This window comes from Crocosphaera chwakensis CCY0110, assembly GCF_000169335.1.
GTDB lineage: Bacteria > Cyanobacteriota > Cyanobacteriia > Cyanobacteriales > Microcystaceae > Crocosphaera > Crocosphaera chwakensis.
This window is the reverse complement of record NZ_AAXW01000037.1, coordinates 1-49966: the sequence shown is the minus strand read 5'-3', so window position 1 is coordinate 49966 and position 49966 is coordinate 1. Positions and strand designations below refer to the sequence as shown.

Here is a 49966-nt window from a genome sequence, read left to right as displayed (position 1 = left end):
CTCATATTGTTATCTGAATAAGTATTATGAACGATTTATTGAACGGGGTGTAGAGATTTTAATGATTACCAGCACCGATGCTCAACAAAGTAAAATTGTGGTTCAAGATTTAGGATTAAAAATGCCTTTATTGAGTAATCCTGATTGTCAAGTCTTTCGGAGATATCATACAGGACAAGCTTTAGGCGCACCACTTCCAGCACAGTTTGTGTTAGATAAAACGGGAAAAATACAATATAAACATTTATTTTCTTTTATCGATCATAATGCGAGTATTGATCAGTTACTGCTGAAAGTTTCATAAATTGAGAAAAAGAGACTTTCAAAAGCAACAATATTTCTATCTCAACATCTTACTGCGATCGCAGTAAGATAATTGTATTTGATTTTTAAAAATTATCAACTACTTGGTTGTTGTTTTTGCATAGACAAGAACAACTTTATCAAAATACATATCGTCAGTTACAACAGAGACGGTACGAATTAGCTGTTCATTAGAGATTTGAATAGTATCAGAGATTTTTGTATCTCCATCATTGTATCTAAGTTTCTCATCTTTAGCCCATAGAGGACACTCATCTGCCATTAAATAGAATTTGGACTTTGATACATTTATGTAACCACTAAAGGGTTTAACTTCAGAACACAAGACCCCTTCACAGTCAAACCATTCAACTTTAGGATTACCCGTTTTTTCTTCTTCAAAAGTTCCATCAGGGTTAATTATTAAGATTAAATCTTCTGTGGACTCTATTTTCTTTAGAACTTGAGGCGTTGAATTATTTAACCAGTTGTTTACCCCATTAGGGTCTGGTTGGTTCCCAATAAATTCAAGTTCGCTCTTGATAAAAACACTACCGATAAGTACCCATTTTCCTACAAAAACAGAAATATCCATTTAATATCCTCTTAAATTTACTTTTTTTCTAATTGACGACTAATTAAGGACATAGAATAACAAAAGATCCAATAAATAGCAGCAACAAAAATATAAACTTCTCCATACCTACCAATAAATTTTGGATTCGCTAAAATGGATTGAGAGATTCCTAATAAATCTACTAAACCCACGATCGCTAATAATGAAGTATCCTTAAATAAACTAATAAATTGACCGACAATAGTAGGGATAACCACTCTTAATGCTTGAGGTAAGACAACTAAAATTAAGACAAAAAATGTATTCAATCCTAATGCTTTTGCTGCTTCGGTTTGTCCTTGGGGTACAGATTGTAAACCTCCTCTGACATTTTCTGCTAAGTAAGCAGCACTAAATAAAGTAAATCCAGCAATGGCTCGGATGACTCGTTGAATCCGCATTTCTTGAGGTAAAATTAAGGGTAACATGACCTGTGCCATAAAGAGAATACCGATTAAAGGTAATCCCCGAATTAGCTCGATATAGGAAATAGATAACCAACGAATAATGGGTAAATTACTCTGTCTTCCCAATGCTAATAATACCCCAAAAGGGAAAGACAAAATAATGCTAATAATAGCAACAAAAACCGTTAAAATTAAACCACTAAAATCATCTAATCTTACGTTTCCTAAAAATAAAATCCCTTGTAATAAACCTAATAATAAAAAGAAACTAAGTATCCAGATTAAGGATAACCAACTTTTAACATTAGGAAATTTTTGACTAATTCTTTGACCAATTATTAAAAAAACTACAAATAAGAATAATATTCCTAATAATTTTACACTAGAAATTAAACTGATAGGAACAGCTAACAAGACTATTATTAATGCAACTAAAGCTAAAATAATTAAGTTAATAGAATTAAATAAATTATTTTTATTAGATAAAGTTCCCAAAGAAAATCCTAATAAGCTAATAATAATAGCTAAACTTGTCCAAGCTCTCCATAATAAATTAGCAGGATATTGTCCGACAAAAAATAAGCGTAAGTTAGCGGTTATAACTTGCCATTGTGCCTGAAAAAATACCCAAGAAATCAATCGATGACCAAGCCAATAAATAAATAAAAGACTAATAATAGTTAAAAGACTATTGAACCAACTACTAAACAGATTCTTTTTTATCCAACTAACAGGATTAAGACTATGAAAGAAAACAATAGACATAATGATATTTAATTTATCCAATTCACTAAATATAATGTAAAAATTGGTAAAATTCAACGTTTTTTGCTCTGGTTAAAATAGTGAGAGACTTACTAAAATTTTGTGAACTCACATCTTGTATCTTTGATAAAATTAGCTAGTGATGAAAAGGAACGGGTACAGTAGTTTATTTGTTTTAAGTAAAAACTGGGTAAAAGTATGACATATTATAGTTATGGATTTATACAATAAAATAATAATGCTATATTTCTTTAGTAAAATTTTCAAAAATGAATGGTATTTTGTTTTTCTGATGGGTTTACTTAGTCGGGGTATTATTATTTTTACTATGATAGGTATTGCTCCCTTACTTTCTATGTCATCAGAGAATAATGGAGTGACTTTTGGGTGGGAAGTTTTTTCAGCGTGGGATAGTCCCTTATATGAACAAATTGCAGCTAATAGTTATGATACGTTAGGGTCAAAACCAGGCTCTAATGTTGCTTTTTTTCCTTTATTCCCCTTGTTAATGAGATTAGGAATGGCTCTAGGATTTTCTTCTAATATTGCGGGTATTGTTATTAATAATATTGCATTTTTTCTGACTTTGCTTGTTGTTTATATATGGATTAAAAGAACTAATGGGGCATTAGTGGCTCGTTGGGTTATCGCTATTTTAGCTTGGTGTCCCTTATCTATTTTTTGCACAGTTATCTACACAGAAGGACTGTTTTTACTGTTTAGTAGTTTAGCTTTATTTACCTTTGAAAGTAAACAATATACTCAAACAATGATTTGGGGAATATTAGCCACAGCCACTCGTATTACGGGATTGGCTTTAATTCCTACTTTTTTGTTTATTGCTTGGCGTAAAAAGTTGCCCTTGATAGCTTATATTGCAGGTTTTGTTAGTGGTGGGGGAACCTTTTTATACAGTCTCTACTGTTGGATTCATTTTAATAATCCCATTGCCTTTATTACTGTACAGCATACAGAGTGGCAACGGAAACAAGGCATTGACTGGGAAGGATGGGGGCAAATGTTGGCAGAAATTACGATCGGGGGCAAAAATTGGGCATCTGGGGCGATCGCCGATCCTTGGCATCCTCTTTTATTTCTTATAATTATGGCTATTGCTTGTGGATTATGGCGTTATCGCGCTTCTATTCCTCAAGCCTATTTTGACTATGGTTTATGCAGTTTATGTTTATTCTTATGGCTTTTAAGCGGTGATGCTTTGCTAAATACTCTATCTGTGTTAGGAGGATTGGTATTGTTATGGTGTTCTCGTCAACGCTTAAGTTTAGTGGTATATGTTTACGGGTTATGTGCGTTGGGACTGTTGTTATCCTCTGGAGGAACGATCTCCTTAAATCGTTTAGCTTATGGCATTGTTTCTTTGTCCATTGCTTTAGGAGTCACCGTATCGCGATCGCCTCGTTGGGGTTATTGTACCTTAGCCTTTTTTACTGTATTATTGGTTACTTTTTCCCTGAGATTTGCTCAACATCAATGGGTAGCAATGTTACCTTAAAATTGGTGCATTCATCAATTAATAATGAGTAATGAATAATTATCTCTGATACATTTTTTAATTATCAATTATCAATTATTCGTTGATAAATAGATTACACCGAAACCCAATTAAGAACTCATTTTCTGTGAAATCACAGCATAAAAAGGATCGGCTCCTATCATGCCTAATATTTGTAAAAAACTAGGCAGAGGAGATACGTTCATAATGACTTCGGGTTTACTAAATCCTGCCACTGACTTAAAATAGTTTTTTAATAACTGAATTCTCATTGCATCTGTGCCATCACGCCAAGCAGAAATAGCTTTTTGATAAAACATCCGATTAGAAAAACTAACAATAACAAGGCCATTCGGTTTAAGAATACGATGAATTTCTGAAAAAATAGCTTCAGGATACTGTAAATATTGAACAGAAACAGCAATCAAAACGGCATCAAAATCATTATCCTTTAAAGGTAATTTAGGATTATCGTTCAGATTTTGGAGAAAATAATGATCAAGGCGAGGATTTTTGGCCAATTCTTCTTGGTTCATTCCATGACCTTCTACATGGTCAAATTCCATATCATCAGGAAGATGAGACACCCAACTACTCATTAAGTCTAAAATTCGTGTTTTCGGTTGTAAACGTTCTCGATAAAGATTCGTTAATTGATCGATAAACCCTTCATCAACATGAGTGACAAAACGGGGAGACAAATAAAAATCTTCATCGTTGCCAGGATCTAGTTTTTCTCTTTGATGAGGACTTAGTCGCATAAATCAAACGATTATTTAATATAGCACTTATTTAATATAGCACTACACATTTTAATTAGGACATTTTTATAGAAAAAAACACCGAAGTTTAGAAAATCATAGTATAATTAATTGTACATATTGGAAAGGACTCAATGAAAATTGTCAGTGCTAGTAAGGCCAGAGCCAATTTATTTAGCTTAGTAGAGGAAGTCAATAAAGACCATCTCCCACGAATGATTACCAGTAAAAAAGGGGATGCTGTTTTATTATCTAAAGATGATTGGGAAAGTTTGCAAGAAACACTTTATTTACAATCTATACCAGGTTTAGTTGAATCAATTAAAGAAGCTGAAAAAGCTGATGATTGGGGGTCAGAAGAAGATTTTTTGAAGGCTTTAAATGGAATGGAAGATTGAATTTAGTCGTACTGCGATTAAGGATGCCAAAAAGTTGAAATCAGCTAATTTGGAAACCAATGTTAGAGAATTAATTGATGTTCTCAAGTCTAACCCCTATCAATCTCCTTATGAAAAACTTTCTGGTAATCTAAAAGGGTATTATTCACGGCGAATTAATATAAAACATCGTCTAATCTATTCAATTAATGATGAAACTAAAATTATTAAAGTTGTTTCTGTTTGGTCACATTATGAGTAATTATAAAGCTTCTTTTTTAGAATTTAGGATATGTTTTAGACGAGTTAAATTATCAATCGTGCTTCGTAAATCACCATTGCTTCTGCTAAGATTTCTTGACGAAAATAACGACTTAAATCTGCTGGTGTTCTTAAATCGATTTGACGATTTATAATATTTGATAATTCATCTTCCATTGTAATGATAGCTAAACCTGGTGTTTTTCCTGGTTCAAATTCTACTAAAACATCAACATCACTTTTTTCGGTGAAATCATCTCTTAATACGGAACCAAATAAAGATAATTTACAGATTGAGTGGCGTTGACAGAATTTTTTAATTTTTTCTTGTGAAAATTTAATTGTAAGGGTAAGTTGTTTCATTTTTGATACAAGCAATAAATCGAAATTATTGTTGAACTGTAGAAATTTCTAATTTCTCAGCAGTTTTTAATAGACCATTAATAGATAAATCTTCATCAATTAGTGGCCAATGAATCCCATAACCTGATGGAGAAATTTGATAAGCTATTCGTTCTTTTTCGTTAGCTTGGGCTAGTTTTTGAGAAATTTCCACTAAAGGAAAGTCATAAGTTTGACCATCTACTATCAGAATGAGATGGGATTGATTAAAGCTGATAGCTTCGATATTATGAATTTTACTCATAGGTTAATTAACCTCCAAAGTGGGTATTCCATACTTGAACAATATCATCAAAGTTTTGTAAGATGATTTTTTTTACTTCACGAATATCTTTATTATTCATGTTATGAGTATACGCTGATCTTATAGCATAATCATCAACCTCTAACCAGTATTTACATTCTTTCTCTCCTTTTTGTCCCTGAATATCAATGGGTTAATTTCTTTCAATTACTAGATTTTTTTTACACAAGTCTTTATCTGAGGGACTTACGTTTGGATTGGTATTAAGATAATTTCTAGCCCAATCACAAGCTAAATCAAATAAATTGTCTAAGTCAAAATTCCAAAGGAGAATAGTATTATTATCAGCAGTCGTTCCTAGTAATTTTCCATCGGGACTAAAACGAATAATATAATCTTGTGAAGATGTTATTTTATCCGCGTGTCCTTTTAAAGTTGTAATTTCACTTCCTGTTTCGACATTCCAAAATTTAACGGTATGGTCTGCACTGACCGAAGCTAAGACTGGAACTTTTGCATTAGGATAAAAACTAATACTCATTACATAGCCTGTATGTCCTCTTAAAGTCTTAAAGAAACTCCATTTTTAGACCATAGCATAATGGTAGAATCTTGACTAGCTGAAGCAATTATTTCTCCATCTGAACTAAAACTCACTTCTGTTACCCAATTACGATGGCCTTTTAAAGTTTTATAATGCTCGATTTTTTCCCCATTAAATTTACCTAAAATAACCGTACCATGAGCATTTAAAAAAGGAGCCCAAGTTCCTATTGCAATTAATCGACTATCAGGACTAAATTGCAGGTCAGAAACAGCTGGACTCTCAGTGTTGAAACTTTGAATAAAATTACCATCAACTGACCAAAGTTCAACTTTTCCGTCCAAAGTTCGACCTGTAGCAACAACTTGGCTTTTAGGATCAAAATTTATACTGTTTAAAAAAGTGCTATCAGTTGGCAAAAATACAGGTGGAGTATCATCAAGATTCCCTAATTGAACAATTCCATCTATCTGGTTAGCAATACCAATTATTTTACTATTAGGACTGAAAACAACTTCTTCAATTGATTCATCATAGTTGTCAATGGTTTTAAACGGCTTTAAGTCTTTCGTTTTGAGAATTTCAACAGTGTTGTCAATTGTGCCATAAGCAATTAGTTGACTGTCTTGACTAAAACTTAATGTTTTTTTATCTGAGTTCATTAATCGGGGTTGAACTTGCTGATTATCACTCCAAAGTTTAACAGTTCCATCTCTACCTCCAGAAGCTAAATATTCACCATCCTTGCTAAAAGTTACACTTTCTACATAAAAGCTATCAGCTTTAAGGGTTTGTAATAAAATCCCATCCAATGTCCAAATCCTGACAGTATGATCTTGACTGGCTGAAGCAATTTTTCTATCGGGACTAAAACTAACTTCATACACAGCATTACCATGACTGGTCAAATTCTGAGCAGCTTGAAAAGTCATAATGGGAGTTCCATCACGCTTCCATATTTTAACGTTACGATCTTCCCCAGCAGAGGCAATCATCTGACCATCTCGACTAAAACTTACATCATATACATGACTTCCGTGATTAATTTCCTTGATGAAATTGCCATCAGCAGTCCAAAACTTCACCATTCCATCACTACCAGAAGAAGCAAGCACAGTACCATCAGGACTAAATTCAACACTATGGACATAGGGGGAATGAGCTTGTTTAATTGTTTTGAGCAGATTACCGTTAGGATTCCAAAGTTTAATGGTTCCATCACCACTCGCTGATGCAATTATTTTACCATTTGGACTAAAGCTAACACTCGGAACTGAGCCATTATGTTTACCTAACACTCTTATCAAAGTTCCATTGATATTCCAAAGTTGAACAGAGCGATCACCACTAGAGACAAAGGTTTCACCATCAGGACTAAAACTGATGCTTCTGGCTCCTTTATCTGTGTCTTCGTGAGCTTTGAAAGTTTTGAGATTCGCTCCATCAGCTTTCCATAGTGCTATGGTCCCATCTGTATAAGTGGTTCCTATTAATCCATCTTTGCTAAAAGTTACCGAATTAATGATAGAAGTTGTTTGACCAACTGGAAATTCCAGACGATTACGTTGTCTAAAATTTGAATTGACTGAAGTATTGTTATAGACGACTTTTTGTAGAGCCGTTATTGCTTGTATTCGAGCATCAGGATCAATATTCTTGTTATTATCTTTGACAAGTTTACCGACGCGGATAGCACTTGTAATACTTTCTAGTTGCTGTTCTGAATCAGGTAAGTTTTTGGCAGATAAAGATGAAGCTATGATATCAGCATTCATTCGTCTATTTTCAGCCACTAAACTAAAAAACACAGCAATTATTGTCAATGCACTTAACCCTGAAATAACTGCGATCACGATGCCTCTATTCAGATTAGCTTTTCGTATTTGTCTTTTTACAAACTCAGTTTCAACCTTGTTTAACCAATTATCATCTGACTTTAAAACTTGTTCAGCACCAGGTAATCTAGGTGCATCATCCCAGAGTAACCCAAAGACTTTCGGAGATTGTTTTTCACTCGCTTCCTCATATTTGAAAGCAGCATCCGTTAAGTCTCTTTGCAAATTAAGATTAAATCTTTCTTGTTCTGTTCCTGATTTTTTATTCCTGCCAATAAAAGGCAAATTAAACCTAAATCTTTGTTTTTTCTGGGTTTGAGCTTTAGACTGCTGTTGAGCTTCAGTAACATCTTTTTTTGTTGTACTTAACCAAGTTGTAATTTTGTCCCACTCACGAATTAAAACATCATGAATGGGTTCAACATAACTATTTCCCTCAAGGTTTGTCCCTGTGACCAATAAACGAGCATCGACAAAACGATTAATTACTAATTCTCGGTTTTGGTTGGTCTTCTCATCCCCATATTCTAGTTCATCATCGAGAACTCGTCGTTTTGCTTTTTCTCCCCCATCCAGGTTAACCATCCGTAGCATGACCCAACGTAAAACGGTTTGACGGACTTGTGTTTTCAAAGGATCGACTTTTATCACATGACCATCAACTTTGTCGTAGTCCTTAGCTAGATTATTATATTCTTCGGTTGCTCTACGGGTTAAAGATTGAGTAACACCTCCAAGTTCATGATAATCTTCCCAGGTTAAAGTGCGATCGCCTCGTTGTTTTTGGACATATTTAAAATACAGTTCACTTAAGGTAAAAGATAGTAAAGGTAACGCTCCTGGAGTTTCTCCAATATCATCAAGTAATTCGTCAACGAGACTTTTTCCGTTGTCATTGGTTTCAAAATATAATACTTGTGCTAATGCCGGTTTTTCTATTGTTTCTCTCAACTGATCTCTTTCCATTTGTTTGAGAGGAAAAGAAGCATTTTGCCAATAATCTTTGAGGTGTTCTGAGTTCTCAAAATAATGTTGAAAATCTGAACGTAAAGTTAATACTAATCGTATTTGTTGAGAACAGTTATCTAACGCTGCTTGTAAAGCATTTAAAAATTGTTTTCGTTGCTCATTTGTACATTGATTAATACAGTGTTCAAATTGGTCGATAACTAATAATATTTTGACTTGTTTATCTTCTGGACAATGTTCAAGGAGAAACTTGCCAAACTGTTGACCATTTTGTTGCCATTGTTCACTTAGATTTTTGATATATTGATTACATTTTTTGTTGAACTGTTCTAATTTTTCTTGTTCCAAATTATTACAATACTCTTTGATTTCATCGAAATGATCTAAAACTAATCGACTATGATTTAATCCTATGGTTCTTAATGTTGCTAAAGATTGCTTTTGATCTTGACTTTCACATAATTTTTCTAAGATATGAAAGTGTTTGATAATTAATACCAACTTATCTTCTGGAGAGGTAATACGCCATTGTGCAAATAACTCTTTTATTTGTTCATTATATTTATCTCTTTTTCTAGCTTGTTTTAGAATGTCTCCTAAATTTTGTAGAAAGTATAAATCTGGATCACTAGATTCTAAAATAAGGGGTAATACTGCTTTAGCTAAGTCTTTAAATACTGTCGATTCCGGTGCAATAGGCTCTAGAATTCGCCATTTTTTGTTATTTTGTCTTAGTTTAGGAATTAAACCGGCTTTGACTAAACTGGATTTTCCTGAACCAGAAATTCCTAAAATAACTGTAAAAGATTCATCATTATTCAGTCGTTTTTCTAGTTGTTGAATCTTATCAGTACGACCAAAGAAAAAATTACTATGTGCCTCTTCAAAAGGTTTTAATCCTCGATAGGGATTATTATTTTTATTAAGTGTGATCGCATCAGGAAGTTGGTCAGGATCAAAATCTCCTGTTTGAAAAAAGAACTCTCCCTGATCAAGAAAAGGTAAAAACCAAGTGCGAGAAACTTGAGGATGTTTTTGATCCTTTGTCCGTTCTAAAAGTTTTTCATATAGGTATAAATTAAGCTCTGTTACGGTTGTAATGCCATCATTAGTATAATCAGCATCTCCGTATTCTAACGCCTTAAAAAGCAATTCTGCAAAGGGAGAATGAACAGAATTTTCACTCATACCTCGATTATCTCTAATAATATCGATCGCTTCTTTATTATGAGCAGTAGAAACAATTACTTGTCCTGCTTTATAATGAATATAACGTTGATAACGTTCTTTAGAAATATCTTCAGGCATTACCCCAATATCCCTAGTACCAAAACGAAATGCACCCGCATAGCAACAGTCTAAAATAATTAATAAATGATGACACTCTAGTGCAATTAAAGCATCATGAATAGCCTTCATCGATAGCCATTGATCTTGTTGACCAATTTTTGCTTCTTGGGGTAATAAATAACCTGCTTCCCCTGCTTCTCCTTCGGGTGGACTACCATGGCCAGCAAAATAAAATAATAATCTTACTTTCTCAGGTTGCTTGATTTTTTCAGGTAATTCTTGTTTGAGATAATGCCAAATATTTTTGGAAGTTGCCTGTTTATCAAGGAAAGATTTAACCTCATAACCGTGCTTTTTTTGTAGAATTTCTTTGAGTTTCTTAGCGTCGAATCTAGCGGTACTTAGTTTTGGAATGCCGTTATCATATTCATTAATACCTATAATTACAGCTATATCACGAGAAAACTCTGACATGATGGTATCTTTCTTCTACTAGATTTTTCCTAAATTTTAGATTCAGTTCAAAGAAAAAACTACCGAAGTTTAGGAACTTAAGTAACTTAATATAACATGGATGAGGAACTAGAATTATCTTGATTGTTTGGTTCTTGATTTTGGAATTGCTGCCACATCCAAAATCCTCCTCCTAATACAATTATAATCATGATTACTAAACCGATCACCCACATGGAAATTCCTTCTGATACAGAAGTATCGGGTCTTACAGTAACAGGAGTTAGTTCCTCTTTAGGTTCGGTTGCGTCTGGGTTCTGGTGATCACTTTCATCGGTTAGAATACCTGTGTTGATAATAGCTTCTGCCAAGATTTGTAGTGCGTCGGGATGGGTAAAATATACTAGATGGTTGCAAGAAACTTCTTGCACCTGGGGAGAATGAGATCGCCCATCAGGTATAGCTTTGATACTACGAACGGTAACAGCAATATCATTGGGTTGTCCCAAGAAAGGAAAATTAACGGCACTCCGTCCCAATTTTTCGAGTAAATTTTGTACTTTATTGGCGGTTGTTTCGTCAGGAGGTGGAATTATGGACGTATTACCCGCTAGGATCGTATAAGGAATTTTCGGATCAGCAGAAGTTGCTAAACTATTTAAGAAATCTGATCCTGGTTTCATTTGATCTAAATTAATATCGATCGCTTCAATGGTTCCCAATAAGTTTCCTAACGCAGCTATAGGAAACCCCGATATTGATAAACCATTCAAACCAATGGTTAACGCTGTAAACGCCCAATCTTGTACCGTAGACCAAGGAGAACCCGCATTAGGAGTTCCTAACATCATTAAATGCTGTACCACTTCATTACCATTGTGCTGTTCGATGAAACTACGAGCAACTAATCCTCCCATCGAATGAGCGATAATGTGTAGTATCTTGCCATGATTTGCACCTAACCCTACGCTTTCGAGTCGTTGTCTGAGTTGTTGTCCTAAAATACCGATATCAGTATTCAGATTCTCGTAGTCAAAGGCTAAAACTAGATCATAAATCTCATTCAGAGATTTTTCTTGCTCATTTACAGCTATTTTTACATCTTTTGCACAGGGAACCATACTCTGAGTATCCCCAATAATACCGTGAATAAATAAGACAATTTTATTCGCTGTTTTGACTTTTTCTTTGACAGTTTCTATGTCTGCGTAATAGCGAATACTTTCTGCTTCTTCATATTCCACCGCAGCTAAAATAGGATAAGGAAAGTCTAAGCCTAGCTTTTGGGCGATCACTTTTTGGAAGAAAATGCGAATTGATCCCCCTAAACTTTTACTTCTTTGGGCTAAAGGATCAGTTAATCGTTCTAACCTAATTTCTGTTTTACCATTTTTGCTTTCTCCTCGTCCGAGGGGAATAAAAAACTCCCCATCATAAGCAACCGGTAATACATATTCATTTTCTTCTAAACCTTGCTCCACAGATAGCTTTAACGGGTGTTCACGGGTCACTGTATTTAAACTTTCAGTATTATTTATTTTTAATTCTAAGACGCTTAACCCTGGGTCAACTCCTCGACTAGCAGTAAATTGAAAGGGTTGGGTATTGTCTTGTAAAATAGGCGGTAAAATCTGTTGACCGACATCTCTTGTGGATTGAGAAACGGTGGTTAAACGGGCAGTAGCTTGTAAACTAGGATGAGGTTCTAGGGTAACACCCATACCCAGTGGAGTCGGGTTATCGGGTTGAATAGTAACGATTTCTCTGGGTCTTGTGGTAATCACTGTGACTTGGGAAGTAGACCATTCATCTATTTCTTCAACTTCTGCAACGCCAATATCGCGGGTAATCACTCGTTGCATTAAACGGTTGAGGGTACTATTACGTTTAGGGACAGATTTTGTTGTTACTTTAGGTTGTTCTAACCCCTCTTGACACATCAGAGACGCATCAAATTCGGCGGTACTAACAATTAATTTTAGAACGTCTTGATAGTCTGTTATCCCTTGTTTCCAGAGTTCATTAGGGATGCTGGCAGGAATTTCTTTTTTTTGAAAAGCCCAAATTTCTTGGCCGGGTTGAATCCAAACCCCTGAGTTATTTCCTGGAAAAAAGGGCGCACTGACGGAATATCGTTCTGTTAGGTCTAAGATGGTACAGAATAAGGCTTCTTCACTGGGGTTAGTTAGTTTGAGGCGAAAGGTTGGGGCTTTTTGATCTTGGTAGGTTAAACGCAGGGGAAAATCAATGATTTCTGTGCCATCAGGCCGGTAAAACTGCATTTTCACCCCATTGGGTGCGATGCGAGTACCGGGGGAACTTTCTAATTCTAAAGCAGTAGTCCACCTAGCTATGTGTTCTAAATTTTCAATGGCTTTATGTGCATTAATTTGGTTATAACCCTCCAACTGTCTAACTAAAGGACGTTTATCGGTGGGTTTGGTAATGATATATTGAGCGTCTTGGGCTAATAATCGATATTGTGCTTCAGTTATGTTATCCACTTCTCGCACATATAAGGAAGGTTGTCCACAACTGATGGTTTTTAGTTCTTCTTTTGCTAAGGTTAAGGCTGTTTCGTCTCCTTCAAAATAAACCCCTAACGGAGGTAAAGGTAAGCTGGTTATAATTGCATTGAGAACTGTATCTGTGGTTAACTCATTGGGGGTTGTAATCAGTTCAACCACACTTTGATGGGGTTGTACTTCAATGACTTGGATTTCTCCTATAGCCATTGATAACTGTTTCATTTGTTCGGTGGGTGTTCCTTGGGGATATAAGGCTAATTGCGTGTTTTGAGGAATACCATGAACTGCACCGGCATCAATCACCCAACGGTTATTTTCATAACTAAGGGTGAAGTAAGGATCTCGTTTGGCGATCGCTTCTCCTCCTAAAAAGGGCAATTCTAAATCGTCTTGTACAATGGCTTCTAATTGAGGGGATTGATCTTTAATGCGACTGCGAACTAAGGTACTGGCGCGTTTAAACAGTTCTCGATAGGTCAAAGTTCCGTTAGTTTTTTGGAGGGTATCAAGTAAAAAGTAGGAAAACGCCCCTCGTTGCTGTCCGTCTCCTGAATATTCGCTGGCTAATTCGAGATCCCGACAAGCTGATAACAGAATATGTCTTCCTTGGGGTAAATTCCAACCACTGAATGTGTCTGTTGTCGATTGACTCTTTGCACCTATATGGATGGCTTCTAAATCTGAGAGAGAAAAGATAAACTCTTCAATTGAACGGGTTCTGCGATCAGCAGCAGTATGACGCACTCCCGTCGGGGGAACCACATCACGAGTACCTGATCCTGAATGACAAGAATCAAGAATAATAATAGTATGGGGATTTTTTTTGGCTACTTGAGCAATTAAATAACCTAGTTCTTTATCCGCTAAATCCCAATCCGATGTACGACTATCCCAACATACCAAGGTTTCATCCATGCGATCGGGTTCTAAGTGCCAAAATTCTGGGGGTGCAGCTTCCGTTGAACCATGACCACTATAATAAAAAAGAACCACATCCTCTTCAGTGGCTTGACAAAGATGTTCTAGAAATCCTGCAATAATAGCTTTTCGGGTCGGTAGTTCATCTTGCCCGTTGGTGGTGAGTCGTTGAAGATGAAGCTCATATTGCTCAGTATCGAGGCGATTTCTCAAATAATTTTCGATGGCATCGACATCGTTAACACAACCTGCTAACTTCGGAACGGGAGCAGGATAATCATCGATTCCCACAAGCAACCCATAAAGTCGATGCAACATCTTTCTCTATTTCCTCGAAGTTTCTAGATTATATTGGATTACTACCCTTATATTAACTTGATATTAATTTTACAAGGTTAAATTCTGTAAATTCTTAAGAAACATATTGGAAAATAAGTATTTCTTGCTATCTATTAGTAGTAACGATCACTGCTAGTAGGAGTCTCACATCTTAAATACCTTCAATTAAACTAGCTAAATACTGATTATTGATAATTGATCACTGTTGACTGATAAATTTCTTTCTTTAGATAGATGCAATAGTGAAAAATTTCTCAAATATACAGAAATATCTATCGTCTGAACGATTTTTTTCTCTGTCTAAATCGTTATATTAATGTATGTTTTACAAAATTTAACAAACAAAAATCGATAGATAATTGAATTAAGAATGAGGAATTTATTTAAACGAAAACATTACCCTATAAAACAAATAACTTTTAGTCTTTTAAGCGCAACCCTTCTCTTTTGTGCAGGTTGTGGTTCGCAACAAACCCAAGCTAGTGACGGCTCGGAACAACCCCTAAAAACCGTAGGATGGATAGAAAAAGGCAATATTGTTGGCTTAGACGAACCGCTAGAATTTAAACTAGACACAGGGGCAACTACAACCTCTATTAATGCCGAAATTATTAGTAAACCCGATAATGAAACCGAAGCTGGTGGGATGATCAAATTCCGTTTTATCAATGGAGACGACACAAGTGCGGTATTTGAACGTCCGATCACTCGTTGGGTCAAGATTAAAGACGGTGAAGGCGGTTATTTTCGTCGTCCTGTGGTAGAGATGAAACTATGTATTGCTGGCCGATGGGTAGAAGAAGAAGTTAATTTGGCCGATCGCGATCAATTTAATTATTCTGTTTTAATCGGGCGTAATATGCTCAAAAAAGGTAATTTAGCCATTGATTCTAACAAAAAGTTCACCAACAAGTCTGAATGCAAGGGACAGGAGGTGGAATAATGAATCGTACGGTACGCACTGTTATTTTAGCTCTTTTTCTTTGTGCTATTTCTTTAACTATATTTTTGCATAAAGTTATTTCTTCAGATATCCCTTTATTTCCCGATCAAACTTATCAAAGTTGGTATGTAGAAACCAAAGTTTTTATTGACTCAGAACGGTCTTTACTGTCTTCAGAAGAAGAACTTCCTGATCTGATCGAAGTTCAATTACCTCAATTTTCATCCCGTTATCGTCTCATTGAGGAAGATTTCATTAATGATGGTTACGAGAGGGAAATCGAAACAAGAAAGCCTTTTAACAATCGTGTTGCCATCTTTAATAATACAGGAATTACCGGAAGTGAAACCTTATTTTATCGGACTATTGTGGATGAAAAAGGCTTTTCTAATGGGTCAGAATCTACTGATGAACCTGTATCAATTACCGGTCGTCGCTTAGTTAATCAACAGTTTAATCAGTTTAGCGAAGATCGAGCCGAAATTTTAGAAGAATTAATGGAAAACGCCCCTGATGGTGCTATTAATTCCCTGTTAAGAGAAGCTAGAAGTCGATCAAGCGATCGCCTTACCTTAGCACAAGCGGTGTATGAATTAGCCTTGCGAGGGGATGATATTCGCATTCAAACCTTAACCGAAACCCTCAACGTTGAAGATTCATCCCCGAAAATTGCTGCATTTCTCTTAGAAAAGGCGCAAGTACCTGCTAGGGTAGGAAATGGTATTAAATTAACCCAAGAAGAAGTTTATTCCACAGACTTTATTCAATGGTTAGAAGTGCAACAAGAAAATAGCGATCGCTGGTTAGCTTTTGATCCAGTTAATCTCAGTTTCACCGAAGAAACCCCCTATTTAACTTGGTGGTATGGTTCCCAAGATCCTATCACGGTCACGGGTTCAGGGGATGTGCGGTTAGAAGTATTGGTACGTCCCAACACGGATCAGGGTTTAACTCAAGCAATCTGGCAAGAAAGAGCTACTTTTGACCCATTTTTAAACTATTCTTTGCTCAAACTTCCCCTCACTACTCAACGAGTGTTCCAGGTGTTGGTATTAGTTCCCATCGGTGCATTAATTATTGCTCTATTACATCAGGTGATTGGTATTCCCACCTTTGGTACCTTTACCCCCATTTTGATCGCCCTTTCTTTTAGAGAAACAGGGTTAATGGTGGGTATTCCCCTATTTATCCTCGTCGTTGCTTTAGGGTTACTTATTCGGGCTGGATTAAATCATTTACAGTTATTGATTGTCCCGCGTTTGGCTTCTATTTTAACCGCTACAGTGTTAATTATGGGTGCATTAGCGGTGGTTATGGAACATTTCAACATCAACCTTGGCCTTTCTATTTCTCTATTTCCCATTGTTATTTTAGCCATGACCATTGAACGGGCTGCAGTAATGTGGGAAGAAGAAGGAGCAAAAAATGTCATTATTTCAGGGTTAGGTAGTGTTTTTGTGGCAACTATCGGCTATTTCTGCACTATTAATGATTATGTGCAGCATATTGCTTTCGCCTTTCCTGAGTTGTTGTTAATGGTGTTAGCGGTCAATATCCTTCTTGGACGCTATAACGGCTATAAATTAACCGAATATCTGCGATTTCGTGCCTTACAGCAGCAGATGAGTCAGTAGTTGGGAGGAGTTTAATATCAGTAAAGGCTGAATACTATTAAGCCTTTACAACAGTTAAATGTTGTTTTTGTAGTAATCATTATGTTGCCTTTTTTATTTAATAAAAAATCAGGTATTTTAGGAATTAATTCCCGTAACCTTGATTATTTATTTCCGAATAACCCTCGACGACTCTATCGTTATGCAGATAGTAAGTTAGAAACTAAAAAAATTGCTCAACGATTGGGGGTAACTATCCCTGAAACCTATGGAGTCATTCGCTTTCAAAACGAAGTCAAACAATTAGCTGATATTGTCAAAAAATCCTCCTCTTTTGTAGTTAAACCAGCCCAAGGAAGCGGAGGAGATGGCATCGTTGTCATCAAAAATACCACTGAAGATGGTTATATTAAAAGTAGTGGAAAAGTCCTCAAACCTAATGATTTGCACTACCATATTCACAATATTCTTAGTGGAATGTTCTCCTTATCGGGACAAAAAGATAAGGCTATCCTCGAATATGCAGTTAAGTTTGACCCTATCTTTGCAGATGTTGCTTATCAGGGAGTTCCTGATATTCGTCTCATTGTTTATCAAGGGGTTCCCGTTATGGCGATGTTACGCTTACCTACCAAAGCTTCTGATGGAAAAGCAAACCTTCATCGTGGCGGTGTAGGGGTTGGTATCGATTTAGGGACAGGGAAAACCTTAACAGGGATTCAAAATAACCGCTATATTAGCCAACACCCGGAAACTGGAAGTCCCTTGAAAGGGTTATCGATTCCTCACTGGCAAAGATTATTAGAAATGTCGGCCGCTTTGGGGAATGAGACGGAGTTCGGTTATTTGGGGGTTGATTTTGTTCTCGATGAGGATAAGGGCCCGCTATTATTAGAGATGAATGCACGACCAGGGTTATCCATTCAAATTGCTAACCAAACAGGACTTATCCCACGGTTAGAATTAATTAATGATTGTTTGCCCAAATTATCAACAACTCAAGCAAAAATTAAGTTTGCTCAAGAGACTTTTGGTTTAGCCTCTCGTGAACCCGTATTGTCTATAACATAAATTATGAATGATAAATTCAGGTTGTGAGGAAGATTTAAGAGCCTTCTTTTTTTTAATTTGATAGATGTAATCGTTTAACTTCCATCATAGTATATTAAGACTTGGTTAAGCGATCGCAGATCAAATATTTGCAAAATGCAAAGTTATCTCCCCGAACTGTCACCTATCCACTACAATAGATAAAACAGATAAGTAGATGTACTATCACAACAAATACCTATGACCAGTGCTAAGTTTCAAAACCCTGTGTCTCTTTCTGGCCGAGAAATGCAAATTGTCGATCTCGTCTCCACTGGTTTGACTAATCTTGAAATTGCCCAGAAACTTGAGATTAGTAAGCGTACCGTTGATAATCATATCAGCAACATTTTAACGAAAACCAAAACAGAAAATCGGGTAGAGTTAGTTCGCTGGGCTTTACAATGGGGTAAAGTTTGCCTCGATGATGTTAATTGTTGTCTCCTTCCTTCTGATAGCGAAGTTGCATCCTAAAAGTAAAAGGTTGAATAGTTACGTTAAGCTTTTAAGTAGCAATATTCTTCTTTATTTAGTTAGTTGTACTAACTCAGGATTTATTACACCTCCCGTTCAACCATTAGGCAATAGTTTAAATACTCGATCTTCTGAACAGCATCCGCGTTTTTCTTACGAGGGTAGATACTTGGTGTTTGCCTCTGACCGTCAAGGAAAGCGTAGCATTTGGCTATACGACCAAATCAATGGCCGCTTATTACCCTTACCCGGATTAAATCAGCCTGGCACTATACAAGATCAACCTGATATTAGTGCTGACGGACGTTACATTGTTTATGTTTCCGAACAAGAAGGAAAACAAGATATTTTTGTTTACGATCGCCAAACGTCACGGGCTGATAACATTACTAAAAATATATTAGGAGAAGTGCGTCATCCCACCATCAGTGGAAATGGCCGCTTAATTGCCTTTGAATCCAACCGTTCAGGACAATGGGATATTATTATTTATGATCGCGGTTTAAATACGCCTTTATCCCTTCCCTCTCAGTCAGATATAGGGAGTCAAGAATAATAATGTAAAGCTTGAGAGTGGGGTGTACGGTGTAGGTAGCTTAACTCTACTCGTTTGATTTTACAATTCTATTTCTTCTCCTGATGAAAGTTTAGAAAAAGGATTATAAAATAGACTACCGGTTTGTGGTGGTAAGGTGGGGTCACCGATAATTTCTGCTATCCCTTTAATTACTCCAGTTAAAGGAATTGCTAAAATGACTCCTAATAAACCAGCAATTTTTGCCCCCAGTAATAACGCAATAAAAATCATAACGGGGGGAAGTCCGGTTAAATTTCCCATAATTCGTGGGGCAATTAAATTATCTTTAACTTGTTGAATAATTACTGCAACAACTAACACTTGTACTGCTAACCACCAATTAATAAATATCAAAATAATAGTAACCGTTCCAATGCCTAACGTTGCCCCAATAAAGGGTAAAATCTCCATTACCCCAATGAAAACAGCAAAGAGAAGAAAAAAGGGAATTCCTAACAGTCGGAAAGCAATCGTTAAGCTAACCGCCATAAATAAACCTAAGATTAATTGACCCGTCAAAAATCGTTGTAAATTTTTTTTTAATGTTGTGGTTAAAACGTCACGAATTTGAGGAGAGAAAAAGTTTATGATACTTTTCCAAATTTTTTCCCCATCTAATAACATATAAAAAGAAATAACAATTACAACAATTAAATCGATAAACCAATTGAATGTTCCTAAGACCAATCCGAATCCAGTAGAAGCAATATCTTCTGTTTGCGCTTCTACTTTATCGAGTATTTGAGATGCTAAAAACTGAAGATCAATGGGTAACTTCTTAGCATTAATAAATCCTTGTAATGTTATTAGTTGTAGTTGCCCTTCTTCTAATAAACCTGGTAATTTAGTAATTAACTGTCTTCCTTGGTTAACCACAGGGGGAAGTAAAGTGATTCCCAAGAAAATAACAATAAAAATTGCTCCTAAATAAACCAACGTAGCAGCCAAGGAACGAGGTAAAACAGTTTTTAAACCTCGTACCGGATAGTTTAATAAAAAAGCAATTAAAGAAGCAGTTAAAATTAAACTAATTAAGCCACCAATATAACTTAAGGTTTTAACTGTTAACCAACCTGTGACTAATATGAGTAACCAAGTAACAAGAATTTTTTGAGGACGAGAAAACCAAGAATTCATGAGTTAGTTTTAATCATAGACAACAAAAAGTTTAGGACGATAAATCACTGACTAAAGGGGTAGGATAAGCATTAAAATGAGCCTTTCTGAGAGCCTCAACCACTGATTGATCATTTTGTACCCAATAATCTTGTCCCAAGCGAATTAACTGGCGATTTTCTCCGCTTCCGATAATAGCAATCACAGGAACTTTTGCCTTATTTTTATCTCCCGAATGTTCTTGAAGAATACCTTTTAAACTATGATAAGAAACTTGATTCGTTGCTTGTTCAAGACTTAAGTTTACCATCACCATTCTCACTGTTTCTACGGGTTCCGCATCCTCGACAATTAACTGAACTTTATCATCTCGATAATCAACTTTTCCCCAAACAATGAGACGAGAATCTTCGATTAAAACTTCTCGAATTCTTTTATAAGTTTCAGGAAAACAAACCCCTTCTACTTGTGCTGAGCCATCTTCTAATACTAAAAAAGCCATTTGATCTCCTTTTTTAGTGGTATATTGTTTAACTTCATTAGCCATAATCACAGCACTCACTTTTGTTTTTGCTTTCTGCTCTGCTATTTCGTTTAAGTTGATGGGAGATAAAATTTTAGCTGCTTTTTTAACCGCCGTTAATGGATGTTCAGATACATAAAAACCGAGATGTTCTTTTTCTAATTTTAATTTATCTTGTAAAGAATAATCTTCTACAGGAGAAGCACTTGGAGCGTGTTTAAAATCACTATTAGATTCAGTAGTTTCTGTATTATTACCACTCATTAAGTCAAAAATATTTAACTGTCCGCTTTCTTTTTCTTTCGTCCTCTTTTGCGCCCAAGGAACAACTAATTCTAAATCATTAATTAATTGCTTGCGATTAGGATTAATAGCATCAAAGGCTCCGGCATAAACTAAGGTTTCTAACGCCCTTTTATTAACCGAACGTAGATCAACCCGACAGCAAAAATCTGCTAAAGATTCAAATGCACCTTCTGCTTCTTCTCTTGCTTTTAAAATGTTATCAATTGCGCCTTCTCCTAAATTTCTAACCGCCGAAAAACCAAAAAGAATTTGTTTTCCTACAGGGGTAAAATCTTTTTGGGAGCGATTGATATCTGGGGGTAAAACATCGATACCCATTTTTTGACAGTTTTCTCGGTATTTTTCGACTTTATCTTGATTGTCACTACTGGCGGTTAATAAAGCCGTCATGTATTCAACGGGATAATTAGCCTTTAAATAAGCGGTTTGATAAGTAACATAAGCATAAGCGGTAGAGTGGGATTTATTGAAACAATTAGAAGCAATTAAATTATTACTTAACAAAAAATTATGATCCTTTTCTACGCCAATATCGTAAACATTTTGTTTTCCTAACGAGCGACGCTCAATAATTTTAACCATAGTTTTTTAGTAACTCCTTCTTCCTATTAAAAACAATTAATTTACTGTTGACTTCGACTTAATGATTTTAGCAGGAATCCCTACAGCCGTTTGTCCTTTTTCAATATCTGATAACACAACAGCATTAGCACCAATATTCACTTCATCCCCGATTATAACTTTGCCTAAAATTTTAACCCCTGCTCCTACATTAACTCGTTTTCCTAATTTTGGAGCATCCAATGGAGCGTTAATATAACGATTTCCCAACGTAACCCCTTGACGAATAATACAATCATCTCCAATAACACTATTACCATGAATAATAATACAGCTTTGATGTTCAATAATAACTCGTCTTCCTAATTGAACTGTATAGGGTAAATCAATCCCATAAATATTACGAACATATCGATATAAAAAACGATAAATAATACTAAAAGGCGCACGTAATAACTTTGGTTCTATTTTCATCCTCCAGACTCCGAATCGCTGTACAGCCACTGCTCGAAATCCTGGTTTTGTCCAATCTTTTTGATGGACTATCCAATCTTCTTTTATTTGTTCCCATAAACTCTGGGAACTATGATCAATGGTTTGTTCAGTGTTTACAGTTGACTTTGATTTCGCTTCCATTTTTATTTTAGGAATTACTTACTAAACTTTAAAGGAATGGGAACTAGAATACCAAATTATGAAGGTAATTGAGACTTTCGTTTCATCCAAACAGCATTATTCCAAAAGTCTCCTAAAAATTGGGGAGGTAAATTACATACTTTCCCTTGAATATTAGCGCGAATCTTCCAAAGAATAAAGCCAATAAGTGCTACGAAATCTGTTAAGGCTGCATAAACTAAACCATAGTTTTTTATAAAAAAACGTTGCCGAGAATCAAACCAATATTGAGGGCGACGTTTTGGCGGTATTTTAGTATTAGTTACCCCTGAACTTTGACCAACAAAATGAATAACTCGACTGTCGGGAACATACCAACAAAGCCATCCTGCTTTATTCGCTTTTAAACAAAAATCAACTTCTTCAAAATACATAAAATACTCTTCATCTAATAATCCAATGGCTTCAAAAACTTCCCGACGAATAATCATACTTGCTCCTGCTACCCAATCCGTTTGACAAAGATTTTCAGGAACTGGAGGAGCCACTATCCAACGTTTTAATAGCTTTGAAACAATACCTAATCTTAAAGCATTATCAAACTCGCTAAAGATAGAAGGAAAGCGAAAAGCTGAACGTTGAGGTGTTCCATCTGGTTCTTCTAAACGACTTCCTGCAATACCAATTTCAGGATGATTATTCATAAAATTGATTAATGTTTTTATAGCACCAAAATGAATTACTGTATCTGGATTAAGTAAGAGAAAATAGGCAGGAGGATTTTGACCGTTTAAAACAGGACGAATGGCTAAATTATTACCAAAGGAAAATCCTCCATTTTTATTGGAAGGAATTAGAGAAACCCAAGAAGAGAAACGTTCTTTTTTAATAGTGTCTTGAATTTTTTCAACTGAACCATCTTGAGAATCGTTATCCACTACTGCAACCTTAAGATCAGGAATTAAAGGAATTTCCTGGGTTAGAGATTTTAAACAATCAATAGTTAATTCGGGTGTTTTATAGTTGACAATAACTATGAAAATTGTAGAAACTGATAAAAGTTGCTTAGATGTCATAATTAATAGTGTAAAAAATTTTATTTTAACATTTTTAATAACTAATTACCTGAAATTTTAACACGAAGGTTTAGTATTGTCTCTATCCTAATACAACTCGTATTTAAGTAAAGTACAAAGTAAAGAGCCATTGTACAGAGGAATACGTCCTGATGTTCTTAAGCCAATTTTTTTGGTTAGTTCCTTATTGCCACTTAAAACATAAGCTGTCCACCCTTTAAAACGCTGTTTAAATACATCCCCTAATTGTTTGTATAAACTACCTAATTCTTGAGCATTACCTAACCGTTTACCATAGGGAGGATTACAAATAATAATACCATGATCGGTAGGTGCTTCAACATTTTCTAAAGCAACTTGAGTGATTTTGAGCTGATGATCAAGATCACTTCTTTTTGCGTTGATTATTGCTTGCTGTACCATCTCAAAGTCTTCATCACTGCCAAAAATAGGTGCATCAAGTTCATGTTTTTGTTGCTGAATCGCATCCTCTATTATCTCATCACATAAAGCTGCATCGAAGTCTGGCCACTGTTCAAAATTAAAACTATTTCTTGATAACCCTGGGGCAATATTTAAGCTTTTAAACGCAGCTTCAATGGGTAATATTCCTGACCCACACATGGGATCTAAAAAAGGAATATCAGGTGTCCAGTTTGCCATTTCTAATAGTGCAGCAGCTAAGCTTTCTTTTAGGGGTGCAACTCCCATTGCTGGCCGATATCCTCTTCGGTGTAAACTATCTCCTGAACTGTCTAAACTAATAATACATTCATCTTCATAAATATGAGCATTAATTAAAATATCAGGGTTTTTGACATCAATATTTGAGCGTCTATTGTAGCGATCTCGTTGTTGATCAACAATAGCATTTTTTATCTGTAATGCTGTAAAATGAGTATGATTTAATTGTTGATTTTTTCCTGTGCAATTAACGGCAAAGGTTTGGTCAATTTCTATGTAGTCAGACCAATCTATTTTTTTGACATTTTTATATAATTCTTCTGCATTTTTACTATTAATAGTATGAATAGGCACTAAAATTCGGAAGATAATTCTTGACCAGATATTAACTTTATATAATAAGGCTTTATCTCCTTCAAAATAAACCCCAGTAAAGTCAGGATTAACATTTTCTGCTCCTAAGTTTTCTAATTCTTTAGCAGCAATTTCTTCTAAACCTCTGGCAACGGTTGCAAAATATTGATTAGTCATTAATAATAATAATTGTTGTAATTTTTTTGTTAGACTGAAGATCAGTTAGTCCACCTCTTTGTATTATTCTGAGGAAATTATTTCTTTCAATGTTTCCTAACTCCGATCTCAAGTTTTTTAATTATCTTCACTACCTCGAATTAAATAGCGAACCTCCTCTAATAAAACATTAAACCTCTGATCATTTTCTTCTTGACGTTGCTTAATCAATTCCATATCTCGCTGACTTTGAGCAGCCAACTGTAATAATGCTTGAGTCGTCACCCTTAAACCATCAACACTGTCTTTTATCTCACTGACACTAGAAGCCAACTCATCAAGCATTTCATCAGTCCAACGTTGTACTGTCATTAACGTATTCCCATCAACTAATTACTATTATTTTATAATAAAATAAGGCGATCGCCTTTATAAGTTGGGTTGAGCTATACTTATTTTTAATTTACAATTAGTCTTTTTAAACAGTAAAGATCGTCGTAGGTTGGGTTAAGCCCTATTGATTGATAATCTATATATTAACCTTTTTAAACGGCGAAACCCAACACTAAACTATTATTATTAATGTTATTGTTTGGTTTCATTCCTCAAACCAACCTACTCGAAAACTATTTTAGCACATTATTTCAATTAAAAAATAAACTCTTTCTAATTATTTTTATTTTCAGAAGTTTTCTGTCTCGCTTGTATTTGTTCAATTAAGATATAAAGTTCATCTAAAAATTCATTTCCTAAATTAACTAATCTTTGTTTATCTTGACGAGTATATTCTTTTAACCAAGTAGTAAAAAATTCTGATCCTGAATAAGTTTCTATCATTCTTTGGTAGTGTATCATAAGTAGTGAAAGTCAAATTTTTTCCTAAGTTTCTATTAGAATAAGAAAACAAAGCACAAGAGGTTTTCAAATCTGACATCATTTTCTATAGTTAAGGCAGTATTTTTAGTCAGTGACGCTCAAAAATTAGCGATGGATAAAGAGTCTTTCTTCTCTTCTCGTCCCCCCTGTCCTTATTGCGGTTCCCATCAAATTTTGAAAAATGGAAGCACACATCATAAAAAACCAAAGTTTTTATGTAAAGAGTATGGAAAATTTTATACAGACTTATGGGAATCATATTGTGGTGTAATTCCTCAAGAGCGTCATTATCCTAGTACAAAGAAAAGTGGTGAGACAACTAGGATTGAACAAGGAAACGCGTCGAGGTTCCCTCGACAAGCGCAAGTCTTGTTTGAAAGGTTAAATAACACCTTAAGGCATCGTTGTTCTCGTCTAGTTAGAAAAAACCTAGCGTTTTCTAAAAACTTTTTCAATCATGAAGGAGCAATTTTATATTTCATTCACCATTATAATGAGGAAATACTATCAACTTAGATTGATTTTCACTACTTAAATTACACTACCCTTTTTTGTTCTTATTTATAAAATAATGGCCAAAATTCTTCTATCCATATTTTTCTTATTTTACTAATTACAAATAACAGTCCCCAAAGACCTAATAAAACTAGGACAGCTAGTAAAATAGAGTTAATAAGTGGAGATAACCATGTTGGTTCTTGCCCTTCAAAAAAGATATTGGATATTAGTTTTTTAAACTCTTCACCTATCTGAGAAAAATCTAAAGGACTGAATTTCATATTATTTTTTCTCCCTGTGTACTTAATATACTTGACATCTTTATTTAAAAATAAAAATAGACATCAGGTAATTAGTTATTTTGATCTTAAATAAAGACTACAATAAGATAATTGATTTGAAATTAAGAAAATATGATAATTTGTAACAATTACCATAACTTTATACAGTTTTGTTGAACTTACAAGCAATTTTTGGGAACCCTTAAAATAGTAGGAGCAAATAATGATTAATCATGTTACAAAAAACAACAAAATTATTCTTGACAACGGTTGCAGCGATCGCTACTATAAACACCATCGAAACCCCACAAATACCCAATACTACTAATAGTTGGTTAACGGTACAAACAGAAGTACAAGCAAGAAGCAGTGGGGGACGCAGTGGAGGAGGATCTTTTAGTCGTGGTTCCTCTCGTTCTAGTGGACGTTCTTCCTCTGGAAGTTCTCGTAGTTCATCGGGATCACCATCAAGAGGAAGTTCTTCAAATCGGAGTCGTTCCTATAATAATTCTCCTAGTTATAATAATAATAATTCCCGTGATTATTCTGATTCTAGACCTTATCACAGCAGTAGAAGCAGTTATAATCATGGTGGACAATGGGCTAATCTTCTAATCTTATTAATCTTTTTCGGAATTGGAGGGATTATTATTTATACAGTCGTTTCTTATGGTTTAAAATCTGCATTAGGTGGTCATAGTCAAAGTAGTAATTCTCGTGCTTATCATCGAGAAAGAGATAATGATATTGTTACCATTTCTCAGCTACAAATTGCTTTATTAGCATCAGCAACCGATGTACAATCAGGGTTAACAGAACTAAGTTTAAAAGTGGATACCAGTACAGAAGAGGGATTAAGAGAATTACTACAGGAATCTATTTTGATTTTACTGAGAAATTCTGAGTATTGGACTCATCATATTCATAGTTCTCAAAAAATTCATATTGATCAAGCGGAATCTAAATTTGATAGTTTATCTTTAGAAGAAAGAAGTAAGTTAAGTTCAGAAACGTTATCGAATATAGAAGGAAATATTAGACAAAAATCTGTTGTTTATTCTGACGATGAACCAGCGACATACATTGTGGTCAGTTTATTATTAGGAACGGCACATGATAAGCCATTATTTGACGATATTAGAACCCCAGATGACTTAAAAGAAGCCTTAAATAATTTAGGATCAATGCCTTCCGATTATTTATTCAAATTTGAACTAATTTGGAGTCCACAAACAGAAAATGATAGTTTAACTTACGATGAATTCATAACAGAATATACAAATATGGTAGAATTAGTTTAGGTAAAAATTATCCTATAAAATCTCTATTAATGAGTTTGTAGTCAAGTTTTTACTACAAACTTTCTTATTTTTTTGCTAAAAAAAATTCATGAACCAATCTCTATCAAATAGTTTTCGAGGTTCCCTATTAGGGTTAAAAGTAGCTAATCTTATTAACTCTGAAAAACAAACATTATTGAATTGGGAAATAATCAATCAAAAAGTCATCATAGATTTAATTAAAAGTGAAACAATATCAAGAGAAACTTGTGAGAAAATCACTTTTATTTGCAAAAAATCATCCATTAGTTCAGGGGAATTTATCTTAGTTATTTTACCCCTTATTCTCTTTTTCCACGAAACAGAAGCTTTATTGCACGAACAACTAGAAAAAATCAAAAAATATAATAATATAACTCAAGAAACCATAGAAGATATTATGATTTTTAGAAAAATTACAAACTTAATTTTAAACCAAGAAAAACCACCCTTAAATCATCTTTTAACTGTCTCTCCCTTACTAAAAAAAGTAGAGACATTTCTAGATAATCAAACGACCTTAACTGAACTAAAGAAACAGTTTCGACCACAAACAGCCTTAGATAGTAACTATCTATTGTTATCGTTATATTGTTTTTGTCGAACTACAGACAACTTTAAATTAAGTATTTTACAAGCATCTCAATTCAACTATCCCGTTATTCTTGGGATTACAGCAGTCCTATCCGGCGCTTATAATGGGTATTCTGGCATTCCTGTATCTTGGCGTTTAAATATCAGTTTAAAAGATCAAGAAAACTCACTCTATCAACAAATTAGTCAATTATGGGCAAAATGGGCTGGTGTTGATGAACCTTTAAAGATCATTGGATCAATAGAAACCCAAGTCATCACGAGTCCGAAGTTCGGTGTTAATAAACCCTAAAAGGTGTAAGAGTTAAAACCCTTAATTTTCTGGGATTTAAGTCCTTCAAGGTCAATAACCGTCACAGTTTACGAAAACAATGAACATTTTTCGTTAGAATATGGACTAAACAAGATTAACAAAGACAGGGGATTAAAAACTATCGTCCCCTGTTCTTAGTAGTAAAAAACAACATTAAATTAACCCTTGAATTATGGCAAAAAATTATTGGATAGACAACGACGACCCAGACAACTTAGACCCCATCAGTTCTTTATTATCTGAATGGTCTGACCCCGAAGACGAAGAAGAAGAGTTTAGAAGCGACTTTTTCCAAGGATTATCAGGACGACGCAAAAAAGCGGCCTTTCTTTTGATGGCTATTTGGGGTATTGTGATCATGCTTCATTTAGTGGCCTGGGGAACATGGGTGATTGTTGCCTTAACCACTGTTTTTACTTTACAAGCGTTTCGTCTCATTTTTGCCCAACCTAACCCTATTCCCGAACCCTTATCAGAAGAAGATCTAAAACAAGCTCCTTCTGTGTCCTTATTAGTGGCAGCGAAAAACGAAGAGGCGGTTATTGGTAAATTAGTACAGCAATTATGCAGTTTAGACTATCCCACTGAAAAATATGATCTTTGGATTGTAGATGATCATAGTACAGATAAAACCCCTGAAATTCTTGATCGCTTAAGCAAAGAATATCCCCAACTCAACGTTATTCGTCGTCCAGCAGGAGCCCAAGGAGGTAAGTCCGGGGCTTTAAATGGTGTGTTTCCCAAAACCCAAGGAGACATTATTGCCGTGTTTGATGCGGATGCGAAAGTAACGCCAGACCTATTAAAGCGAGTTGTCCCATTATTTGATCAAAAAGATATCGGGGCCGTCCAAGTCAGAAAACAGATTGCCAACGAATCCTTAAACTTCTGGACCAAAGGACAGGCAGCAGAAATGGCTTTAGACAGCTTTTTTCAGCAAAAACGTATTGCTATAGGTGGCATTGGAGAATTACGGGGTAACGGGCAATTTGTGCGCCGTACTGCCTTAATTAATTGTGGAGGATGGAATGAACAAACCATTACCGATGATTTAGATTTAACCATGCGGTTACATTTAGCTAATTGGAAAATTGGCTTTTTAAATCATCCGGCGGTTGAAGAAGAAGGGGTTACCTCCGCTAAATCCTTATGGCATCAACGTAACCGTTGGGCCGAAGGAGGTTATCAACGCTATTTAGATTATTGGCGGTTTATTGTCAATCAGCCAATGGGGTTAGGGAAAAAATTTGATCTCATCTCCTTTATTTTGATGCAGTATCTTCTCCCAACGGCGGCCATTCCTGATCTGATGATCACTGTAACTCGCCATCGTTTACCTTTGTTAGGCCCATTGACTGGGTTAATGTTATCTCTATCGTTTTGGGGAATGTTTACTGGTTTACGTCGTATCCACAATGAAGACAAGTTAGGGTTTTTGGATATCTTTCGTTTAGCATGGCAAACTCTACGGGGAACAGTGTATATGATGCACTGGTTAATCATTATGCCCTGTGTTACTGCGCGGATGTCCGTTCGTCCTAAACGCTTAAAATGGGTTAAAACTGTCCATCAAGGAACTCCCGAAGAGAGTTTTCAGGCGTAGTTACCTAAGTTCAGTTATAAACACAGTGACCGATTATCAGTTATCGGTCACTAATAACTGCTTTCAACTAGAGCATCTTTTTCTCCAACAACACAGCCTGACTATCGTGTAATTCAAACGCCTTTAAATCATCAATTTTGAGACCTGGAGAAGCGATCGCAATTTGCCATTGATCGAGATCAAGGTCTAACCATTCCCCGATTTTAACGGTCATGGGTTCCCCTCTCATGTGAGTGATCATAGCAACGCCATAGGGTTCAGTTTCGCTATCTTCTTCAACCGTGGTATAACGGACTCCATAAAATAGGGTTTTTTCCGGGTCTTGAATTTGGTTAAAGCGATCGCTTTCTTTTAAATTACGTTGTAACCAAGGATTAGCTTGACGAAAACGCCTCAATGCTAAATTATAGGCTACCTGGTCAGCGTTAAGGGTTTCTTGGTGTAACCAGACATTGCTGAGTTCGTGAGCATCTTCCATAAAAGCTTTAGCAAATTCTTTTAATTTAGCGACAGATAATTCAGTGAGGACTTGAGATTTATCTGGACCATTGAGCTTTTGTAATTCTGCTGCGGATTTTCGGACTTTTGCCTCATTTTTTGCCTCTTCTGACTCCCCATCATGACCTAAATGACGTTGACAAATATGAGCAACTTCATCTAAATCATAGTTACTTTCAGCCAGCGCATCCACTAACGCAGTGACAAACTGCCTTAACTCCCCAAGTTTAGTAAATCCCATGGCCTTGATTCTGGGAAAAACATCAGGATAGTTATAAGTTTCAGGGATGATTTGCCAATCGAGAAATCCTCCTGCTTCTTCAGATACCACTTTCACTCCATAACGATCATCTGTATTACGTAAAAATCCCCAAGGGGCCCGCATGGTACAGTTAATAAAGTCCATCGGAAGGCCAGGGCTAAATCCGTAGGTTAATAAACCGATAGAGGGGTTATCGTAGGCGTTATTTAAGACTTCTGGTAAGGTTTTTCCTAAGTTCCAGTTAATATCTAGGTTGGGATCAACTTGGGTTCCACGGCGAAGGGTATCATGATTTCCACAACCCGTAATCCAATTTTCTCCTAACTGCATCACTTCGCAAACCCGTCGCCATTTTCTTTCCCAAAAGCTTTTGAGACAGGGAGTATTGTGAGCAAAAATCAAAGGACCCCACTGAAAGGCTCTGGGATTAAAATCAATAATATTGCGATAGGTTGACATCTCTTCCCATCCTTCTGTCGGCCAGGGACGGCCATCTTCAAAAATAGCAAAAAGATGACGTTTACTTAGGCCAATTTCTTGAATGATATTGCCCATTTCTTGTAGGTATTGATCATCATATTCCACCTCTCCAGAAATAGGGTTAAAAAATTTAAAATCTTGGGCTCCATCAACTCGGATTCCATCGACCCCGGTGTTATTTTTTCGTCGCTGCATTTCTAATAATATAGCTCGAACTACAGGGTTTTGATGGTTAACATCTTGACCATACATATTTGGCCCTTTCATAAACCGACCATTGAGTAGGTCTAACCCTTGGTTATCAGCATGACCATAGACCAGATCATAAATAACTTTAATCGGTCCTGTGGGAAAATTATGAAGGGTTTCGATAAATTCTATAACCTCGTCTGGTCGGAGGGTTCTTAATACCGACGGATTGGTAGCTGAACTGCCAAAAATGACGATATCATAACCCCAATTTTGGGTATCAGGTTTTTTGAGGGTAATTTTAATATTACCAGGTTCGTGTTCAATTCCTTCAGATTCAGCATCCATTTCATCTAAATCTTTATCATCGATCATAAAAAATCCATGACCTAATTCGTGTTTTCCTCTATATTCTACTGTCGGTTCAACAGGTAATAATTGTACGGCATCATAACCAATATAATTTTGTTCTGCAGGAGTCAATTTTTCTTTTTGAACCAGTTTTTTACCGATACGCTGATACAGTTCTGTTAGTCCGGCTAAGCTTCCATCCGGGGAAGCGGTATTAACATGAAGTTGTAAGATATTATGGGGAGGATGAACATAGACAATTTCATCGGAGTTTTCTTCTGATTTATCTCTTAAAAAATAAGCCATATCTTGACGATTTGCTTGTAAAGAATGAAGATTATACACTTCAGCAGGAGCATAAACTCCGTAAGGAAGAGAATAAGCTAAACAATCACCAATGGCTTTAACTTCATTGGTTTCCCAATCCAGGTATCGTAACCAATAAAATGAACCGAAACTTTCCTTTGTTCCTGCTTTTAAACCAGCAATAACACCCCAAAAATATTCTCCTCTTTTCTCCAATTGTACATAATCTCTACGAAAAACCACTCTTTGAGTTGGCAAGGTAGGATCAATATCTTTTTTAGGGGTAAAAACTTCTAAGTAAATATTTTTAGGTTGTATGATATCTGATTCTAATTCTGGTGTCCAAAAACCAATTTCTGTTAACCCATCTTCAGGACGATAATGGGCTCCTAAACGAGTGGCTACCTTTTGAGCTTTCTCAAAAACAGTGTGATCAGAGTGTTCTATCTGTTCCACCCATTCAATTAATTTATGGGTTTCCTCTTCTAGCAGTTGTATTTTAAGTTTCGTTGTCACCATTTGTGTATATAATCAGTTTTTTCTATTTCCGATAAATTATAAACTCTATCTCTCTAGGATGGAAGGGACACCTTGAAGATAAAGGATCAAGGTAAGGATAGATTTAACCAGTAATACCACTTATCAGATATGAATTTTAATAATGAATAATTAATGATTATTCGTTATTAATTAAGGAATTTTTTTTACTAATCTATTAGAAACTCACGGAGAATCGTGATAAAACTAATAAGGTGAAACAAATAATCAAATAGATGGTTGTGTATGATAGCAATTTTTAAAAGAGTTAGAACAGTAAAAATTCAACGGCAGATAATTCTAGGTCAATGAACAATGCTATAAAATACGCCCTAGTCCATGAATGGTTGACCCCCAAAGCCACAGGAGGCTCAGAATTAGTCGTTGAAGAGATTCTAAAGCATATTAAAGCCGATGTTTATGCTCTAATTGATTTCGAGTCGACTAACCCTGACAGTTATCTCTATGGCCGTAGGATTGGTCATACCTTCTTACAAAATTTTCCCTTAGCTCGCAATGGTGTACAAAAATATTTACCTTTTCTCCCCTTAGCTATCGAACAGTTGGATTTACGAGATTATGACGTTATTCTCTCGTCTTCCCATGCGGTGGCTAAAGGGGTGTTAACCAGTCCTCAACAAGTTCATATTTGTTATTGTCATACCCCCATGCGTTACGCTTGGGATTTAACCTTTGACTATCTTAATCATTCCTCAGTCGGTCAAGGAATTCCTGGAATTCTAACCCGTTACTTGTTGCATCGTCTCAGACAATGGGATGTGATTTCGGCCAATCGCGTTGACTACTTTATCGCCAACTCCCATCATACCGCTCGTCGCATTTGGCGTTGTTATCGACGAGAGGCTAAAGTTATCTATCCCCCTGTAAATCTAGATAGATTTTCCTTTAACTCCCAGAAACAAGACTTTTACCTCACCGTTTCGAGATTGGTCAGTTATAAAAAAATTGCCTTAATTGTGCGAGCTTTTAATCAATTAGGTTATCCTTTAATTATTATTGGTGATGGGCCTGATCTGCCGAAAATTCGTCAAATGGCACAATCAAATATCAAAGTCCTAGGAGCGCAAAAAAATAAAGTGGTAGAGCAATACATGACTCAAGCCAAAGCATTTGTCTATGCTGCCTGTGAAGACTTTGGTATCGCCTTGGTAGAAGCCCAAGCCTGTGGAACCCCAATCATTGCTTACGGAGGTGGTGGTGCGTTAGAAACGGTAATAGATATTCGTCAAAATATAGATAAAGGGACGGGAATGTTCTTTTTCCCTCAAACCCACGAAGCTCTGGTAGAAACTGTTGAAACTTTCTGTCAGTTTCAGCATCAGATTAATCCAGAGAGTTGCCGTCACCAAGCGGCAAAGTTTACTCCAAAAGTCTTTGAAACGTCTTATTTGACGTTCTTAGAACAGTGTTATCAAGACTTTACTCAAAAAGCGTGATAACCAATTTTCGATTACTGTGATCTCAAATTGCTATGATTTGTTTCATTGGCCTGAGAAGATCACAATTAGTGTGGTGTGATGTGATGTGAAGGAGTAAGATGACTGCTAATAGCCAATTTATTGCTGTCAAAGCAATACAAGCTTTGACGAGAAGAGGTTTACCAGCCTCAGTGTCCCAAAGAATTTATCAAAAACCTCGTTCTCGAGGGATACTCAACGATCAAGTTGTTAAGAGAACTTTTGATATCGTCTTTTCCCTATCTGTGCTGATTATTTTTTCCCCTCTTTATCTATTGTTGGGATTATTAATCGCTATGAGTTCCCCTGGTCCAATTTTTTATTGCCAAGAGAGAGCGGGAAAAAATTTCAAAAAGTTTAAATGTATTAAATTCCGAACCATGGTGCAGAACGCAGATCAAGTTCTAGAAACAATGATGGCCAACTGCCCAGAAATGCGGGCTGAGTTTGAAGATAATTTCAAACTCAGAGAAGATCCACGCATTACTTGGATTGGTAAATTCCTTCGTTTGACCAGTTTAGACGAATTTCCGCAATTTTGGAATGTTCTCAAAGGGGATATGAGTGTGGTGGGTCCTAGACCCCTAGTTCCTGAAGAATTGTGTAAATACGGTAGTAAAATTGAAAAAGTTTTGACCATTCGCCCCGGAATTACAGGATTATGGCAAGTGTCAGGACGAAATGATATTCCCTATCCCCAACGAGTTCAAATTGATGTTTACTACGTCAATTACCGTAATTGGTTAATGGACATCTGGATCATTTTCAAAACCATCGGAGTGATCCTCTTCCCCAAAAATAATGGTGCTTATTAAGCATTACATTAAAATAAGTTTATAGCCTCACTTACAAGCTTTCTCTACTACAGGGAAAGCTTTACTTTTTTGGTGAGTGGGAAGGGTAATACCAGATTCGGTTTAGATAACCCGCTTATCTAACAAGTGTGGTTTGGCAAGAAAAAGATTTAGTATAACAACATTTTTTAATTCGATAGAGAAATTGAATCGCAGTGAAACAAGGAGACAAGGAAGACTTTGATGGAAAAAATCTCCAGTGTCTTCCTCCTCTTCCAAGTCTTCCCTCTCTCCTGAAACTAGAAATATTCGCTACTCAACTGGGAAACGCCATGAGAAGGGTGGGCAGAGCTTGTCATTGTGAAGTAAAGTATGTTATTAAGACTCAAGCTGATCACAAAACTTAATTTAAGTTTCCCTCATATTTTAGGATAACTAAGCGATGACTCAAACAAAACGCGCTCTAATCACTGGAATTACTGGACAAGACGGTTCTTATCTCAGTGAGTTGTTATTAGAAAAAGGTTATGAAGTTCATGGTATTATCCGTCGAACCTCAACATTCAATACCGATCGCATTGATCATATGTATGTTGATCCTCACCAAACCGAGGCTAAGTTATTTCTACACTACGGAGACTTAACCGATGGTACAACCCTTAGACGGATTTTAGAAGAAGTCAAACCCTTTGAAATTTATAATTTAGGCGCGCAATCCCATGTTAGGGTCAGTTTTGATTCTCCAGAATACACAGTGGATTCTGTGGGAATGGGAACCCTACGCCTATTAGAAGCTATCCGAGACTATCAACAACGCACAGGGATTGAGGTCCGTTTCTATCAAGCCGGATCATCAGAAATGTTCGGTAAAGTTCAAGATATCCCCCAAAAAGAAACCACTCCCTTTTACCCCCGTAGTCCCTACGCTTGTGCCAAAGTTTACGCCCACTGGCAAACCCTAAATTATCGGGAATCTTACGATTTATTTGCATGTAACGGTATTTTGTTTAACCACGAATCTCCCCGTCGTGGAGAAACTTTTGTCACTCGGAAAATTACCAGAGCGATCTCTCGCATCGTTGCAGGAACTCAGAAAAAATTATATTTAGGGAACCTAGACTCAAAACGGGACTGGGGCTATGCTAAAGACTATGTTAGAGCCATGTGGTTGATGCTACAACAAGAGAAACCTGATGATTATGTCGTAGCCACTGGAGAAACTCATTCGGTTAAAGAATTTCTGCAAATCGCTTTCAAATACGTCAACTTGAATTGGGAAGATTATGTAGACTTCGATAAGCGTTATTTACGACCAGCAGAAGTGGATTTACTAATTGGTGACCCTACAAAAGCCAAAACTCAATTAGGTTGGGAACCCTCTGTTACTTTTGAGCAGTTAGTACATTTGATGGTAGAAGCAGACTTGGCTGCTTTGGGTCTCTCTTCTCCTAATGAAACATCTAATGACAAAGTGTTACTCTTCAAGGATAATGCTTATGTGCGCCAACCGATGAGTGTCATGGTGGACTAATGTCGGCAATCAGTTGTTTAATAATTAGGGGTTAAGTACAGACTCAACAACTAATTATAGGCAACTGTTCACCGCCTTCAGGGATCAAGGGAGTAAATAAACACAATGCTAGATTTAACTAATAAAAAAATTTTGGTAACCGGTGGGGCTGGTTTTCTTGGTAAGCAAGTGGTTAATGAGTTGGTGTCTGCCGGCGCACAACCCGAAAAAATTACCATTCCTCGATCTCGTGACTGCGATTTACGAAAACTCGATCACTGCCAACGGGCAGTTGAACAACAAGATATTGTTATCCATTTGGCTGCTCATGTGGGAGGAATTGGCTTAAACCAGGAAAAACCAGCCGAATTGTTTTATGATAACTTAATGATGGGCGCACAGTTAATTCATGCTGCCTATGAAGCAGGGGTTGAAAAGTTTTCTTGTGTGGGAACCATTTGCGCCTATCCTAAGTTTACTCCTGTCCCTTTCAAAGAAGATGATCTCTGGAATGGTTATCCTGAAGAAACGAATGCACCGTATGGTATCGCTAAAAAGGCGTTATTAGTTCAATTAGAATCCTATCGTCAACAATATGGGTTTAACGGCGTTTATTTACTGCCGGTTAATTTATACGGGCCAGAAGATAATTTTAATCCTCAAAGTTCCCATGTCATTCCTGCTTTAATTCGTAAGGTTTATGAAGCACAAAAAGAAGAAAAAAAAGAGCTTTTTGTCTGGGGGGATGGTTCTCCAACGAGAGAGTTTTTATACTCTACCGATGCAGCAAGAGGCATTGTTATGGCTACTCAATTATACAATGATCCAGAGCCTGTAAATTTGGGAACAAATCAAGAAGTTTCGATTAAATATTTAGCTGAATTAATTTGTGAGTTAATGGAGTTTGAAGGAGAAATTGTTTGGCAAACCGATAAACCGAATGGCCAACCCCGTCGCTGTTTAGATACACGACGGGCTAAGGAAAAGTTTGGTTTTGTGGCTGAGATGGACTTTAAACAAGGATTAAAAAATACCATTGATTGGTATCGGAATCATGCAGAATAAAGTTTAACTCTATACAAAAACAAAAGTTAATACAATATTCGAGCGTTGGTGAATGCGTAATTTCAAAATTCGATAGCTGAAGTTTTTATTTGATAAAGATTTCAGTACCTTTTTCTATTTCGTTATTCTGAGATATATTAATAGTTTTTTGACTTAATCAAATATTGCAATACTATTTAATCATAACCAAAATTTTATATATGTCGGTGATTCAAAATACAGTGGTTGTCTAAAAGATAGTTCATTAATAGGAAAGGGTAGATACTTCTACTCCTGTTATACACACATAAGGAGAAAAAGGTTAGCTAAGTCTAATTCTTTTTTCTCTTTTTTTATGATAATAAATTCAAATCATAATCACCTTGTGATTTGAATTACAGTTAATTTAAAAATTTATTAATCTTTAATCATACAAGTCGTTATTGTGTTTGTAAATTTGTTATAAATGAAATCATATTGTAAAATTAAGTTAAGAATATTAACTTAGTTTTTTATTATATGCTATGGGACAAACATCTTTAAATCTAGTAGCGATCGCAGTTTTTGCTATGACTTTATCGGCGTTACTGAGTCCAGTGTTGAATATATCACCATTTATTCCTGCTGGAACCACCTTTATTATATTGGGACTTGCGACGGTTGATAGTTTCAGTTGGGGAGGAAAGGGATTAACTGTGTTTTTAGACCTATTTACTTCCTCTGAGAAGCGTCGACGTATCATTCATCATGAAGCAGGACATTTATTGGCAGCTTATTGTTTAGGAATTCCTGTTACTGGTTATACGTTAACCGCTTGGGAAACTTTAAAGCAAGGAGAACAAGCTGGTATCGGAGGGGTACAATTTGATTTTAGCCTTTTATCGGATGAGGAAAAAGTTAGTAAAAATCCTTTAATTCTTGAGCGAACCTTTACAGTTTTAATGGCTGGTATTGCTGCAGAAAATATGATTTATAGTCAAGCTGAAGGTGGACAAGAAGATAAAGAAAATTTACGAGAAATTATGAAAATTTTAGAAATTCCTTCCCATCTTTATCCTCAAAAAGAAAGTTGGGCATTATTACAAGCAAAAAATTTACTCCTTCGCCATGAAACTACTTATCAAGAATTAGTAAAAATAATGGAAAAACGCGCATCAGTCGAAGAATGTCAAAAGTTAATTCAACGTACTCTAATCAAGAATTAATCCTTTTTTTATTGAGTTTTTTTACAAAAAAATAAAATAACTTTTTAGAGATATTTAATATACACTCGATCACATCGAGGGGTTTCTACGCCACTACTCTGTTGATAATTATACGTCTCATAAAGCTTGATCGCTTCTGTGAGACAAGTAGCAGTTTCTATCCATATCTGTTGATATCCTTGATTAAGTATTTCCTGTTCTAAATTTTGTAATAAATACGTTCCTAACCCTTGTCCTCTCACTGATGGGATGAGATACATTTTCCGAATTTCTACGGCACGAACTCCTCGATTAATGGGATAATAACCAGCAGTCCCTACTATTTTATGATTTAATTCGACAACCCAAAATTGACCCCCTACATTTTGATAATATTGTTCAATTTTTACTACATCGAGATCAGCACCGTCGGGTTCAAAAGAGAGTCCATATTCATCTAAAACTAAAGCGATTAATTGACTGACATTTTCGCGATCGCACACTTGCCAATTTCTAATTAAAAAATTTTTATAAGTTCTCATTTTCATGATTTTTTTTTGTTTTTAACTTCTCCGATTAGCCGAACTGTTGCTAATGCTTTGACTGTAACTTTATACTTAACAAAATAACTGGAAAGAATGCCACTACAAATAATCATAATCAAGGTAACTCCCCACCCAATTGTCCAAAGACTAATGCTAAGCAAAAATTCTTCATGGGTTGCAGTACGAATAAACTGGGGGTTGATGTCAGTTGTCTTAAACGGTGACATTACTTTAAACCGATGAATAAGATTATATTTCTCATCGTAGGGGATTTTTAGTATTGAGCAATTAGAATTTAGAGTTTACCTAACGTCTCAAAGCAGTCTATTGATACAAACGATGAGGAATCCCTTCACAAATTTTTGTAAAATACGTTACAGTATAACCAGATAGAACCATCGTTTTTTTTTATTTTCTTTATTAATTTATCTGATAATTATTACTTAACAAAACTTTATCTCAAAAAGGATGAAAAATCCCCACCACATCAGATAAGTTAGTGAGTATCAAGAGAAAAAATCTAATTCCTAGTGTGAAGGAGACAGTCAAATGTTAAAAACATTCTATAGTTTAATCGCAAAAACTACTCTTTCCATTTTCAAAATTGTCTTTTTGTAATTAGATAGACAAAACATCTAAATAATTCTGGTAGCCTGATAAGCAGCCAGTCTTCTCAAACCCTTATGAGTTGATGGACGAGGCAACAGTCACTCTAATTAAATAGCAAGATTGAGTTTTGTCCTTTATTGATCTTTTTTCCGTTATTTGGTTATTGATTGGTATCCCCTAAGAAGGTTGAAAAATTATTAAGAGAATCTTAAAGATTTTCTAATTCAACTGACACCAAATCATCCATAATTCCTGATATAGCTGACCTCGTCTCCTCTCCAATTGTTCCCAAACTTGTTAAACCTGTTTTACTCCTCGGAATTATTAGCTTATGAATACGACACAAATGATGCAAACGCAATCAAACAATCAATTCAATCCCTCTCAAATCGAAGCAGGGGAACTCGAACAAACGGAAAATGAATTACAGTCTGTCGAAGTAGAAATTTCCTCTTTATCTGATGAGTTAGGTAATCAATATCCAGAGGGATATCGTAAAACAGTATCTGATGATACAGTTGGAGCATTTTTCAAAGAAATGTCTCGCTATCCGCTATTAAATGCCCAAGAAGAGGTGGAATTAGCCAATCATGTTCAATTTTTAGTTCAAGCAGAAGAAACCAGACAACAATTACGGGAAGAGTTACAACGTCCCCCAACTAAAGCAGAATGGGGTCAGGCCATGGGTTTTGAGACCCAAAAGCAATTTGAACATCGTTTGCATCGGGGACGAACGGCTAAACGGAAAATGATTCGTTCTAATTTGCGCTTGGTGGTATCGATCGCCAAACGTTATCTTAATCGCGGTGTTCCTTTCCTGGATTTAATTCAAGAAGGTGCGATCGGTTTAAATCGTGCGGCCGAAAAATTTGATCCCAACAAAGGATACAAATTTTCTACTTATGCTTATTGGTGGATTCGTCAAGCAATTACTCGAACTATTGCTAATGATGCGAGAACCATTCGTTTACCAATTCATGTTGTTGAAAAATTAAACAAACTTAAAAAAGCCCAACGGGTTCTAAAACAAAAGTTACAGCGTAATCCCAACGAAAAGGAATTAGCTGATGAGTTAGAAGTCAGTCCTTCTCAACTGCGTCAATTATTGCAACTCCGTCGACAATCTTTATCTTTAAATCATCGGGTTGGAAAAGGTGAAGACACCGAGTTAGTCGATTTACTCGAAGACCAAGAGTTACAACTTCCAGAAGAACTGATGAATGAAGGAATGTTGCGTTATGAAGTCTCAGCCGTTCTCAGCGATGTCTTAACCCAAAGAGAAAAGGATGTTATTTCTTTACGCTATGGGTTATGTACGGCTCAACCTCATACTTTAGAGGAAGTGGGAGGCATTTTTAACCTTTCCCGTGAAAGAGTGCGTCAAATTCAAAGTAAAGCGATGCGTAAGTTACGTCGACCTCAAGTGGCCCGTCGTCTGAAAGGATGGCTTCATTGAAAACACTAAATAGGTATGAGGTGGGACTTGAAGACTCACCAATCATACCTATTCTTATTGCAACTTTATGATGTTATCTTGTTCTTTTTCTTACCTAATTTTTGATGAATAACATAATATGGCTAGTGATTAATTATTTCTCACCAGCCATAGAATTATCTGTAATTTATTTTATTTTAGGGAGTTCGTATAATTAGAGATTGGTTAGCCAGGTTACTAAACCTTGTCCCGTTAAGCCTTCAAATGCTAATAACGAGATAAAACCAATCATAGCAAAACGACCATTGAGTTTTTCTGCATATTTATTAAATCCAAATTGTTTCTTTTGGTCAACATACATTTTAGGCTCGATAGCATAGTTATTTAAACGGCCTTGTTCTTCGGTTACATAACTGCGAGATGTCATAAATTTATTTTTTATTGAATGCCTACGTTAATAAATGTAACAGAATGTAACGAAGTGTTGCAAGGTCTTGACTTTTAAAAAAAGTAGTGTATTCCCAACCTACAATAATCAATCAACACTCAAAAGCAAGAAGATTACGAGGTTTCGCAGTTTTTTAAATAAATATGATAATGTAGGGCTAACCGCACAAACTTCTTTATTTTGTGAATTAACAGAGGTTTGTGAAAGTAATTATGGGTTAAAGCAATGGTAAAAACAGGCAAAAAAATGCTCATTCTTGCTGTATTAACTTGTTTAATATCACTAGGATTGTCAATACTCAGAATACAGCCACTTCATGGTCATGGTACCGATTTAGCCGTTGCTCACATTAACGTTGATCCTTTAATTACTCGCATTACATTGGCTGTACCCACTAATTTAATAGATTTTGCCGATAAAAATCATGATTATCAATTATCTGCTTCAGAAATTACTGATAATCAACAACAACTACAGAATTTTTTCACCAGTCATCTTCGTTTAAAGGATAGTCACGGACATTCAGCCACACTAACAGTAGAAGCCACGAATCAACAATTACTTCCAGGCAATTTTCCAGGTCAAAATACCCATAGCACCATTGGACTAATTTACACTTGGTTGCATCCAGTAGATAAAATAAAAATAGATTATGAATTATTAGATAATTCCCCTAATTCTCGCTGTCTAACTACTATTTTTCGCAACGGTCAAAAGGTCAATTATCTGTTTACCCCCTATCAACCTACCCTAGAAATAGACCTACTTAACACACCAGCTTACTTAGGAACGGGTTCTCTGGTGGCATTGTTTGGGGCTTTTGTTTGGGGTGCTGCTCATGCGTTATCCCCTGGACACGGAAAAACTTTGGTCGGAGCTTATTTAGTGGGAACGAAGGCTAAAGCAAAACACGCTCTATTTTTAGCCTTAACCACAACTGTCACTCATACTATAGGGGTGTTAATGTTAGGGTTTCTTATCTTGGTAGCTTCCCAGTATTTTTTACCGACGTTGTTTCTGCCTTGGTTGAGTTTGCTCTCAGGGTTAATGGTGGTTGCTTTGGGTTTTCAGCTATTAAAAAAGCGTCTGTTGCTTTATCCAACAACAAGTTTTCACACCCATGACCATTCCCATCATACTCACAATCATGATCATGTTCATCATACTCATGATCATTCCCATCATACTCATAGTCATCTCCCAGTAGATGGTGACACAGACTCTATCAGTTGGGGGAGTTTGTTGACTTTAGGTATTGCAGGAGGCTTAGTTCCTTGTCCCTCAGCCCTGGTTTTACTGTTTAGTACGGTTGCGTTAGGTCAAATTGGTTGGGGAATTTTGTTAGTTTTAATTTTCTGTTTGGGGTTAGCAGGAACCTTAACTGCTTTAGGGTTGCTACTAATCAATACTAAATCCCTATTTGAGCGTCTTCCTCATCAGATTAAAATGACAAAAATTTTATCAGTTGTCAGTGCTATGATTGTTTTTATCGTTGGTTGGGTGTTAACCTATCAAGCAGGAATGGATTTATTATTGCCCAGTGTAAGACTCTAGTTTAAGACTATTTTTCTAGAACCATAAACACAATTAACCGAAAATATCACTAATAGTTAAATTAATATCAGGAAAAGCTAAGGGAGAAATAGACTGAACATTTTTCTGTTTTTCGAGATAAGTTTTATCTTGAGTCTGTCGATACACTTCTAAAGTTTTATTGTTTAAATTAACTATCCAAACTTCATTAATATTACTTTCAGCATAAAGAGGTAACTTTATTTCTTGATCATACTTGATGGTACTATCAGCAACTTCAATGACGAGATAAATATCATCAGTTTCAGGAATTTTACTTTCATAAAAATCAGAACGCGGTTTTAAAAGAACAATATCAGGTTGAGGTTCCGAATAGTTATTTAATCTGATAGAATTTTGTACACTAATAATAGCTTTGTTTCCAAGTAATGGAGGAAATAAATTTGTTAAGCGGTTAACAGCAGCAGCGTGTTTTCTCCCAATAGCTGACATTGCAATAATTTCTCCTCTGATTAATTCCACCCTATCTTCTGGGGTTAAAATACCTGTTTCTGCCATTTTATAGTATTCATTAACATTAAATTTTCGAGTGATTACTTGCATAAACTCAACTTCCGTTTTTGTTAAATAATAAATGAAGTTAATTAAATTATTTATTAGTTTAACATTATGATGATAAGGAAATACTCCTAATCTTATTAAAAGCATTGTGTCAATATTTTCATTCTATTTTCTTCTCTAACTATCCTACTGAACAAAAGCAGTGTAAGATAAACCATTAACTTGCTTATCTCAACTATAAGACAGTTTTATAGGGCTAGTCATAGACTTAGTTCTATGAATCTGTTTTAATATAGGTAAGTAAATGTATGTAAAACTTATCATCGAAAAATACAAATGATTGAAGCCTTAAGTCAAACGATTTGGCTAGTTCCTTTGTACGCATTAATGGGAGCCATACTTGCAATACCTTGGTCCCCTGGAATTATTCGGGAAACAGGGCCCAGGCCATCAGGTTATGTTAATATCTTGATGACTTTCATCGCTTTGATTCACAGTTTGATTGTTTTAGTAGAAACTTGGGGGAAACCAGCAAGTTATTTATCTTTTTCTTGGCTTCATGCTGCTGATTTAAACATTAGTTTTGAGATTGAAATCTCTACCATTACCATTTCTGCATTAGTCTTAATTACTGCACTTAATCTATTAGCACAAATTTATGCCATTGGTTACATGGAAATGGACTGGGGATGGGCAAGATTTTACTCTTTGATTGCTCTTTTTGAAGCAGGAATGACAACGCTTGTTTTGTGTAACTCCCTATTTTTTAGTTATGTTGTCCTCGAAATTCTCACATTAGGGACTTACTTACTGATTGGTTTATGGTTCAATCAATCCTTAGTAGTAACTGGGGCTAGAGACGCTTTTTTAACTAAACGGGTAGGAGACTTAATTCTACTCATGGGAGTGGTTGCTTTGTTACCTTTAGCTGGAACTTGGAATTATAATGAGTTGGCTGTATGGGCGCAAACTACAACTATTAGCTCAACAACAGCCACATTACTTTGTTTAGCCCTTATTGCTGGCCCTTTGGGTAAATGCGCTCAATTTCCCTTACATTTATGGCTCGATGAAGCGATGGAAGGCCCGATGCCAGCGACTATTTTACGGAATACTATTGTGGTATCCACTGGTGCATGGGTATTAGTTAAGTTACAGCCTGTGTTAGCTTTGTCTGATGTAGCGTCTAATTTCATGATTGTGGTGGGTTCTCTTACCGCTATTGGTGCTAGTTTAATCGCCATGGCCCAAATTGATGTTAAACGATCGCTCTCTTATTCGGTGAGTGCATATATGGGTTTGGTCTTCATTGCCGTAGGAACCCAACAGGATGCAGTGGCGTTAAAATTGTTGTTTACCTATGCGATCGCCATGTCATTATTGGTGATGAGTGTGGGAGGTGTGGTATTAAACACCATTACCCAAGATTTAACCCAATACGGCGGTTTATGGTCTCGTCGTCCCCTTTCTGGTATATGTTTCCTAGTTGGTACAGCCTCTATGGTTGCTTTTCCACCGTTGGGTTGTTTTTGGACATTAACAGAGATGGCCGATAACCTTTGGTTGAGTTATCCTCAGTTAGTGCTGGTAATGTTGGTGGTCAATGGGTTAACGGCATTTAGTCTTACCCGTGAGTTTAGCCTGATTTTTGGTGGCAAAATCAAACAAATGACCGTGCGATCGCCAGAAGGGTTATGGGCGTTAGTTTTACCCATGATGTTTACGATGGGGTTTGCGTTGCACGTTCCCATTTTATTGCAACAATGGGGGTTGTTACCGATATGGCAAGCGTTAAATGTGACAGTAGCTGGATCATTAACCCTTACCAGTTTAATCGGTGTCGGAACTGCAGCTTATCTTTATCTCAATGATGATATTCCTAAACCTATTCAGTTACCTTCAAAAGCCTTACAAGACTTTTTTGCTTACGATCTTTATACGGAAAAATTTTATCGTAATACCATTGTTTTTGTGGTGGGTTTAGTTTCTCAAGTTATCTCTTGGTTTGATCGCTATTTAGTGGATGGAGTGATTAACTTAGTTGGATTAGCGACCATCTTTGGTGGAGAAACTTTAAAATACAATGCTTCTGGTCAAACTCAATTTTATTTTTTGTCAATTGTTTTAGGAGTTATCCTTTTTGTTGGCGTACTTTTTTCCAATTTCATTTTTTAATTATCTGAAAGTTACCTTATCATTGAATTAGGAGAAAACAATGCTAAGTTTTTTACTTTGCTTTCCCGTATTAGGAGCAATTCTTATCGGGTTAATACCAAGTAAATTAGACTCATCTCGCTTGCGCCAAATTACTGCAATTTTAGCTTTTATTATCTTCGGCGCGACGATTTGGTTATTAACGCAATTTAATTTGAGTGATCCAGGGTGGCAATTTTCTGAATATTTACCCTGGGCTGATTTTATTGGCTTAAGCTATAGTTTGGCGGTTGATGGCTTATCTTTACCTCTAATTGCCTTAAATAGTCTTTTGACAATTATTGCAATTTATAGTATAGGCGAAAATGTAGAACGACCTCGTTTATACTATGCCCTAACCCTATTAATTAACGCAGGAATTACAGGGGCGTTAGCATCACAAAACCTCTTATTATTCGTCATTTTTTACGAACTTGAATTAATCCCTTTCTATTTAATGATTGCTATTTGGGGAGGGGAAAAAAGAGGTTATGCGTCCACTAAATTTTTACTCTATACTGCCGTTTCTGGGCTGTTAGTTTTAGCAGCATTTTTAGGCATCGGTTTTCTCAATGGTGCCAGCAGTTTTGACTACGACATTATCACCACAGAAGGGTTAGCCTTAAACACCAAACTAATATTATTAACCGTATTATTAATTGGTTTTGGTATCAAAATTCCCTTAGTTCCTTTGCATACATGGCTTCCTGATGCTTACACAGAAGCATCTCCAGCAGTTACCATTCTATTAGGAGGAATTTTAGCAAAATTAGGAACCTATGGCTTAATTCGCTTTGGTTTACAGTTATTTCCCGATGCTTGGGCTATTGTTTCCCCAGGATTAGCTATTATTGGAACTGTGAGTGTGTTGTATGGAGCCTTAAGTGCGATCGCTCAAAAGGATATTAAACGCATGGTTGCCTACAGTTCCATTGGTCACATGGGTTATATTTTAGTTGCAGCAGCAGCCGGGACTCGATTAAGTACCCTTGGTGCAGTTGCCCAAATGATTAGTCATGGCTTAATTTTAGCCCTGTTATTCCATTTAGTGGGCATTGTAGAGCGCAAAGTAGGAACCCGTGACTTAGACGTACTCAACGGGTTAATGAACCCTATACGCGGTTTACCTCTCACCAGTGCTTTGTTAATCACTGCAGGAATGGCCAGTGCTGGAATTCCTGGTTTAGTGGGCTTTGCTGCTGAATTTATCGTATTTCAGGGCAGTTTTTCCACATTTCCTATTCCTACTTTACTCTGTATCGTCGCCTCTGGTTTAACTGCCGTTTACTTTGTGATTTTGTTAAATCGGACTTGTTTCGGCAAATTAGATAACGAAAAGAGTTACTATCCCCCCGTTTTACCCACTGAGACTATTCCTGCTCTCGTTCTCACCCTAATTATCCTAGTTCTCGGTGTACAACCCAACTGGTTACTAAAATGGATTGAACCGACAACAGATTTATTTGTCGTTAGAGTTCATCCCATAGAACAAGTTGCAGTGAACAATAAACTGAACTAACAACTGATAAAAACTTAAGATATATTATGACACAAGCAACCGTTAATACTACCGCAAAAATTCCCCCATCAACCCATCCCTTTGCTGATGTGATTCATCGCTTAGAAGCTGGGGGTTCAATGTTACCCGATACCCCAGAAAACCTAATGCAAATTATCGGCATTTATAAAGCTTATGCTGTGCCGATGGACTTTTATTGGCGTGATTTATTGTATATAGCTGAAAGAGTTTTTTTAGAACCCCTTCCTTTCTTTAAATATTTCCTACCCCAAGAATATTTAGACTTACACAATCATTATGCTGGTGACGATGCTGACTTAAGAGTTTGGCGAGGAATAGCAAGCGCACATCCTGAACTTTTAGAGTTTATGGAGAAGGGAAAAACTGGAAAAATGCCTAAGCTATTTCATCATCTTAACCACGATCGCATTAATATGGAATTTGCAGAAGCTTGTATGCGAGCCATGTATTGGCATGGTCGAGATATGGGGTTAGGTAAGTTTGATGCTTACTTAGATACTGATGAATATAAAGCTAATGCAGACAAAGCGATTAAAGCTTATTTCAAGAACAATCCTGCTATGTTAGGGTTATATAAACTATTTCCTGAGATGTTTATAGAACAAGTTAGACAGTTATCTTATTATTCTAACTTGGGACTGTTTTGGGAAGTGATGGCTCCTGTCTTTTTTGAGATGTCTGATATTTATGATGAGGGAGGATTTAAAGGGGTTCCTGATGCCATGAATTTTTTAATTAATGGTATTTTTGCTATTGCTGGCCGTCCGATTTATCATCATGTTTATATCGGGGATGAATGTTACGAAATCATTCCTAAATCTAAGGGGTTTATGTGGCTGTATGAAGCAGCTTTACCCTACGTTGAAGCGGTATTTTATCGTACTGCACCCTTTAGGGGAACTAAGTCTTATAACGCCCAAGCAAAACAAGTTCCAGACGATCAAAAAGACTTTCACTATGGCATTTTATACGCCGATGTTTTCCCTGTAGGAACGGCTGGTATTCCTCCCACATTATTAATGGATGATATGTATCACTTTTTACCTGATTATCTACAAGAATACTATCAAAAACATTGTCGTGGAGAAAAGGATGTATTGATTCAATTAGGGATTACATTTCAGCGTTCAATGTACAATGTTACCTCTGCGGTAATTCAAGCATTAAGAACTGCTTTACTCTATCCTTTAGATGATGAAAACCCGAAACATTTACTTAAAAATCGTCAATTTTTTGAATCACAAATGGATAGATTTTTACGTCCAGAAGCCCGTTTAAGAGATATCCAAAGCCCAGATTATCGTTAGAAAAATTATAGATGATTACAAAGAGTTGATAGAAATTAGATTAATTTCAATTGTAGCCATGAGTTTATTATTTTTTCTTTATTTGATAACATGGTTATAAATTGTAGGGTGGGCAATTCCCACCTTACAAAACAAGAAGACAAACGGAATAAGAATGAATCGCTTAAGATTTGAGTGGGATAATGAAAAGAACAAGCTAAAACAGAAAAAACATGGCATTTCTTTTGATGAAGCTAAATCTGTTTTCTATGATGATCAAGCCATACAGTTTTGGGATGATAATCATTCTAATCTAGAAGAACGATTCTTATTATTGGGTAGAAGTTCTAAAATGCGAATTTTACTTATCGTCCATTGTTATCGAGAACAAGAGTCAGTCATTAGAATTATTTCTGCTAGAAAAGCAACTAAAAATGAAAGTAAACAATATAGAGGATAAATTTATGGAACCTGAATATGATCTTTCTAAAATGAAAAATCGCCCTAATCCTTTTGCAAAACAATTAAAACAGCAAGTTACATTACCTTTAGGATTAGATGTTATTGAATATTTTGAAGAAAAAGCTAACGAAAAAGGTATTTCATATGAAGAGTTAATCAGTTTATACCTTCAAGATTGTGTAATTACTAAAAGAGAATTATCTTTTGAGTAAATCCTGATTGAGTTACATAATATTTAAAGTGTACCTCATCAGAGTCAGCAAGGTTATATTATTCACGACCCTAATTAATTGATAATAATACTTCTTCTTTCATAATTAATCTAAAAAGGGTAACTTTAGCTTAAATTCTTTTTTGAGTGATTTGTAGGGGTTTAACAGTGTTAAACCCTAATACTAATATTCTCATAAATTAAACCTGATTGCTATAGAATGCCAAAAAATCCCCCTTAACTCGCCTAAAATCAAGGAGGGATTAAATTATAATCAAAAGCAATTTAGCCTACTTTTGTTGTTTCTTTTTCGATAGAATTAGAGGGTTTTAGTTTGCGTTTTAGAGTTGCACCTGCACCAAGAATTCCAAGGGAAAGAAGACTTAGAGTTGAGGTAGGTTCAGGAATAGGTTC

General features: G+C 35.9%; 47 protein-coding genes and 1 pseudogene. 25 read left to right on the top strand and 23 right to left on the bottom strand.

The window, feature by feature from the left end:
* A partial coding sequence (locus CY0110_RS19055; RefSeq protein WP_008277157.1) for a redoxin domain-containing protein occupies positions 1–304 on the top strand: 304 nt, incomplete at its 5' end.
* A gap of 99 nt (positions 305–403) precedes the next feature.
* Here the strand turns inward: CY0110_RS19055 and CY0110_RS19050 are convergent.
* Together CY0110_RS19050 and CY0110_RS19045 are read right to left on the bottom strand one after the other, a co-directional pair.
* Positions 404–898, bottom strand: a complete 495-nt coding sequence (locus CY0110_RS19050; RefSeq protein WP_008277156.1) for a hypothetical protein — start codon at positions 896–898, stop codon at positions 404–406.
* A 17-nt stretch (positions 899–915) separates the two neighbouring features.
* Positions 916–2091: an amino acid ABC transporter permease gene (locus tag CY0110_RS19045; protein ID WP_008277155.1), complete on the bottom strand. Its 1176-nt coding sequence runs from the start codon at positions 2089–2091 to the stop codon at positions 916–918.
* 238 nt (positions 2092–2329) lie between these two features.
* Between CY0110_RS19045 and CY0110_RS19040 the strand changes: the two genes are divergently transcribed.
* Positions 2330–3604 carry a mannosyltransferase family protein gene (locus CY0110_RS19040; RefSeq protein ID WP_008277154.1) on the top strand — a complete coding sequence of 425 codons (1275 nt, stop codon included), beginning with the start codon at positions 2330–2332 and terminating at the stop codon, positions 3602–3604.
* Between the two features lie 110 nt (positions 3605–3714).
* On the opposite strand, the gene CY0110_RS19035 is transcribed toward CY0110_RS19040, so the two are convergent.
* Positions 3715–4365, bottom strand: coding sequence for a class I SAM-dependent methyltransferase (locus tag CY0110_RS19035; RefSeq protein ID WP_008277153.1), 651 nt, complete (start codon positions 4363–4365; stop codon positions 3715–3717).
* A 134-nt stretch (positions 4366–4499) separates the two neighbouring features.
* Here CY0110_RS19035 and CY0110_RS19030 point away from each other — a divergent pair, with 134 nt between their 5' ends.
* Both CY0110_RS19030 and CY0110_RS19025 read left to right on the top strand, forming a co-directional pair.
* A complete protein-coding gene (locus CY0110_RS19030) occupies positions 4500–4763 on the top strand; it encodes a type II toxin-antitoxin system Phd/YefM family antitoxin (protein ID WP_008277152.1) in 264 nt (87 codons plus the stop codon).
* Positions 4747–5004: a Txe/YoeB family addiction module toxin gene (locus CY0110_RS19025; protein WP_008277151.1), complete on the top strand. Its 258-nt coding sequence runs from the start codon at positions 4747–4749 to the stop codon at positions 5002–5004. The genes CY0110_RS19030 and CY0110_RS19025 overlap by 17 nt, the downstream gene beginning before the upstream one ends.
* A 44-nt stretch (positions 5005–5048) precedes the next feature.
* Here CY0110_RS19025 and CY0110_RS19020 read toward each other — a convergent pair whose 3' ends face one another.
* From CY0110_RS19020 to CY0110_RS18995, 6 genes are all read right to left on the bottom strand, one after another.
* Positions 5049–5366: a nucleotidyltransferase family protein gene (locus tag CY0110_RS19020; protein WP_008277150.1), complete on the bottom strand. Its 318-nt coding sequence runs from the start codon at positions 5364–5366 to the stop codon at positions 5049–5051.
* 25 nt (positions 5367–5391) lie between these two features.
* Complete coding sequence (locus tag CY0110_RS19015) at positions 5392–5649, bottom strand: DUF2442 domain-containing protein (protein ID WP_008277149.1); 258 nt, start codon at positions 5647–5649, stop codon at positions 5392–5394.
* Positions 5650–5656: 7 nt separating this feature from the next.
* Positions 5657–5833, bottom strand: a complete 177-nt coding sequence (locus tag CY0110_RS31665) for a DUF4160 domain-containing protein (RefSeq protein ID WP_408605581.1) — start codon at positions 5831–5833, stop codon at positions 5657–5659.
* A gap of 9 nt (positions 5834–5842) precedes the next feature.
* On the bottom strand, positions 5843–6190 hold the full coding sequence (locus tag CY0110_RS19005) for a WD40 repeat domain-containing protein (protein ID WP_008277147.1): 348 nt from the start codon (positions 6188–6190) through the stop codon (positions 5843–5845).
* A gap of 20 nt (positions 6191–6210) precedes the next feature.
* On the bottom strand, positions 6211–10761 hold the full coding sequence (locus CY0110_RS19000) for an nSTAND1 domain-containing NTPase (RefSeq protein WP_008277146.1): 4551 nt from the start codon (positions 10759–10761) through the stop codon (positions 6211–6213).
* Between the two features lie 86 nt (positions 10762–10847).
* Positions 10848–14504: a caspase family protein gene (locus tag CY0110_RS18995; RefSeq protein ID WP_008277145.1), complete on the bottom strand. Its 3657-nt coding sequence runs from the start codon at positions 14502–14504 to the stop codon at positions 10848–10850.
* A 391-nt stretch (positions 14505–14895) separates the two neighbouring features.
* Here CY0110_RS18995 and CY0110_RS18990 point away from each other — a divergent pair, with 391 nt between their 5' ends.
* The 5 genes from CY0110_RS18990 (at position 14896) to CY0110_RS18970 (ending at position 19200) form a co-directional block, all read left to right on the top strand.
* On the top strand, positions 14896–15468 hold the full coding sequence (locus tag CY0110_RS18990; RefSeq protein ID WP_008277144.1) for an ATP-dependent zinc protease family protein: 573 nt from the start codon (positions 14896–14898) through the stop codon (positions 15466–15468).
* Positions 15468–17102, top strand: a complete 1635-nt coding sequence (locus CY0110_RS18985) for a UUP1 family membrane protein (protein ID WP_008277143.1) — start codon at positions 15468–15470, stop codon at positions 17100–17102. Before CY0110_RS18990 ends, CY0110_RS18985 begins: the two co-directional genes overlap by 1 nt.
* Positions 17103–17183: 81 nt before the next feature.
* Positions 17184–18152, top strand: coding sequence for an alpha-L-glutamate ligase-like protein (locus tag CY0110_RS18980; RefSeq protein ID WP_008277142.1), 969 nt, complete (start codon positions 17184–17186; stop codon positions 18150–18152).
* Between the two features lie 219 nt (positions 18153–18371).
* Positions 18372–18644 (top strand): photosynthetic electron transport-dependent transcriptional regulator PedR, encoded by a 273-nt coding sequence (gene pedR / locus CY0110_RS18975; RefSeq protein WP_008277141.1) that lies wholly within the window; start codon positions 18372–18374, stop codon positions 18642–18644.
* Complete coding sequence (locus CY0110_RS18970; protein WP_408605580.1) at positions 18595–19200, top strand: TolB family protein; 606 nt, start codon at positions 18595–18597, stop codon at positions 19198–19200. The genes pedR and CY0110_RS18970 overlap by 50 nt, the downstream gene beginning before the upstream one ends.
* Before the next feature lie 60 nt (positions 19201–19260).
* On the opposite strand, the gene CY0110_RS18965 is transcribed toward CY0110_RS18970, so the two are convergent.
* From CY0110_RS18965 to CY0110_RS18935, 7 genes are all read right to left on the bottom strand, one after another.
* Positions 19261–20358 (bottom strand): AI-2E family transporter, encoded by a 1098-nt coding sequence (locus CY0110_RS18965; protein ID WP_008277139.1) that lies wholly within the window; start codon positions 20356–20358, stop codon positions 19261–19263.
* 31 nt (positions 20359–20389) lie between these two features.
* Entirely contained in the window at positions 20390–21748 is a 1359-nt protein-coding gene (locus CY0110_RS18960) for a helix-hairpin-helix domain-containing protein (protein ID WP_008277138.1), read from the bottom strand.
* 36 nt (positions 21749–21784) lie between these two features.
* Complete coding sequence (locus CY0110_RS18955) at positions 21785–22363, bottom strand: serine O-acetyltransferase (protein ID WP_008277137.1); 579 nt, start codon at positions 22361–22363, stop codon at positions 21785–21787.
* A gap of 56 nt (positions 22364–22419) precedes the next feature.
* Positions 22420–23418, bottom strand: a complete 999-nt coding sequence (locus CY0110_RS18950) for a glycosyltransferase family 2 protein (protein WP_008277136.1) — start codon at positions 23416–23418, stop codon at positions 22420–22422.
* An 87-nt stretch (positions 23419–23505) separates the two neighbouring features.
* Positions 23506–24633 carry a THUMP domain-containing class I SAM-dependent RNA methyltransferase gene (locus tag CY0110_RS18945; RefSeq protein WP_008277135.1) on the bottom strand — a complete coding sequence of 376 codons (1128 nt, stop codon included), beginning with the start codon at positions 24631–24633 and terminating at the stop codon, positions 23506–23508.
* A 117-nt stretch (positions 24634–24750) separates the two neighbouring features.
* Positions 24751–24984, bottom strand: coding sequence for a hypothetical protein (locus tag CY0110_RS18940; RefSeq protein ID WP_008277134.1), 234 nt, complete (start codon positions 24982–24984; stop codon positions 24751–24753).
* A gap of 294 nt (positions 24985–25278) precedes the next feature.
* Positions 25279–25467 (bottom strand): hypothetical protein, encoded by a 189-nt coding sequence (locus CY0110_RS18935; RefSeq protein WP_035800011.1) that lies wholly within the window; start codon positions 25465–25467, stop codon positions 25279–25281.
* A 77-nt stretch (positions 25468–25544) separates the two neighbouring features.
* Here CY0110_RS18935 and CY0110_RS29400 point away from each other — a divergent pair.
* Positions 25545–26004: pseudogene (locus CY0110_RS29400) on the top strand (IS1/IS1595 family N-terminal zinc-binding domain-containing protein).
* A gap of 41 nt (positions 26005–26045) precedes the next feature.
* On the opposite strand, the gene CY0110_RS18925 reads toward CY0110_RS29400, so the two are convergent.
* Positions 26046–26267 (bottom strand): hypothetical protein, encoded by a 222-nt coding sequence (locus CY0110_RS18925; RefSeq protein WP_008277131.1) that lies wholly within the window; start codon positions 26265–26267, stop codon positions 26046–26048.
* Positions 26268–26500: 233 nt separating this feature from the next.
* Here CY0110_RS18925 and CY0110_RS18920 point away from each other — a divergent pair, with 233 nt between their 5' ends.
* From CY0110_RS18920 to CY0110_RS18910, 3 genes are all read left to right on the top strand, one after another.
* Positions 26501–27568, top strand: coding sequence for a DUF1517 domain-containing protein (locus CY0110_RS18920; protein ID WP_008277130.1), 1068 nt, complete (start codon positions 26501–26503; stop codon positions 27566–27568).
* Between the two features lie 88 nt (positions 27569–27656).
* Positions 27657–28472: an ADP-ribosylglycohydrolase family protein gene (locus CY0110_RS18915; RefSeq protein ID WP_008277129.1), complete on the top strand. Its 816-nt coding sequence runs from the start codon at positions 27657–27659 to the stop codon at positions 28470–28472.
* A gap of 193 nt (positions 28473–28665) precedes the next feature.
* Entirely contained in the window at positions 28666–30096 is a 1431-nt protein-coding gene (locus CY0110_RS18910) for a glycosyltransferase (RefSeq protein ID WP_008277128.1), read from the top strand.
* Positions 30097–30163: 67 nt separating this feature from the next.
* Here the strand turns inward: CY0110_RS18910 and gghA are convergent, their stop codons facing one another.
* Positions 30164–32701, bottom strand: coding sequence for a glucosylglycerol hydrolase (gene gghA, locus CY0110_RS18905; RefSeq protein WP_008277127.1), 2538 nt, complete (start codon positions 32699–32701; stop codon positions 30164–30166).
* A gap of 326 nt (positions 32702–33027) precedes the next feature.
* Between gghA and CY0110_RS18900 the strand changes: the two genes are divergently transcribed.
* The 5 genes from CY0110_RS18900 (at position 33028) to CY0110_RS18875 (ending at position 38750) form a co-directional block, all read left to right on the top strand.
* On the top strand, positions 33028–34176 hold the full coding sequence (locus CY0110_RS18900; protein WP_008277126.1) for a glycosyltransferase: 1149 nt from the start codon (positions 33028–33030) through the stop codon (positions 34174–34176).
* A 101-nt stretch (positions 34177–34277) separates the two neighbouring features.
* Positions 34278–35012 (top strand): sugar transferase, encoded by a 735-nt coding sequence (locus CY0110_RS18895; RefSeq protein WP_008277125.1) that lies wholly within the window; start codon positions 34278–34280, stop codon positions 35010–35012.
* Positions 35013–35433: 421 nt separating this feature from the next.
* Positions 35434–36522: a GDP-mannose 4,6-dehydratase gene (gene gmd / locus CY0110_RS18885; RefSeq protein WP_008277123.1), complete on the top strand. Its 1089-nt coding sequence runs from the start codon at positions 35434–35436 to the stop codon at positions 36520–36522.
* A gap of 105 nt (positions 36523–36627) precedes the next feature.
* A complete protein-coding gene (locus CY0110_RS18880) occupies positions 36628–37566 on the top strand; it encodes a GDP-L-fucose synthase family protein (RefSeq protein WP_008277122.1) in 939 nt (312 codons plus the stop codon).
* Between the two features lie 503 nt (positions 37567–38069).
* Positions 38070–38750: a hypothetical protein gene (locus tag CY0110_RS18875; protein ID WP_008277121.1), complete on the top strand. Its 681-nt coding sequence runs from the start codon at positions 38070–38072 to the stop codon at positions 38748–38750.
* A gap of 44 nt (positions 38751–38794) precedes the next feature.
* Here the strand turns inward: CY0110_RS18875 and CY0110_RS18870 are convergent, their stop codons facing one another.
* Positions 38795–39277 carry a GNAT family N-acetyltransferase gene (locus CY0110_RS18870; protein WP_008277120.1) on the bottom strand — a complete coding sequence of 161 codons (483 nt, stop codon included), beginning with the start codon at positions 39275–39277 and terminating at the stop codon, positions 38795–38797.
* Positions 39274–39501 (bottom strand): hypothetical protein, encoded by a 228-nt coding sequence (locus tag CY0110_RS18865; RefSeq protein WP_008277119.1) that lies wholly within the window; start codon positions 39499–39501, stop codon positions 39274–39276. The genes CY0110_RS18870 and CY0110_RS18865 overlap by 4 nt, the downstream gene beginning before the upstream one ends.
* Positions 39502–40229: 728 nt before the next feature.
* On the opposite strand from CY0110_RS18865, the gene CY0110_RS18860 reads away from it, so the two are divergent.
* Positions 40230–41339, top strand: coding sequence for an RNA polymerase sigma factor, RpoD/SigA family (locus CY0110_RS18860; RefSeq protein WP_008277118.1), 1110 nt, complete (start codon positions 40230–40232; stop codon positions 41337–41339).
* 193 nt (positions 41340–41532) lie between these two features.
* Here CY0110_RS18860 and CY0110_RS18855 read toward each other — a convergent pair whose 3' ends face one another.
* The gene (locus tag CY0110_RS18855) at positions 41533–41745 is read right to left on the bottom strand and encodes a high light inducible protein (RefSeq protein ID WP_008277117.1); all 213 of its coding nucleotides are present in this window, start codon (positions 41743–41745) and stop codon (positions 41533–41535) included.
* A gap of 246 nt (positions 41746–41991) precedes the next feature.
* On the opposite strand from CY0110_RS18855, the gene CY0110_RS18850 reads away from it, so the two are divergent.
* Positions 41992–43320 (top strand): nickel/cobalt transporter, encoded by a 1329-nt coding sequence (locus CY0110_RS18850; protein WP_008277116.1) that lies wholly within the window; start codon positions 41992–41994, stop codon positions 43318–43320.
* A gap of 33 nt (positions 43321–43353) precedes the next feature.
* On the opposite strand, the gene CY0110_RS18845 is transcribed toward CY0110_RS18850, so the two are convergent.
* Positions 43354–43902, bottom strand: a complete 549-nt coding sequence (locus CY0110_RS18845; protein WP_035800017.1) for a Uma2 family endonuclease — start codon at positions 43900–43902, stop codon at positions 43354–43356.
* Positions 43903–44196: 294 nt separating this feature from the next.
* Between CY0110_RS18845 and CY0110_RS18840 the strand changes: the two genes are divergently transcribed.
* The 5 genes from CY0110_RS18840 (at position 44197) to CY0110_RS18820 (ending at position 49553) form a co-directional block, all read left to right on the top strand.
* Positions 44197–46035 (top strand): NAD(P)H-quinone oxidoreductase subunit F, encoded by a 1839-nt coding sequence (locus tag CY0110_RS18840; RefSeq protein WP_008277114.1) that lies wholly within the window; start codon positions 44197–44199, stop codon positions 46033–46035.
* A 40-nt stretch (positions 46036–46075) separates the two neighbouring features.
* Positions 46076–47572 (top strand): NADH-quinone oxidoreductase subunit M, encoded by a 1497-nt coding sequence (locus CY0110_RS18835; protein ID WP_008277113.1) that lies wholly within the window; start codon positions 46076–46078, stop codon positions 47570–47572.
* A gap of 26 nt (positions 47573–47598) precedes the next feature.
* On the top strand, positions 47599–48900 hold the full coding sequence (locus CY0110_RS18830; RefSeq protein ID WP_008277112.1) for a CO2 hydration protein: 1302 nt from the start codon (positions 47599–47601) through the stop codon (positions 48898–48900).
* 154 nt (positions 48901–49054) lie between these two features.
* Positions 49055–49339: a BrnT family toxin gene (locus CY0110_RS18825; RefSeq protein ID WP_008277111.1), complete on the top strand. Its 285-nt coding sequence runs from the start codon at positions 49055–49057 to the stop codon at positions 49337–49339.
* Between the two features lie 4 nt (positions 49340–49343).
* Positions 49344–49553: a hypothetical protein gene (locus CY0110_RS18820; RefSeq protein WP_008277110.1), complete on the top strand. Its 210-nt coding sequence runs from the start codon at positions 49344–49346 to the stop codon at positions 49551–49553.
* Between the two features lie 284 nt (positions 49554–49837).
* Here CY0110_RS18820 and CY0110_RS18815 read toward each other — a convergent pair.
* Positions 49838–49966 (bottom strand): PEP-CTERM sorting domain-containing protein (locus CY0110_RS18815; RefSeq protein WP_008277109.1); only part of this gene is annotated, 129 nt, incomplete at its 5' end.

What these genes read in the sequence shown, in the direction of transcription:
- CY0110_RS18820 (WP_008277110.1), top strand. Translation starts at nt 49,344, where the DNA reads ATGGAACCTGAATATGATCTTTCTAAAATGAAAAATCGCCCTAATCCT.
- CY0110_RS18840 (WP_008277114.1), top strand. Translation starts at nt 44,197, where the DNA reads ATGATTGAAGCCTTAAGTCAAACGATTTGGCTAGTTCCTTTGTACGCA.
- CY0110_RS19000 (WP_008277146.1), bottom strand. Translation starts at nt 10,761, where the DNA reads ATGTCAGAGTTTTCTCGTGATATAGCTGTAATTATAGGTATTAATGAA.
- pedR (WP_008277141.1), top strand. Translation starts at nt 18,372, where the DNA reads ATGACCAGTGCTAAGTTTCAAAACCCTGTGTCTCTTTCTGGCCGAGAA.
- CY0110_RS18860 (WP_008277118.1), top strand. Translation starts at nt 40,230, where the DNA reads ATGATGCAAACGCAATCAAACAATCAATTCAATCCCTCTCAAATCGAA.
- CY0110_RS18880 (WP_008277122.1), top strand. Translation starts at nt 36,628, where the DNA reads ATGCTAGATTTAACTAATAAAAAAATTTTGGTAACCGGTGGGGCTGGT.
- CY0110_RS18845 (WP_035800017.1), bottom strand. Translation starts at nt 43,902, where the DNA reads ATGCAAGTAATCACTCGAAAATTTAATGTTAATGAATACTATAAAATG.
- CY0110_RS18835 (WP_008277113.1), top strand. Translation starts at nt 46,076, where the DNA reads ATGCTAAGTTTTTTACTTTGCTTTCCCGTATTAGGAGCAATTCTTATC.
- CY0110_RS19035 (WP_008277153.1), bottom strand. Translation starts at nt 4,365, where the DNA reads ATGCGACTAAGTCCTCATCAAAGAGAAAAACTAGATCCTGGCAACGAT.
- CY0110_RS18870 (WP_008277120.1), bottom strand. Translation starts at nt 39,277, where the DNA reads ATGAAAATGAGAACTTATAAAAATTTTTTAATTAGAAATTGGCAAGTG.
- CY0110_RS18950 (WP_008277136.1), bottom strand. Translation starts at nt 23,418, where the DNA reads ATGACATCTAAGCAACTTTTATCAGTTTCTACAATTTTCATAGTTATT.
- CY0110_RS18900 (WP_008277126.1), top strand. Translation starts at nt 33,028, where the DNA reads ATGAACAATGCTATAAAATACGCCCTAGTCCATGAATGGTTGACCCCC.
- CY0110_RS18945 (WP_008277135.1), bottom strand. Translation starts at nt 24,633, where the DNA reads ATGACTAATCAATATTTTGCAACCGTTGCCAGAGGTTTAGAAGAAATT.
- CY0110_RS18895 (WP_008277125.1), top strand. Translation starts at nt 34,278, where the DNA reads ATGACTGCTAATAGCCAATTTATTGCTGTCAAAGCAATACAAGCTTTG.
- CY0110_RS18995 (WP_008277145.1), bottom strand. Translation starts at nt 14,504, where the DNA reads ATGTTGCATCGACTTTATGGGTTGCTTGTGGGAATCGATGATTATCCT.
- CY0110_RS18955 (WP_008277137.1), bottom strand. Translation starts at nt 22,363, where the DNA reads ATGGAAGCGAAATCAAAGTCAACTGTAAACACTGAACAAACCATTGAT.
- CY0110_RS18920 (WP_008277130.1), top strand. Translation starts at nt 26,501, where the DNA reads ATGTTACAAAAAACAACAAAATTATTCTTGACAACGGTTGCAGCGATC.
- CY0110_RS18980 (WP_008277142.1), top strand. Translation starts at nt 17,184, where the DNA reads ATGTTGCCTTTTTTATTTAATAAAAAATCAGGTATTTTAGGAATTAAT.
- CY0110_RS18865 (WP_008277119.1), bottom strand. Translation starts at nt 39,501, where the DNA reads ATGTCACCGTTTAAGACAACTGACATCAACCCCCAGTTTATTCGTACT.
- CY0110_RS18830 (WP_008277112.1), top strand. Translation starts at nt 47,599, where the DNA reads ATGACACAAGCAACCGTTAATACTACCGCAAAAATTCCCCCATCAACC.
- CY0110_RS18915 (WP_008277129.1), top strand. Translation starts at nt 27,657, where the DNA reads ATGAACCAATCTCTATCAAATAGTTTTCGAGGTTCCCTATTAGGGTTA.
- CY0110_RS19040 (WP_008277154.1), top strand. Translation starts at nt 2,330, where the DNA reads ATGCTATATTTCTTTAGTAAAATTTTCAAAAATGAATGGTATTTTGTT.
- CY0110_RS19005 (WP_008277147.1), bottom strand. Translation starts at nt 6,190, where the DNA reads ATGAGTATTAGTTTTTATCCTAATGCAAAAGTTCCAGTCTTAGCTTCG.
- CY0110_RS18970 (WP_408605580.1), top strand. Translation starts at nt 18,595, where the DNA reads ATGATGTTAATTGTTGTCTCCTTCCTTCTGATAGCGAAGTTGCATCCT.
- CY0110_RS18855 (WP_008277117.1), bottom strand. Translation starts at nt 41,745, where the DNA reads ATGACATCTCGCAGTTATGTAACCGAAGAACAAGGCCGTTTAAATAAC.
- CY0110_RS18960 (WP_008277138.1), bottom strand. Translation starts at nt 21,748, where the DNA reads ATGGTTAAAATTATTGAGCGTCGCTCGTTAGGAAAACAAAATGTTTAC.
- CY0110_RS18850 (WP_008277116.1), top strand. Translation starts at nt 41,992, where the DNA reads ATGGTAAAAACAGGCAAAAAAATGCTCATTCTTGCTGTATTAACTTGT.
- CY0110_RS18910 (WP_008277128.1), top strand. Translation starts at nt 28,666, where the DNA reads ATGGCAAAAAATTATTGGATAGACAACGACGACCCAGACAACTTAGAC.
- CY0110_RS18925 (WP_008277131.1), bottom strand. Translation starts at nt 26,267, where the DNA reads ATGAAATTCAGTCCTTTAGATTTTTCTCAGATAGGTGAAGAGTTTAAA.
- CY0110_RS18935 (WP_035800011.1), bottom strand. Translation starts at nt 25,467, where the DNA reads ATGATACACTACCAAAGAATGATAGAAACTTATTCAGGATCAGAATTT.
- CY0110_RS18985 (WP_008277143.1), top strand. Translation starts at nt 15,468, where the DNA reads ATGAATCGTACGGTACGCACTGTTATTTTAGCTCTTTTTCTTTGTGCT.
- CY0110_RS19025 (WP_008277151.1), top strand. Translation starts at nt 4,747, where the DNA reads ATGGAATGGAAGATTGAATTTAGTCGTACTGCGATTAAGGATGCCAAA.
- CY0110_RS18825 (WP_008277111.1), top strand. Translation starts at nt 49,055, where the DNA reads ATGAATCGCTTAAGATTTGAGTGGGATAATGAAAAGAACAAGCTAAAA.
- CY0110_RS18940 (WP_008277134.1), bottom strand. Translation starts at nt 24,984, where the DNA reads ATGACAGTACAACGTTGGACTGATGAAATGCTTGATGAGTTGGCTTCT.
- CY0110_RS18965 (WP_008277139.1), bottom strand. Translation starts at nt 20,358, where the DNA reads ATGAATTCTTGGTTTTCTCGTCCTCAAAAAATTCTTGTTACTTGGTTA.
- CY0110_RS19030 (WP_008277152.1), top strand. Translation starts at nt 4,500, where the DNA reads ATGAAAATTGTCAGTGCTAGTAAGGCCAGAGCCAATTTATTTAGCTTA.
- CY0110_RS18875 (WP_008277121.1), top strand. Translation starts at nt 38,070, where the DNA reads ATGGGACAAACATCTTTAAATCTAGTAGCGATCGCAGTTTTTGCTATG.
- CY0110_RS18990 (WP_008277144.1), top strand. Translation starts at nt 14,896, where the DNA reads ATGAGGAATTTATTTAAACGAAAACATTACCCTATAAAACAAATAACT.
- CY0110_RS19045 (WP_008277155.1), bottom strand. Translation starts at nt 2,091, where the DNA reads ATGTCTATTGTTTTCTTTCATAGTCTTAATCCTGTTAGTTGGATAAAA.
- gghA (WP_008277127.1), bottom strand. Translation starts at nt 32,701, where the DNA reads ATGGTGACAACGAAACTTAAAATACAACTGCTAGAAGAGGAAACCCAT.
- CY0110_RS19020 (WP_008277150.1), bottom strand. Translation starts at nt 5,366, where the DNA reads ATGAAACAACTTACCCTTACAATTAAATTTTCACAAGAAAAAATTAAA.
- CY0110_RS19015 (WP_008277149.1), bottom strand. Translation starts at nt 5,649, where the DNA reads ATGAGTAAAATTCATAATATCGAAGCTATCAGCTTTAATCAATCCCAT.
- gmd (WP_008277123.1), top strand. Translation starts at nt 35,434, where the DNA reads ATGACTCAAACAAAACGCGCTCTAATCACTGGAATTACTGGACAAGAC.
- CY0110_RS19050 (WP_008277156.1), bottom strand. Translation starts at nt 898, where the DNA reads ATGGATATTTCTGTTTTTGTAGGAAAATGGGTACTTATCGGTAGTGTT.